This is a genomic window from Clostridioides sp. ES-S-0108-01, from assembly GCF_020662285.1.
Classification (GTDB): Bacteria; Bacillota; Clostridia; order Peptostreptococcales; family Peptostreptococcaceae; genus Clostridioides.
Genome location: NZ_JADGMN010000007.1, coordinates 115,344 through 173,014 on the forward strand (window position 1 = coordinate 115,344; position 57,671 = coordinate 173,014).

Consider the following 57,671-nt stretch of genomic DNA (forward strand, 5'->3'; position numbering starts at 1 on the left):
CACTCTTCTACTTTGTCTTGACTCACTCTCATCTATAATACCTAAATTTCCAAGTTGGACGATTGCTCTACTTGAAGCATTAAATTCTACAGGCAATGTTATTATTTGGAATAACACTGAAGCCGAAAACAATAGTATCCCAATTTTTAAAAATGGACCAGCCATAATAAATCCTATAAGTATTAAAAACCAAGATATACTTGAAGCAAAATTTACTACTGGTACTAAGCTACTTCTTATTTGAAGAGGTGCATAACCTTTAGCATGTTGTATTGCATGACCACATTCATGTGCAGCTACTGCAACAGAAGTTATAGATGTTCCATAATACACATCTTCTGACAATCTTACAGCCTTTCTTCTTGGGTCATAATGGTCACTTAGATGCCCTCTAACCATTTCTATACTTACATCATACAAACCATTTGAATCAAGTACTCTTCTTGCTGTTTGCTCTCCAGTATATCCTCTACGTGTATTTACTCTTAAATACTTATTTGTTGTTGAACTTACTTTAAATTGTGCATATAAAGCAAATAATATAGCTGGAATTAATACAACCATCGTTGGGTCAAATCCCCAAAAACCGCCATATACAGGGTACATAAATAACACTCTCCTAAAATATATTTTTATTATACATCCTCTTAATATTCACATAACTTAAAAACAGTTTAATTACAAGCTAATATACTTTTTCCTGTTAAAAAGTCTATAGTTTTTTCAATATCTACCATATCTACATTAGTATTTACACAAGGCCCATTAGGTCTTTTGTTAAATACACCTAAAACAGGAATTTTTTTAATATCTTGTATTCCAGATGTCAAATCTCTTTCACATGCAACAGCTACAACAGCTTTAGGTTTATTGTCTATTATAATTTTTCTAGCTAAAGTTCCTCCTGTAGCTACAAATATTTTTACATTAGTTCTTTCCTTTAGCTTAATTAGTTCTCCTATGTTGCATCTTCCACATTCTTTACAATTATCTATATCATTAGTAACTTTTAATTTACAACTATTCTCTTGAATACAATGAGGTATTAAAATTATTATATCCTCTGGATTAAAATTATATTTATTACTGTATATATATTCATTATTTAACTTTATATATATTCTTCTAATCTCACTTTTTGACATACCAAATGATGATGCAATGAAAGATATAATAGGAAATAATCCACTGACAATCTTAAAATTTATCTTCATTATATTTGAGTTAACATTCTTTCCTTTAATTACTCTATAAGTAACTGCTGTTGAACATAGTATTATAAGTATTAGAGACATTATTATAATATTTATTATTAAAGAAAATATTTGAGTCAAACTTATTATAAAAAAATTTACAACTCCTACCAAAATCCCTAATATTAGAATTAAAATCCCAACACTTGTTAAATACTTCTTTATATCTGTCATACTTTTCACCTAACCCAATACTAAACCAGTTTCTATAGTATTCCCTTTTATATATTCACCAACCAACATTCTCTTTTTATTTGGCATCTGAATTTCTTCAATTAAAAGCACCTTATCTATAGTGCTTACTTTTATACCCTCTTTGCTTACATCAATTATTGTACCTGCACCTTTGGTGCTTTTTTCATCTAACACTTTAGTTTTCCAAACTTTCATTATAACACCATTATAGGTAGTATAAGCACTTGGCCATGGATTTACACCTCTAACTAAATTATGTATTTCCCTAGCACTTTTTGAAAAGTCTATATTACCTAATGATTTATTCATTATTGGAGCATAAGAAAATTCCTCATGATTTTGTACTTCTCTTGGAGCAGTTCCTTCTTCAATTAACTTTAATGTTTCTTTTAATGTTTCTGCTCCTATATTCATCATTTTATCATGAAGTTCTCCTGCTGTTATATTATCATCAAGATTTACTTCTGTCTTTAGTATCATATCTCCAGTATCTAAACCTTCATCCATATACATAGTTGTAACACCAGTCTTTTCTTCACCATTTATTATTACCCAATTTATAGGTGCCGCACCTCTATATTTTGGAAGTAAAGAAACATGAACATTTATACATCCAAGTCTAGGAATCTCTAATATTCCTTTTGGAAGTATCTGCCCAAAAGCTACAACCACTATTACATCTGGATTTAAAGATTTCATTGTATCTATAAATTCTTTATCTCTAGCCTTGATTGGTTGATATACAGGTATATTATTTTCAATTGCCAGTTCTTTTACTGGACTCATACCCAGTTTTTTACCTCTTCCTTTTGGTTTATCTGGTTGAGTTACAACACCTAATATTTCATACTTCTCATCTATTATTTTTTGTAAACAAGGAACTGCTATATCAGGAGTTCCCATAAATACTATTTTCATTAAATCAACTCCTACTACTTTTCTATTCTATCAACAAATAGAATTCCATCTAAGTGGTCTATTTCATGACAAAATGCTCTAGCCAAAAGTTCTTCTCCTTCTAACTCTATTGTTTCACCATTTCTATTTAAAGCTCTAACTTTTACATAATTTGGTCTTCTAACATCTCCAGCTTCTCCAACAACACTTAAGCACCCTTCCTCATCTATTTGCTCCCCAGATGTTTCTATTATTTCAGGATTTATAAGTTCTATAAGCTCTTCTCCAATATCTATTACTACTACTCTTTTTAAGATTCCAACTTGAGGTGCAGCTAATCCAACACCATCTGCATTATACATAGTTTCTGCCATATCATCTAATAATTGTATTATCTTTTCATCAATTTTTTCAACCTTTTTTGATTTCTTTCTTAATACTGGTTCTCCTATTTGAACTATTTGTCTTAAAGCCATTATATTTCCTCCTAAATTTATAATACACTGTTTGGATTAATATCTATAGATACATTGATATTCTTATCAAATATCAAATCTCGTTTTGTTATACATATATATTTTATTATACCCTTTAACAGATTAATTTCAATATTTTCATCTTTAAAGAGTATCTGCCACCTATAATTTTGATTTATTTTTGATATTGAACATGGATTTGGACCTAATATAAATCCTAAATCATTTATACCCCTTTTTTCTAATAAATAAATCAATGATGCATGCATATTTTTTATATTTTTTACTACTAATTGCTCATTTTCCCCACTAACAACTACACTCAACATGTTATTAAAGGGAGAATATCCAAATGCTTTTCTTATTTTTATCTCATCTTCATAAAAACCCTCATAATCATACTCAATAGCATGTTTAATAGCATAGTGTTCAGTATCATAAGTTTGAAGCACTACTTTTCCTTCTTTATCAGCTCTCCCTGCTCTTCCAGAAACTTGAGTTATCAATTGAAATGTAGTTTCAAAGCTTTTAAAATCTGGAAAATTTAGTATCATATCAGCAGATAAAATACCTACCAAAGTTACATTTTCAAAATCCAGCCCTTTACTTAACATCTGCGTTCCAATCAGTACATCCGCTTCTTTATCTTTAAATTTATTTAGTATCTCATCTAAAGTACCTTTTTTTGAAGTTGTATCCTTATCCATTCTCAAAGTTTTTATATCTGGAAAAATATATTTTAATTCCTCCTCAATTTTTTGAGTTCCAACTCCAAATGGCTTAACATAGTTACTTTTACATTCAGGACACTCTTTTGGGATTTCTTTCTCATATCCACAATAGTGGCATCTTCCAATATTCCTTTTCTTATGATAAGTTAAAGATATATCACAATTTTCACATTGGAACACATATCCACATTTTCTACAAGATACAAAATTTGCATAACCTCTTCTATTTAAAAACAGTATCACTTGACTATTTTCTTCAATCGCACAACTTATTTCTTTTTGTAATTTCAAACTAAATATGCTTCTATTTCCTTTATCTAGCTCATCTTTCATGTCTACCACTTCAATATTTGGAAGAGGTTTATCATTTGCTCTACTCTTTATATTTATAAGTTTGTATTCTCCAGATTTTGCCCTATAATACTCTTCAATTGAAGGTGTAGCTGAACCTAAAATAAGAGTTAGATTATTTTTTAACGCCATAAATCTAGCCACTTCTATAGCATTAAACTTTGGATTCTTCTCAGACTTATATGATGACTCATGACATTCATCAATTATTATCAAGCCTAAAGAATTAAAAGGTGCAAATAAAGCCGACCTAGCTCCAATTAAAACTCTTACTTTACCTGCTTTGACAGCCTTATAAACATCATGTTTTTCTCCTTCAGATAGTTTACTGTGAAATACTCCAACTAAATCTCCAAACCTACTCTTTAGCCTATCTATTGTTTGAGGAGTTAATGCTATCTCAGGTACTAAGAATATACTGTCTAAACCTTGACTTAGAGCAAATTCTATTATTTCTATATAAACTTCAGTTTTTCCACTTCCAGTTACTCCATGAATTAAGTATGGTTTTTTATCATCCACAAGCATATTCGACTTTATCTCATCAACTGCTTCTTGTTGCTCATTGTTTAATTTTATATTTTTTAATATGGATTTGTAAATACTTTTTGGTTCTCTATAATAATCCTTAAATTCTAGGGTTATTAACTTTTTCTTACTTAAAGAGTTTATACTTTGTTTTGAAGCATTTAATAAATTCAATAAATCATTTATCTCTACATTTTTATTATTTTTAAGAAAACTTAATATCTCTTTTTGTTTACTTCCTACATTTATTTTATTTCGCTCTATATAATCGTCAATTTTATCACTTTCCAAACTCAAAGATATATAACATACTTTCTTCTCGTTTTTGTGATTTTTGTATTCCCAACATAATTTTATAATTCCATTTTTATTCATTGTGTACAAAGAACTATTTAGATTCGGTATATATTTTAGCTTATCAACCTTAATTTTACCTTTACTATCAATTACTTTTTCTACTATTTCTTTATTTTTATCACTTAAAGTTGATATTTTTTCCTTCAATTCAATATCGTTTAATCCACTTAAATTTTCACCTAATAAGACTACTTTATAATTATTTAGTTTGTATCCTTTTGGATATATCAAATTTATACATTCTATATAAGTACACAAATATCTATTTTTCATCCAATAAACCAATTCTAAGTCTTCTTTTCTAAATATTGGATTTTCATCCAATATATCAATAATTTCTTTTATTTTTATTTTTTCATCTAAGCTATCTGTAAATTGAAATACAAAGGCTTCTGTTGGTTTATTACCTTTTCCAAATGGTACTAATATTCTATGACCAATTTTTATAACATCATATAAAAATATAGGAATTTGATATGTAAATAAATTATCTGTGTATATAGTATTACTTCTAACTATTACCTTTGCATATTTTTTCATTGTAAAACCTCTACTTAAATTTAATCTACTGTTCATATTTTAATATATTTTACAAAATATCAAAATCTCAGTATTTATAAAAAATTTCAAGTTAATAATATTAACTCTATATTAATAATTAACTATTAATCATATTTTATACTTTATGACAAAAGAAATGCTGAAAACTACAATTTAACTGACATTTGCGAGTTTTTACTCGCTAAAATTAAATTGCAACTTTCAGCCACTTTAGCTGTGATAAAATACACAAATATCATATTTAAAAAGGTCTTATTTCTCAAGCAATGCTTTAACTTCATCTAAAATAACATTGGCTACTTCTTCTTTTTTCATTTTAGGATACTCAGTAATATTTCCTTCTACATCTATTATTTTTACAATATTAGTATCAGCTCTAAAACCAGCACCCTCTTTGGTTAAATCATTTGCCACAATAAAATCTAGATTTTTCTTTTTTATTTTTCCTTTGGCGTGTTCTATAAGGTCATTAGTTTCAGCTGCAAAGCCTACTAATATCTTATCTTCTTTTATTTTTCCTATTTCATAAGCAATATCATAATTCCTACTTAGTTCTATTGATAAATCATCATTCTTCTTTTTAATTTTTTTGTCAGAATAAGTTTTTGGTTTATAATCTGCAACTGCTGCACTTTGAATTACGATTTTATTTTCACTTAAATTTGATACTACTGCTTCGTACAAGTCTTGTGCTGACTCTATTTGAACAAACTTTTTAAGATTTTGTGGAATAGAAAGATTTGTAGGGCCTGATATTAATGTTACATCAGCACCTCTAGATATAGCTTCTCTCGCTATAGAATATCCCATCTTCCCAGAAGACCTATTAGTTAGATATCTTACTGGGTCTATACTTTCTACAGTTGGACCAGCTGTAACTATTATGCTCTGACCCTTTAAATCTTGCTCTTTAGTAAGGTTTACCAAAACTTCATCCACTATTGCATCTGGATTAGCTAATTTACCTGCTCCAATATCTCCACATGCAAGTCTTCCACTCTCTGGTTCAATAAATTTATATCCAAAATTCTTTAAAGTTTGTATATTTTTTTGAACAATTGGATTTTCATACATATTAGTATTCATAGCTGGTGCTATCAGAACCTGTGCTTTGGTTGCCATAACAGTAGTTGTTAACATATCGTCGGCTATCCCATTTGCAATCTTTCCTATAACATTTGCACTTGCTGGTACTATTAAGAATAAATCTGCTTTTTTTGCCAATGATATATGCTCAACTTCCCAAGTTTTTGGTTCTTCAAACATATCTTCTACTACATAATTTTGACTTAGTGATTGAAATGTAAGTGGTTTAACAAATTCTGTTGCTGATTTTGTCATTATAACATGGATATTTGCATTTAGTTTTTTTAACTTACTTACAACATTACAAGCCTTATATGCAGCTATTCCTCCGCTTATGCCAATTACAACAGTTTTATCTTTTAGCATGACTTTACTCCTCTTCTGAAATTTGTTGGTGTTGCTCAGCATGATGTCTAGCTTCTTCTATCTCTATTTCTTCTTCTGTTAGTAATCTATATGTTATTTTTCCACTTGCAACTTCTTTAGTTGCTACACATACAGGCTTCTCCTTAGCTTTATTTGAAACATATGGCTCTTCTCCATCAATTAATTTTCTTGCTCTCTTTGAAACAGTCCCTACTAAATAGTATCTGTTGTCTATTTTTTCTAGTACCTCATTGATAGATGGTTTTAACATAATTATAATTCCTCCTTGAATTTCTCTATTATAATATTTTTATATCTGCTAACTTTATTCTTTTCAGATGATATTATACCTTCTATTTCTTTAGCAGATGTTTTTACATCTTCATTAAGTATAAAATAATCATAATCCTTAATCATTTTAATTTCTTCATATGCACAGCTAAATCTCTTCTCTATTTCAGCTTCTGTTTCTGTACCTCTTCCAACAATTCTATTTTTTAGTTCTTTAAGTGATGGTGGTAGTACAAATATAAATACTCCCTCTGGGCAAACTTCTTTTATTTGTTTTGCTCCTTGCATTTCAATCTCCAATAATACATCCTGTCCATTTTCTAAACATTCCATTATTGCTGCTTTTGGAGTTCCATAAAAATTATCATAAATTTGAGCATACTCCAAAAACTCACCTTTTTTTATCATATCTTCAAACTTTTCCTTGCTTATGAAGAAATAATTTACTCCATCAACTTCTCCAGTTCTGGGTTTTCTTGTAGTAGCTGATACAGAAAGTTTTATTGTATCATTTTCTTTAAGTAGTTCTTTGCAAATAGTACCTTTTCCTGCACCTGATGGTCCTGATACAACTAGCAATAATCCTTTTTTCGCAAACATTTAAGCATTCCCCTTCTAATATTGTATTCTTACTCTATATTTTGTATTTGTTCTCTTATTTTTTCTAATTCGCTTTTTACTTCCACTACTAAATTAGTTATATTTATATCAGATGACTTCGAACCTATAGTGTTAGTTTCTCTATTCATCTCTTGTATTAAGAAATCTATTTTTCTACCTATAGAGTCCTCTTTAAATATAGTATTTTTAAGTTGTCCTATATGACTTTTAAATCTAACTATTTCTTCTGTTATACTGCTTTTATCTGCATATATTGCAACTTCTTGTGCTAATCTATTCTCGTCTATTATACTTGGGTCGTCCAATAATTCACTTATTCTCAAATTTAATTTTTCTCTATAATCTTCTACAACACTGCTTGAATATTTTTCAATTTCTTCTATATGATTTTTTAATAAATCACATCTCATGCTAATATCTTCAGCTAATTTTTTACCTTCTTCACTTCTCATTTCTCTTAATTTGATTAATGCATCTTCAACTGCTCGATTCAACATTGACCATAATAAATCTTCATCTTCTTCTTTTTCTTCTATTTTCACAATATCAGGAAACTTTGCAACATTCATAACACTAATATCATCTATAATATCAAATTTATTTTTTATTTCTCTTAGTATATCTATATATTGAGATGCTAATACCTCATCAAAGTTTAAGTTTACATCTTCTTTGCCTAACAAGTCAAATTTTATGTATAAATCTACTCTTCCTCTTTTTACATAATTTTTTACTAAATTTCGAACCTTATCCTCTAAAAATGAAATTTTTCTTGGAAGACGTATGTTTATATCTGAATACTTATGATTTATCGTTTTACACTCTACTAAAAAGTAATAATTATCATCCTTGTATTCTCCTCTTCCAAAACCAGTCATACTTATAGCCATTAATTAAACCTCCAAAACACCTTCACATATTTTTACTGCTGAACCTGTCATATAAGAGAAATCTCCTACATCTATTTTAACTGTTCCACCTTGAGAAGTTACATTTACACTACTTTCTACCATATTAAGTAGATTGCACACTATTGCTGATGCAGTCATACCAGTACCACAACCTAGAGTATATCCACAACCTCTTTCCCAAGTATAAACATGTATATTATACTTATCTTCTACCTTTACAAAATTTACATTCGTTTTTTCAGGAAAAATTTTATTATTTTCAATCTCTTTTCCATATTTACAAACATCATCTACATCTAGCTCATCTACTATAACTACTGTATGAGGAACCCCCATCAACATAGAAGTAACTTTAAATTCTCTATCTAAAACTCTTATACTTTCTTGCACAAAACGTTCCTTCCCTGCAAGTACAGGAACATCCTTAGCTCTAAAGCTTCCTTCTCCCATGTTGACTCTTATAGAGTTTATTTCTCCATTAATAAGATTTATTTTTATATCTTTTATGCCATCTAATGTATCTACTGTAAAATTTTCTTTTCTGACTATACAATTATCATAAACAAATTTACAAAAACACCTAAGACCATTTCCACACATAGCTGCTCTTGAACCATCAGAATTATAATATACCATTTCTACATCTGCAACTTTTGAATTTTTCACAACTAACAATCCATCTGCTCCTACAGAAAATCTTCTATGGCATACTTTTTTTGCTAAAACAGTATAATCAGATGGTTCTATTTGGTCGAATCTTCCATCTATTGCTATAAAATCATTCCCTATTCCATGTAGTTTCCAAAATTTCATAAGTATCGCTCCTTCGTAAATTAACACTTAAACTATTATAACATAAAAAAATTCCCATAAACTTATAATTTATGGGAAAAGTTTTGTAATGACAACTATAATTTGAGGATGTGAGGGAGAGTTGCCATTACAATTAGGGTAATTATATTATGTTTTTAAGCTAGTTCTTTCTATGTTTATATAATAATATTTCTATATGAATTTTATGTATGTTTTATTTAAACTATCTATGAATTTTTTAATTAAATATCTAATAACTAGCTATAATTCTTTAGTAGATACCTACTAACATACACCGATTAATTCTTTAAGTGTTTTTAAAACATAGTCTAAATCTTCTTTAGTAATATCTACATGAGTTACAAATCTATACTCACCATTTTCCATCTTATTAATTTTTATGTTTCTTTCAAAAAATTCTTTTATTAGAACCTCTTCTTTTATAACGTCTTCACCCATCTTAAAGAACACCATACTTATGTCTGGATTAACATTGTTTACTTCAATGCCATCAATTTTATTTAATTCACAAGCTAAGTATTTTGCATTTTCATGGTCTTCATTTAATCTTAAAGTCATTTTTTCAATGGCAATTATACCAGCAGCTGCAACTATACCTACTTGTCTCATTCCCCCACCCATAACTTTTTGCTTTCTTCTAGCTTTTGCTATAAATTCTTTACTTCCAGCAAGTATAGAACCCATTGGTGCAGCTAAACCTTTTGACACACAGAACATAACACTATCACAGCACTTTGCTATTTCTTTAGCTTCTACACCCAAAGCTAATGCTGCGTTAAATATTCTTGCTCCATCTAGATGTACTGGTAAGTTATGTTTCTCAGCTATTTTTTTAATTTCTCTTAAATTATCAAGACTCACAACAGTTCCACCTGAATATGCATTTTCTACACATATAAGCCCGGTCTGTGGTTCATGTATATCATCTCTTCTAATTGCCTTTTCAACAAGTTCAGGATTAAGAGCTCCATTTTCATCTTCATCTATAGTTCTAAGCTGAACTCCAGCTATCACAGCAGGTGCTCCAACCTCATGAGTTACAATGTGATATCCTTTACCAATAATTATTTCTTGCCCTCTTAGACAATGAGTGAATAAGGCTAATTGATTCCCAAAAGTTCCACTTGGAAGGAAAATAGCATCTTCTTTTCCAACTTTAGCTGCTGCTAATTCTTCAAGTTTATTTACAGTAGGGTCATCTCTAAAGATTGAATCTCCAACAGGAGCCTTTGCCATAGCTTCTCTCATTTCATCAGTAGGCATAGTAACAGTATCACTTCTTAAATCGATAAATTTCATTTTTTCAACCTTCTTTCATATTAGATACTATAAAACTTTAAAATTGATTTATTTTTGTAAAGTTCATATACTTTCATAACTTATACTTTACACAATAATTATACTATATTTATTTTACATTTAAGCCACTTTAAATTATTAATTTTAAAAATAATGTTTCGTTCCTATAAGTATAAATAGTTATACAATTTAAATATTAATCTTTATTGTTTAAATTTCCCCTAGTCACAAGGCGTATATTATGTGTATAATTAATTTACTGGCTCATTTTGGTCAAAGAAAGGGGTGCTATATATGGCATTAGATGGATTAGTTATACATTCAATAGTCGATGAATTATCATCAAAACTTACAGGTGGAAAAATAGATAAAATACATCAGCCTGAAGATGATGAGGTAATTTTTAATATAAGAAATAATAAAGAAAATTTTAGATTGGTTTTGAGTGCAAGTGCTTCAAATCCTAGAGTTTATCTTACAAGCAATTATCAAAAAGAAAACCCACTAAAAGCACCTATGTTTTGTATGTTACTTAGAAAATACATACAGGGTGGAAATATAGTAGAAATTTCTCAAATAGGCTTTGAAAGAATAATAAAAATAAGTGTTGAATCTTTAGATGAATTAAAGGAAAAGACAATTAAAAATATTATGATTGAAATTATGGGAAGACATAGCAACATAATAATAACCCATGGTGAAGAAAATAAAATTATAGATTCTATAAAAAGAGTACCTTTTAGTATAAGTAGAGTTCGTCAAGTTTTACCGGGTCATGATTATTCATTACCACCAGAACAAAATAAACTTAATCCTCTTGATAATATACCTAAGGATTTGTTTATCAATAGCCTAAGTGAATCTGAAGGACCTATCTTTAAGTCCATATATTCTAAGTTTCTAGGTATAAGCCCTACTATATCCAAAGAAATTTGCTACCGAGCAGATGTAAATCAAAACACTATCATAAGGGATATATCTAATGAACAATTTGATTCTTTATACAAAGAATTTTGTAATTTATTCAATGATATAAATGCTAATAAATACTCACCTTGCATTGTCATAGATAAAAAAGTAGATAAGGTAGTTGATTTCAGCTGTGTAAATCTTACATTATTTAGTGATTTATCCTATATAAATAAGGAAAGTATGTCCCGTATACTAGAAGATTTCTATAGAACTAAAGATATTAAGGATAGAATCAATCAACGTTCATCTGACTTAAAGAAGAGTATATCTGTTAAACTTGATAGACTTTATAATAAACTAAAAAAACAGGAAGAAGAATTGTCAGAGTCTGAAAATGCAGATATTTATAAGATAAAAGGAGAATTGATTACTTCATATATCTACATGGTAGAAAAAGGTATGGAAAGTATTGAAGTTGCTAATTTTTATGATGAAAATTGTAAGAATGTAACAATAGAATTAAATAAAAACTTGACACCCTCTGAAAATGCTCAAAAATATTTTAAAAAGTATAACAAAATGAAACATGCTAAAGTTGAAATATCTCATCAAATTTCATTGAATAAAGAAGAAATAGATTACTTAGAAAATATAATTTTAAGTATTGAAAACTGTGAAAATTTAGCTGAATTACAAGATATAAAAGAAGAACTTGCTAAGGTTGGATATATCAAGACTCAAAAGAAAAACAGTAAAAAGGATACTATCCCTTCTACAAAACCACATGAATTTGTGTCTTCTGATGGATTTAAAATATTAGTTGGTAAAAACAATAGGCAAAACGACTATCTTACACTAAGACTTGCTGATAATGACGACTTGTGGATGCATACAAAGAATATTCCTGGTTCTCATGTAATAATAAAGTGCGCTGGTAAGGAAGTCCCTGATAATACTATATTTGAAGGAGCTATACTGGCGGCATTCTTTAGTAAGTCAAAGCTTTCTTCTCAAGTGCCTGTAGACTATACTAAGAGAAAAAATGTAAAAAAACCTAGTGGTTCTAAACCAGGTATGGTTATTTATGAGACTAACAGTACTATTTATGTTACTCCTGAAGAAGAAACAGTAGCTAAACTTAAGGTTAAATCTGAATAAACTCTGTACTAAGTACAAAATGAGCATTAGATAATAATACATTATTATTGTCAATGAAAATAGTGGCATTCTTATAAAATCCAATATGAATGCCACTTTCTATTTAACTCACTTTTAATTTTCTAACAAAGTATTTTTATGTTTTAATAGCTATACTTATATTCCCAATAAGCATTTTTAGTCTTCTTATATAGATATAATTAAAAAGTTAATATTAAAAGCTATTTTTTAATTTGATGATTTGTTTTAGTAACTCATTGTATTCTGATTCGTACAGTTCTTTTTTTAGACTATCCTTTTCTATAGATAACATAGATATAATAGTCGTAAGTCTATTTTCTAATACTAGAAGATTTTCTTTTTTAACTTTATCTTCTCTACTAGGAGTTTTTTTATTTCTGCTAATTATATATTCATCATAGTTACAATCAAATTCCCTTATTTTAGTATCTCTTATCTCTATAATATAGTTACAAATATGTGATATAAACACTCTATCATGAGATACTATAAGCATAGTTTTATCAGTGTTTATCAATGCTTTTTCTAGTGCCTCCATAGATTTTATATCTAAGTAATTTGTCGGTTCATCAAATACTAAAAAATTATTATCTTCCAATATTATTTTACATAATGCTATTTTTACCTTTTCTCCACCACTAAGTACTTTTACTTTTTTGTAGACATCATCTCCCTTAAATCCAAAGAGGTTTAAGTTTATCCTTATAAAAGATTCATCAAATGAACTACTGACTTTAGTATTGTATAGAACACTATTTTCCTCATCTAATAAACTTTGATGCTGGTCAAAATAACCTACTTTCACCTTGTTATTTATTTTTATATTGTCATTTTTATTAGTCAATATTTCTTTTATCATAGTACTTTTTCCACACCCATTATCACCTAATAACGCTATCTTTTTACCTCTTTTTATTTTAAAAGAAACATTATCTAATAGAAGTTTATTTCCTGCCTTTAGAGTCATATCCTTTATCTCTACTAGATTTTTACTAATTATCTCCATTCCATCTTGAATCTTAATCTTCATTTCTGCAGAAGTTTTAGGTTTATTCTTTACCTCAAGTTTGTCAATTCTACTTTTTATGGCCTTCACATTTGAGTCTAACTTTTTCTTATTAGTTTGACCACCCATTTTGTGTAATCTAGCTTCTGAATTACCCATTCTTTTTGGTGTTTTTCTTATACCATCGCTTAAAGCTTTTTTATATAAAAGAGCTTTTTCAAGTCTTTTTTTCTCTTTAATATATTCCTGATACTCAAAATCAGCTCTTTTTACTTCTTCATCTTTTTGCATTAAATAATCAGTGTAATTGCCTTTGTAAGCTTTTAATTTTCCATCTTCTATTTCTAATATAGTTGTACATAACTCGTCTAAAAAACGTCTATCATGAGATATTAATAATAATGCTCCCTCATGCCTTTTAAACATATCTTCCAAAGTCCCAATACTTTTTTTATCTAAGTTTGAAGTTGGCTCATCAGCTATTATGATATTTTTCTTATCACTCAGTGCATCTGCTATTTTTAGTTTAACTTTTTCCCCTCCTGATAAGTACTCTTCAAACCTATCTGGAGCATTTAAAAGACTCTTCTCTTTACTATTACTACATGTTTCAATATTATTTTCACTCTGACTTATATAAGAATAGCTGTCTGTGAGGTAAACATATCCTTCGTCAATTTCTATTTCACCCAATATTGCCTTTAATAATGTTGTTTTTCCTTGACCATTTGAACCGACTAGACCTATTTTATCATTTTCTGATACTTCAAGCTTATCTATATCCAAAATTAATTTGTCAGCATAATATTTCTTTAAATTCTCTACCTTTACTAACAACATAAAAAAATCCCTCCTTAACACACTTAAATATAAGGAGAGATTATATAAATAGGCATAACAAATAAACGTATAGACTATAATCTACTCTCCTTAATTTAAGCATCGCAAATAAAGCCACCAAAATAGGCTTTTCAAAAATTACAATACTTTAAATTATAAAAAATAGATTATATTCTCATTGTCCCAGTTACCTTGCCCTTTCTTTCATTTATTTTTAATCATTATATCAACAATAATTACAAATGTCCATAGAAAATTAATTATTTAAAATTATACAAGATACAATTTATTATTCTTCAACTTTAAAATCTTGATTATTTAAAATTCTATTTAATACAATTCCAACAATTGCAGCTAAACTAAGACCTGTTATCTTTACTGTACTTGTTATAGGTATTCCAATAGAAATGCCTTTATTAGATAAATATGTTGTTCCAAGACCTATTAGTAATATAACTGCTATTATTAACATATTTATCTTACTTTCTACACAAGAACTATCTCTTATAGTTTTTAATCCTACATAAGTTATCATTGAAAATAGCATTATACTAATTCCACCCATAACTGAACCTGGTATACTTTGAAGGAATCCTCCAAACTTGCCTACACACGCAAGTAATATAGCAAATACCGCCGTACGTCTAAGTATTGAAGGGTCATAGTTTTTTGTTATAGCAAGTACTGCTGTATTTTCTCCATAAGTTGTATTAGCTGGTCCACCTAAACAACCTGCAACTATAGTCGCAAATCCATCTCCAAGTAGGGTTCTATTTAACCCTGGATTTTCTATAAAGTTTTTACCTACTACAGCACCATTAGTAGTCATATCTCCTATATGTTCCATAAATACAGCTAACACAACTGGAGATATAATAACAATTGCTCCTAAACTGAATTTAGGAACTGTAAAGTTAGGTATTGCAAATAAACTTGCTTCTGTAATTGTAGTCACATCTACTAACCTTAATATCAAACAGATTATATACCCAGAAAAAACAGCTATTAATATTCCTAATTGTTTTGTAAATCCTCTACCAAACTTATTAGTTAAAATTGCTATTGCTAAAGTTATGAATGCTATTACAAAATTGGCTGAAGCCATACTAAAAGCTGTTGGTAATAAATTTAAGCCTATAACTACTATCATAGCTCCTGTAACTTGTGCTGGAAAATATAATTTAATTTTATTTACTCCAACTATTTTTACTATAATCGACATTATAATATAAATTAATCCTGCCACTATTATACCACCTTGAGCATATGCTAAATCTCCTCCATACACATCTTTAGCTGCTAGTATAACTGGTATAAATGCAAAACTTGAACCTAGAAAAGCAGGTACTTTTCCTTCTGTACAAAAATGAAATATCAATGTACCAACACCAGCACAGAAAATTGCAACTGACGGATTAAATCCTGTCAAAATAGGAACTAATACGGTTGCTCCAAACATGGCTAATAGATGTTGTAAAGACATTATTGTTTTTTTCATAAAAACCTCCAAAATTATTATATATAAATAAATCCTCTGTCTAATTAATATCTTTTAATTAATTATCATTCCCTAGATTCTATTTTTTAACCTCTATATGCTTATTATATAACTTATCATTATTTTACATTTTACGACAAAAAAACTCAAACAAAGGAGAATAAAGACTACATTAAGACACACATCCATAAAATTATAATATTTATTTTGTGCAATCTATGTAAGCTTTATCCTCCTCCCTGACTATTCAATGCTAAGCTTTTATATAATATTTAAAAATAATTATTCTTTGATTATAACCGAATCTTCTCCATCAATTTCTAATAAACTAACAGCTATAATTTCATGTCTAGAAGTAGGTACATTTTTTCCTACATAATCTGCTCTTATAGGCAACTCTCTATGACCTCTATCTACTAACACTGCTAATTGTATTGCTTTAGGTCTTCCTATATCGATAATAGCATCCAGTGACGCTCTTACACTTCTTCCTGTATATAAAACATCATCAACTAGAACTACTGTCTTATCATTTACATTGAAGTCTAAGTATGTTCCCTTAACTACAGGGTCAACATCAATTTTTTCCAAATCATCTCTATACAAAGTTATATCAATATCTCCTGTATCTACTTTTGTTCCTTCTATTTGTTCTATTTTTTTAGAAATTCTATTTGCAATTGGTACACCTCTAGTCTTTATTCCAACTAAAACTAGATTTTCTACACCTTTATTTCTTTCAATTATTTCATGACTTATTCTAGTAATTGCTCTTGCTATTGCCTTTTCATCCATTAATTGAGCTTTTTCTACCATATCCTAATTATCGCCAAAGATATAATATATCTCTTTGACAAATATACCCCTTTCTTTTAATTTTTTATAACTTTATCTTTACTTAAAATTTCAATTTAAACAGCAAAAAACTCCTCATCACAAGACAAGAAGCTCTTATATAAAAATATACAGTCTAATTTAGCAATTGTCTTACGATATCTCCGTATCGTTTAAAGATAATTTTTTAATCCATTAACTCAAATTATATATTTATATTTCAAATTTTTCAAGCTTTTTTAAATAAAATACTTTAATGTGAAATATTTTATTTAAATTTCACTAAATTTATCACTTATATAAAAACAAACACATGATTTATAAGTATTATACAAATACCTATTTTATTTTTCTAATAACTTCCTTAAAATACTCAGGTAATTCTGAATTAAATTCGATATATTCCTTAGTAGTAGGATGTATAAACCCCAACTTCTTAGCATGTAAAGTTTGCCCTTTTAGTTTAAATTTATTTTCTTTTGGACCATATACACTATCACCTAAAAGTGGGTGATTTATAGACAAAGCATGAACTCTTATTTGATGAGTTCTACCAGTTTCAAGCCTAGCTCTCATATGAGTAAATTTATCAAATCTTTCTACCACTTCAAAATGAGTGATTGCATTTTTTCCACCTTTTACTACAGCCATTTTTAACCTATCCTTAGGATTTCTTCCTATAGGTTTGTCAACAGTTATTTTATCTTCTTTAACCACACCATAGCATATAAATTCATACTCCCTAGTTATAGTATGTTTCTTCAATTGTTCCGCTAGAAAATTATGTGCATAATTATTCTTGGCTATCATAAGAAGACCAGAAGTATCTTTATCTATTCTATGAACTATACCAGGTCTAATAACGCCATTTATTGATGATAATTTATCTTTGCAATGATACAAAATTCCATTTACCAACGTATTTTCATAATTCCCAGGAGCAGGATGAACAACCATATCCTGAGGTTTATTTATTATTAATACATCATCATCTTCATATACAATGTCTATTGGAATATCTTGAGATACAACTTCTAATACTTTAGGTTTTGGTATCTCTATAACAATCTTATCCTCCTCTTTAACTAGATATTTAGCCTTTTCTACTTTATTATTAACCTTTACTTTGCCATCTTTTATAATTTTTTGTATATAACTTCGTGACATATCACCTAATTGTTCTGCTAGGTAAATATCAAGTCTAACTTCTTCTTCCTCTTCAAGTACTAAAAACTCTTTTACTTCATCCATTAAATCACCTACTTTTACTTTCAAAAAATAAAACATATATACATAAAAATACAGTTCCTATAACTACAAATACATCAGCTACATTGAATACATATTCCCATATAATCCTAAAGTCAAAATAGTCTACTACAAAGCCCAACCTCACTCTATCAATCAAATTTCCTAAAGCACCAGATATGACTAATACAACCCCTAACTTGCCAAGTATATGTACCTTTCTTGTATTAAGATAATATAATCCAAATACGGTTGCAAGTAATGCAACTATTATAAATATCCATTGATTGTTTTGTAATAATCCAAATGCTGCACCTCTATTTTCGACATATGTCAAATGAAATACATTATTTATTATTGGTATGGTTGATACACCTACCAAATTATTCAATACCCATATTTTAGACAGTTGGTCTAATCCTATAAGTAGAATTATTATTAATACATAGAACAATGATTTTTCCCCCTATAAATTATTTAAAAATCAACTTTATCTGAAATACACTATTACTATTATACAAAAAAAATACTCTAAAGAGCAACTTTATTAAAATTGTATTTTTTAATAAAACTAGCATAAAATTTAAAATAATACTATTTTTTATATTATAAATTATTACACATTTAAAATCTTATTATTATGTATAAAAAATTTAAGAGTGCTATACTACTCAATACTTTTTATGTATTTTATAGCTTAAAGATTAATGATATTTATATTTACAAGTACCATTAACCTTCAAACTAATATTTTTATTTTTGTACTTGCTTATTTTTATCTAAGTGTTGTATAAGTTCAGATACTGTTACGAATTTATATCCTCTCTCTTTTAATTTAGGAATTACTACTTCTAAAGCTTGTATAGTTTGTGACTTATCGTTTCTTTTAGTATTATAATCATGCAAAAGTATTATATTACCATTTTGGACTTTCGTAAGGATAGTATTTATAATTGTATCTACTCCGGGATTTGACCAATCTCTAGGGTCCAAGTTTGACCAAAGAATTATATTCATATCTTTAGAAACTATAATATCACACACATTTTTACTCATGGCTCTATATGGAGGTCTAAATATTTTTGGTTCTACTCCTATTACATTTTTTACAACATTTTGTGTATCTGTTATTTCTTTTTCTACATTACCATAACTATTTTTTGCAACATTTATATGTGTAAATGTATGATTTCCTATTTCATGTCCCTCGTCGTGCTGTCTTTTTAATAAATCTTTGTTGCACTTTACTTTTTCTCCAATTACAAAAAAAGTTGCTTTTACATCATTTTTCTTTAATATATCCAGTACTTGTGGTGTAAAATCCTCATCTGGACCATCATCGAAAGTCAACGCTAGAATTTTTTCATCCTCATTTCCTTTCTTGATTATTACATCTTCATAATCGTCTTTTATATTGTCATTTAAACTATAGGTTTCTTTTAAACTATTTTGATTATGTGTATTATGATTATATGTATATACACCTACCATAGATAATAAACATATACATATAGCCAATATTGCTTTCTTCATGTGATTACCTCTTTTCTAATTCATTCTAGCAATATATGATGTCAGTTTTTTAATCTCTCAATGTTCCATTCTTATTTAAATCAGTTAAATTTGTTAGGTCTTCTGAATAAAAGTTAGAATCTTCTACATCAGGATTTTGCATTGCATCACCTAATAAAGTATTTTCTTTTTTTGCACAATTGTTGCACAGACTTGTATCAGGTAATATATCTAATCTTTCTAAATCGATTTGATTATGACATAAATCACAAATTCCATACGTTCCATTTTCTATTTTAGATAATGCTAAATCGATTTGATATAGCCTTCCTTCTTCATGATTTATTAAACTGTTTTGCATATTTTGCATATATAAATCCGTTCCCATATCTCCTATATGATTATCATAACTAGATAATTCTCCTGATGAATATTTTTCGCTTGTATGTTTAGTTGTATCTCCAAATAAAGTATTATCTTTCATATCCTCTACTAAATTAGTTAAATTTTCTCTTTCTTTTAATAATTTATCTTTATATTTTTTAGTATCCATTTTTAACACCTCTAATTTTAATATTTATATCATAAAAATAGTATGTGGAAAAGTAAATTAAACATACAATAAAAAATAAGATTTGATTCAAAAAAAGAGAGTGTCTCAAAATGAACTTTTTAGTTCATGAAACACTCTTTTTTCTACTAAATTAAATATATTTTTACTGTAAATTAGATACATAAAAATAAATTCATTTAATTATATAAATTTAAAAAATATTTTTTTGATATATTATTGACAATTTTCATTATAAGAGTTAAAATTAATTCATAAATTACATATTGGGCATAAAATGTGATGTATACATGTTCGAAGTTAGTTCAGAAGGCTATGGTTTTCTGATTTTTTTATGCTCAGTAGTGATATGCAAAAAAGACAAAGTTAACATCAGTTAACTTTTACCTTTATTCTACTTTCCCCAAAGTAAGAATAATCTAACCCCTTTGAGATGAGCAAAAGCTCATCTTTTTTTATCACAAAAAGAGAGAGAATATTGTATTAATAACATTCTCTCTCTTTCCTAACATATACTTTTTATTAAAATTTATTTACAACATAAAGATAAATAATACAATTAATATCTTCTCTCTATAAATCCAACTTTTTTATAGACTTTTCTAAGAGTTTTTCTAGCTTGTTTTTCAGCTTTTTCTGCTCCCATACTATATATTTTTTCTAAATAATCTTTATTATTAAGAAGGTCAACGTATCTTTCTCTTATAGGTCTTAAAGCTTCTGATACTACTTCAGCTACATCTTCTTTAAATACGCCATAACCCTTTCCTTCATACATGTTTACAATCTCTTCTACGCTTTTTTTACTTAAATTAGAATATATATCAATTAGATTTTTAATACCAGGTTGTTCATCAGAGTATTTTACAACACCTAAAGAATCAGTAACACTTCTTTTTATCTTTCTCTTTATAGAATCTGAATCATCTGCCAATAATATAAATGCATTTTCATTTGAATCAGACTTACTCATTTTCTTAGTTGGCTCTTGTAAACTCATCACTCTTGCTCCACCTTTTGGGTAGTATCCTTCTGGAACTACAAAAGTAGGTGAAAATCTATTATTAAATCTATTTGCTAAATCACGAGCTAATTCTAAATGTTGTTTTTGGTCATCCCCAACTGGAACTAAATCAGTTTGATACAACAATATATCAGCAGCCATAAGAACTGGATATGTGAATAAGCCTGCATTTAGATTTGCTTCACTCTTTTGTGATTTATCCTTAAACTGAGTCATTCTACTTAATTCACCCATATAAGTCATAGTATTTAATACCCACATAAGTTCAACATGCTCTTTGACATGTGACTGTATAAATATAGTATTTTTTTCTGGGTCTAATCCACAAGCTATATATTGAGCAAGCAATTCTATAGCATTAGCTCTTAAAACTTTAGGGTCCTGAGGTACTGTTATTGCATGTAAATCAACTATACTATAATAGCAATCATAATTATCTTGAAGTTCAGTCCAGTTTTTTATAGCTCCTAAATAATTTCCTAAAGTCATTTTGCCTGATGGCTGTGCGCCACTAAATATAACTTTTTTTTCACTCATTTTATTTGTACCTCCTTATATATTATATTGATTTTAACATATTTAAAACTATATCTTTAGAATTATTAGCAGCATCATGTACAAATACATCATACGTAACATCAGCACTGCCATCTGCCTTATCAGACATTGCTCTTATTATTACGAATGGAGTATTATTTAAGTAGCATACATGAGCTATAGCTCCACCTTCCATTTCTCCACAATATCCACCAAAATCATTTACTAGTTCTTCTTTTAATTCTTTAGAATTTATAAATTTATCTCCTGTAACTACCCTTCCTTTCAATACTTTGTGAGTCTTTACTCTCTCTCTAGAAGATTTATAAGCAGCATCTATAAGTCTTTCATCTGCTTTAAATACAGAAGTCTTCATTCTTGGTATAACTCCCTTAGGGTCTCCAAATGCTGTAGTATCTACATCATATTGCATAGCATCAGTTGATATTACTATATCATTAACATCAAGGTTTTCGTTTAAAGCTCCTGCGACACCTGTATTAACAATAGCCTGAACTTTAAATTCGCTTATTAGTATCTGTGCACAAAGAGCAGAATTAACCTTACCTATGCCACACTTTACTAATACTACATTCTTACCTTCTAAAGTTCCCTTATAAAATTCTAAACTAGCTTTTTTTATAGTCTCTTTAATATCCATTAAATCAACTAAAATACTAACTTCTTCATCCATTGCACCTATAATTCCTATTACGTTCATTTTTCCTCCTAAATTTTCTATATTAAAAAATCCGTCCTAAATCAATAGGACGGATATATTTTCCGTGGTACCACCTAAATTTATATACATTCAAAATTGAATATATATATCTTAATATATGCTGTAACGTGCATACACGATATCAAATACTCTGTAATCTTTCTTAAATTACATTTCATTTTACTCCTCAAAGACCCATTCAATAAATACTTTTTATTAAGTTCTCAGCCACCTTAATTCTCTGTACAAAAATATATTTATTTACTATTTCTTATCTCAGGATTTAATTTATTAATTTCTTTATTTTATAATATTCCTTACACTATAAATTGTCAACTATATATTATAATATCCAAAAGAAATTTTTAAAATACATTTTATTTAGCTGTTTTCTTTTCATATCTATTCCATAACCATAAACCAGATAATATAACTAGAAGACCTCCACCAATCATCTCTATCTCATATATAATATTTTCAGCAAACGTAGGCATAACTGGTGCTGCAGATAATAATATACCAACTACAGTTACAGCTAAAACCATTTTGGCTAAACCTATACAAGTACTTGTTGATTTTGCCATAGTATAAGGTCTAATTTCATCTGGTCTCTCTTTTCTTAGTTTAATATAAGAAGCATATAATAATACATATGGGAATAATGCAGTTAATGCTGTCATAGTAACAAGAACATTGTATATAGCATCAACAGAAGGCATTAATGTAGTCACCAATAGTATTATAGTAACTATTATTGCTTGAAGTATAACTGCTTTAGAAGGTATCTTATGTTCATTTACTTCTACCAAACTATCAGGAAATACTCCCTTTTTAACGCTACCAAATAACATTTTTATTGGTGATGCTATATAAAGAACTATTGCTCCTAATATTGAAAAAGCTATACCAAAAGCTATCAGTTGAACCAACCAAGAACCTATTCCTAAAGATTCACAAACAGCTGCAAGTGCATCTAGCACACCTTTAGAAGCAGTAATTTGGTCTGGTGGTATTATCATTGTTATTGCAATTGAACCTAATACATATAATGAAGCTACTATTCCAGCTGATATTAATATAGCCTTAGGGAAGTTCTTTTCAGGCTTATCTATTTCTGTTATGAAGTTAGCTGAAGTTTCTGCTCCTGCTAAACCAAACATTATAGCTGATATAGCAACAAATGCATCCATATTAAGTTTTGGAGTCATTGAAGCTACTGTATATGTTGAAGCTATATCATGTTTTTTAAGTACTAATACTGCTACAAATGAAAATATTATAAGTATAGCACTTGGTATTGTTGAACCTAATGCACCTGTATTAGTGAATATCTTTGTAAAACTTATTCCTTTAGTTGCTATAAGAGATAATGCCCAGAATATTATTAAAGATAATATAAGTACAAACATCTTATTGTCTGCAAGTGCTGGATTTCCTATTGTATAAGAAACATTTACTGCTAAAAATGTCAAGAATGAAGAATACCAAAATATTTTAGCTGTCCAGTTTAGCCAAGAAACTAAAAATCCATATTTTTCTCCAAAGGCTTCCTTAACCCAATCATACAGACCTCCATCACCTTTTTGATATGTAGAAGCTAATTCAGCACAAATTAAAGCTCCTGGTACAAAGTATATAAATGAAAATAATAACCACATAGGTATTGCACCTAATCCTAAACCAAAGCTTGATGCTGTAGACTTAGCTATCCATCTTATACCGTATAAAGCTGATACATTCATAAATACCAAACTCCATAGGCCTATTTTTTTCTTTTCCATCCTAATTTAAATTCCCCTCTCTATTAATTAGTTAAAAATTGATTTCAAAATTGATAAAATAGATTCATTGTCATCAAATCAATAATCTTCATAATATTCACATTATTAAAGGCATTACTGATAAAGTCTAAATGCTTTGAAATCAAATTTTATTAAAAGTGATACATCTCAAAAACTCTACCACTTTAATTTTAATCATACTAAATTTTTAAGATTGTTTCAATATTATTTTAATATAAAATTTTATTTATTATTTTTCATGATTATGTAAAAAGCCTAAATACGTGGTTTTATAAATTTTATTTACTATTTTTATAATATTTTCACAATAAAAGGTCATTTTATTTCTATTTTAATGTAAAAACAATGATTAAATTTAATATAAAAAATATATACCAAAATTTTTTTATATTTCTAGAAGAAAAGTATACTATTTTTTGTTTAATAGTGCTAAAATTGATTTGTATTGAATTTTGATTAGGAGGAAATTATTATGAAAACTCAAAGATTAAATGCTGTACTTGAACAAATGAAAAAAGATGATATTTCTCAAATGTTAGTAAGTGACCCTACTTCGATATTTTATCTGACAGGGGTACTAATACATCCAGGTGAAAGATTACTATCATTATACTTAAATTTAAATGGAAATAATAAATTATTTATAAATGAATTATTCCCAGTTGCAGAAGATTTAGGTGTTGAAATGGTTTGGTTTAATGATACTCAAAATCCAGTAGAAATAATAGCTGAGCATATAGACAAAAATGCTACTATGGGTGTTGATAAAAACTGGCCAGCTAGATTCTTATTAAACTTAATAGAATTAGGTGGAGGAAGTAAATTTGTAAACTCATCTTATATAATAGATACTCTAAGAATGTGCAAAGATGAAGAAGAAAAAGAACTAATGAGAATAGCTTCAAGATTAAATGACAAGGCTATGGAACAACTTAAGGCTACTATTTCTGGTGAACTTACAGAAAAACAACTTGTTGGTAAGTTATCTAAAATATATGAAGACCTAGGTACTGATGGATTTTCATTTGACCCTATTATAGGCTTTGGACCTAATGGAGCTAATCCACATGGTGAACCTGGAAATGCACTTGTAAAACCAGGAGATGCAATAATATTAGATATAGGTTGTATAAAAGATAATTATTGTGCTGATATGACAAGAACTGTATTCTATAAAGAAATACCTGAAAAAGGTAGAGAAATATTTGAAATAGTTCTTGAAGCTAATAAGAGAGCTGAAGCTATTGTAAAACCAGGAGTTAGATTCTGTGATATAGATGCTGCTGCTCGTGATTACATAACTGAAAAAGGATATGGACAATACTTTACTCATAGAACTGGTCACTCTATAGGACTTGAAGTTCATGATAAAGGAGATGTATCTTCTATAAATACAGATACTGTACAACCAGGAATGATATTCTCTATAGAACCAGGCATATATTTACCAGGTGAGTTTGGAGTTAGAATAGAAGATTTAGTGCTTGTTACTGAAGATGGTTGCGAGATATTAAACAAACTTGATAAAGAAATATGTGTAGTTGGTTAATTCTAAGATTAACTCAAATAATATTAAAATAATTGTTTCAACGTCTAATGAAAGTACAACGTGTTTATAACACATGTATCTATTATAATCAAAATTTGGATTTTGGTTTTTAAAAAAACAATTATTACATAAATTCGGGGTTCTTATGAACCCCTTTAATTTTTCAACCCATTATTTATATTGCAGTTATTAAAATTGCACCTTTTGAAGTATATGTACCCATCACTGAACCAACTTCACAGATTACAACATCTTTGTATTTTACATCCTTTTCCATAGCTTCCCTTACCTTTTGAGCCTTTTCAGGACAGTTAGCATGCCCTATAAATAAAACCTTTTCTTCTTTATCTTTAATTTTTGACTCTACTAAAGTAATCAGCTTTTTCAAGCTATTACCTTCGCCTCTTGCCTTATCTATAGGAGTTACAATGCCATCTGCAACTTGTATTATCGCTTTAAAATTCAAGGTATTTATAATTTTTCCTGCTATTGGGTTTATTCTACCGCCCTTAATAGCATTTTCTAAAGTTTCAAGAGTTCCAAAGAATGGGGGATTATCTTTATATTTATTTATTATTGAAACAATCTCTTCAATTTCTTTTCCTTCTTTTATTAATATTGCTGCTTTTAACACTAATTGTCCTATTCCAATTGACCCACTAAGTGAATCTATAACCTCAATTTTTTTGTTATTTCCTTCCTTTTCAAACATATCCTTTGCCAAAAGTGCACTATTATAAGTTCCAGATAATCCTGAACTTATATTAATTACCAATACACTTTCTTCATGACAATGATATGCTTCTAAAAATTTATCAGGTGAAGGACATGATGTTTTTGGTAGCACTTTACTCTCACTCATTTTTCTATAGAAAGTTTCATTATCTATTTCCTTTCCAGATATATAACTTTCTTCTCCAAAAGATACATTTAAACCAACAACTTCTATGTTGTATTTTTCTATTATATCATCAGGTAAGTCACATGCACTGTCCACTATCAATTTTATTTTATCCATATTAACCTCACTATAAGATATTATTTTATTTATTCAGTCGGTCGTACGACCGATTTAATTATTATTTTATATTTTGAATGAAAAAAAGTCAATAGATATAGATTCTCACTTTGTTGACAATAAATATTCATAAGCTTATAATGTTATTAATTTGTTATAAATATACATGGAAAGGTAGGTTTTATGAAAGCAAATAATATGAAACAGGCTATTTTATCATCTGCAACCAATTTAATAGCCAAAAATGGAGTTCAAAATACTAGCCTTGCTGATATTGCAAAAGATGTAAATATAAGTAAAGGTACTTTGTATTATCACTACGCATCTAAAAATGATATTATATATGATATTGCGGATACTCATTTAGAAGTTATAACTAGTGCTATACTAAACTGCGTAAAAAATGTCAAATCAAAAAAATCTCAAATAGAAATGGTTAACTTAATCTTAGAGAAAATCCCTACTATAGAAAGTCGTGGTAGGGTACATATGTATCTTATTTGTGAGGCGATTACTTCAAATGATGATTTAAAAGAAAGAATGAGATTAAAATATATTGAATGGAGAACTACTCTTAAATCTGAAATTGTCGAATCACTAGAAAAATATAATAGTAGAGAAAATGAACAGGATGCTGAATCATTTTCTTTTTTACTTATGTCTATAGTTGATGGTTTGGTTGTCCAAAGTTTATTAAAAACAGAAAAAATACCTTATGAAAATATAGCTTCTTTTTTAGTTAATCATTGGATTTAAATTTAATACTTATATAATTAATAAAAGTGAACTATTAAAGTTATTTGCCTTAACAGTTCACTTTCTTATTTACTATCAATAATTTTTACTTAAAATATTCAATTTTTATTTAAACCTTCATGGAATTACAAAATAAAAATCTTTTATGAATTTTAAACATTTCTATTTATGTTCATGCGTATGTCCATCTAAATGTTCATGACTTCTTACTACAAATCTCTCTCTTAACATATTCTTATACCTCCTAGTATATTATTGAGTACTTCATGTACTCCATTAATTACAGTATACATCTAACTAGGCATAATCTCAATACATATGGCATTTTTTAGCATCTATAATCTTAAAGAAACTTATCTTTAAAACCTCCTCCTTTTACTTCTTCCACATTATTTACAGAAATAAAAGCTTCACTATCCATGTCGTAAATTAAATCCTTAAATTTGCCTATTTCATTTGCAGATATTATGCAATAAATCATCTTTTTCTTATTTTGTGTATATGCACCTTCTGCCTCCAAAAAAGTAACTCCTCTTCCCATCTTGTTCATTATTACTTTTGATATTTCATCATATTTATTTGATATTAAAAGTATGGATTTTTTTCTATCAAAGCAATCTTTTCCTATGTCCATCGTAAAAGAAATTATATACATAGCAATTAAAGTATACATTACCAACTTAGCTCCAAATAAGAAAGCTCCTGCACATACTACAAAGAAATTAATAAATAAAAATGTATTTTTCATAGGTATATCGTACTTTCTTTTCATTATAGCTGCTACTATGTCAAGTCCTCCAGCAGTAGCTCTTGCTTTAAAAGTCAACCCCATACCTATACCTGTTAATGCACCACCATAAATACACTGTAACATAGTATCATCTATTGGGAAATATTTAGCAATGTCTTGCGTTAACCCAAGTGATACAGAAAATAGTAACATATTGACAAAACTTATTAACAAAAATTTATTATCAAAATACTTTCTAGCTATAATAAATATTGGTATATTCATCAAAAAACTTGATATTCCTTGATTTATACCAAATAATTTATATAATATGACACAAATTCCAGCTACTCCTCCACTTAATAACTTAGCTGGTGCTAGATATAAATTTATTCCTAAGGTTGATAGAATCATACCCAATATAATAAGACCATATTGTAAAAATATGTTATTATCAACACTTAGCTTTTTGCTTTCACCATACATCTAAACGCACCCCTTTGCATAATAAATAAACCACCCTGCACAACACACGATAAATTTATAAATAAATTTATCAGAAGTAGTTTACTCTAAAATATTATTCACCCTCACTTAAACGTTTATTCACTAATATTCTATCACATGCTATAAATAATTTATATGATTTATACATATTTATTTATTGTAAGTTTTGGAATATTTCAACATTTTATTGAATAGAAAATTATACTGTATTAAAAAATCCCTATAGAAATTTATGAACTAATTCCTATAGGGATTTTAATTAACTAACTATTATTTTTATTTTCTTGTAACTTTTATACCTGTCATATGGTCATTTAAATTTTGTTCTTCTAAAGATTTATCATCTACTCTTTTTATTTCTAAAGCTAAAGTTTCAGACTTGATATATTCATCAAAATGTTCAACAGCCTTAGCAATTTCATCATCACCACAGTATTCTATTGCTATATTATCTAATACTTCAAAGTTATTAGATTTTCTCAATTGCTGTACTTTAGATATAAATTCTCTAGCATAACCTTCGTCAACTAATTCTTCAGTTAACTTAGTATCTAGTATAACAAAAAGATTATTTTCAACAGATACATTAAATCCTTCCTTAGCAGTTATACCTATTAACACTAAATCCTTATTGAACTCAAAAGCTTCACCATCTAAGTTAACTGTTAAAGTCTCACCTTTTTCAAGCTTATTCACAGCTTCATGAGCATTTAATTTATTTAATGCTCCAACGAATAAATTCATCTTAGAACCTAACAATGGTCCTGCTTCCTTAAAGTTTGGTTTTAGACTAAAGTTCATATACTCATCTAAGTCCTTAGCAAATACTACCTCTTTAACATTAAGCTCTTCTTTTATTAAGTCAACTACGTCGCTTATTGTATCTTCAAACTTACCATCTACTAACACTTTTTGTAATGGTTGACGAACTTTTATTCTTTCAACTTCTCTTGAAGCTCTACCTAAAGTAACTAGGTTTTTAGCTAAATCCATTTTTTCTTCTAATTTAGTGTCTACTAATTCTTCATTAAATTTAGGATATTCAGCTAAATGAACAGATACTTCTCCTGTTAGGTTTCTATACATTTCTTCTGACATATATGGTGCAAATGGAGCTATAGCTCTACAAAGACCATGTAATAATTCATAAGTTGTATTGTACACTGCTTTTTTATCTTCTGTTAATTCAGTTGCCCAAAATCTTCTTCTTGAACGTCTTATATACCAGTTAGATAAATCATCATTTATAAAATCTTGTATCATTCTTAAAGTTTTATTTAACTCAAATATAGCTAAATTTTCTTCTACATCTTTCATTAAATTGTTGAACTTAGATAATATCCATCTGTCAAGTTCTGGTCTATCTTTATATTCTATAAAGAATTCAGTTGGATTTATATCATCTGTGTTTGCATATAAAGTAAAGAAATTATATACATTCTTCATAGTACCTATAAATTTACTTTGGATTTCTTTTAAGCCATCCATATCAAATTTAGTTGGAGTCCATGGTGGAGAAACATATAATAGATACCATCTTAATGCATCTGCTCCATATTGGTCAAATAATTCCATTGGATTTACTGTATTTCCTCTTGATTTACTCATTTTCTTACCATCTTTATCAAGTACAAGGTCTGGAACTAAAACACTCTTGTATGGTGCTTTTCCTAATACAAATGTTGACACTGCAAGTAATGAGTAGAACCAACCTCTAGTCTGGTCTATACCTTCTGATATATAATCAGCTGGGAACAGTTGCTCGAAGTTTTCCTTGTTTTCAAATGGATAGTGGTGTTGAGCAAATGGCATAGACCCACTATCAAACCAACAGTCTATAACTTCTGTTACTCTTGTCATTGGTTTTCCACATTTTTCACACTTTAAGTGTATATCATCTACATATGGTCTATGAAGTTCAACTGTTTCTGGATTTACATCTTCTATAGCTTTTTCAGCTAATTCAGCTCTTGAACCAACTGAATCTGTATGACCACATTCGCATCTCCATATAGGAAGTGGAGTTCCCCAATATCTAGTTCTTGATATTGCCCAGTCATTTAAATTTTCTAGCCAGTTTCCAAATCTCTTTTCACCTACAAAACTCGGGAACCACTTTACACCATTATTATTTTCTATTAATTTATCTTTAAGTTTAGTCATTTCTATATACCAGCTTGGCTTTGCATAGTATACTAGTGGAGTTTGACATCTCCAACAGTGAGGATAATTGTGAACTACTTTTTCTTTACTATATAATTTATTTTCAGAAGCTAGCCATTTTATTATTTCAACATCTAGCCCATCTTCCATTACAAATCTACCCTCCCAAGGAGTAGTTGTAAATTTACCAGTTTCATCTACTGGCTGAACAACTGGTAAATCATATCTTTTACCTGTGTTATAGTCGTCTTCACCAAATGCTGGTGCTGTATGAACTATTCCAGTACCATCTTCAGTAGTTACATAGTCTCCTACTGTAATAAAAAATGCTTTTTTATCAACTTCTACAAAAGGCATTAACTGTTCGTATTCTAACCCTTCTAAGTCTTTACCTTTCATTTCTTCTAAAACTTCATAGTCTTCACCTAGTACTTTATCAGCTAAAGGCTTAGATACATAATATACCTCATCACCTTTTTTAACTTTTAAATAATCTACATCAGCATTTACTGTTAATGAAACATTTGATGGTAAAGTCCATGGAGTTGTTGTCCATGCTAAGAAATACTCATCAGCATCTTTTTTCTTAAATTTAGCTATAACTGTATTAGTTTTTACTTCTTTATATCCTTGTGCAACCTCATGACTAGCAAGACCAGTTCCACATCTTGGGCAATAAGGAAGTATTTTGTGCCCTTCATAGATATATCCTTCTTTATTGAATTTATTCAGTATCCACCATACAGACTCTATATAGTTATTATCTAAAGTTATATATGGATTATCTAAATCAACTTCATAAGCCATTCTCTCAGTCATTATTCTCCATTGTTTTTCAAATGAGAAAACTGATTCTCTACATTTTTGGTTAAATTCAGCTATTCCATACTCTTCTATTTGCTGTTTACTAGTAAGACCTAATTCTTTCTCTACTTGTATTTCAACTGGTAATCCATGTGTATCCCAACCAGCTTTTCTTTTTACTTGATAACCAGACATTGTTTTATATCTACAAACTGAATCTTTAAGTGTTCTAGATAAAACATGGTGTACACCAGGATTTCCATTAGCTGTTGGAGGTCCTTCATAGAAAACGAAACTTGGGTCATCTTTCCCTTTTTCTAAAGTTTTTTCAAGTATATTTATGTCTTTCCAATAATCAAAAACTTGTGCTTCTGCTTGTTTTACAGAACTGTCTACCAGTGGCTTAAATTTCGCCATGTAAATCACCCTTTCCTATAAATATTATAATTCCAAAATTTTTTATTTTTTCACATAAATTTAAATACTAAAAAACTCGCCCCCTTTAAACCAAAGGGACGAGTTATAAATCGCGTTACCACCCTAATTCTATATGTGAACTAAATACTAGCCACATATAACACTCTAATAGTATAACGGTACTGACCGGCACAGCTTAGTAGAATTTAATCGTTCAGCCTGCAGCTCAAGAGTGATTTTTATCTTTATAAATTCATTGGTTCTCAGCATACCCAATTCTCTGTAAAATTATCTAAAGATAAATGTCTCTATCAACGCTTTTAAAAATTTATCTGTGTTTATATGAAATTTTATAACAAATAATTTGAATAGTCAATATATTTTTGAAAAATATAATAATTTCTATTTTTCTTACATTTTTATCCTATTTTTAATCTTTGTTATAGATTTCTCAAACTCACACAGTTATTCTACATAAAAAATAAACAAATTACAAGCTTATTCTAAAGTTGTAGCAGCTTCATCATTACTATAATTATACACTGTTGTTCCTTCAAATGCATTTACACATTTTTCATCTACATCATAAAAAATCTCATCAACACTTCTTATTTCATCTTCTAACAGTGATTTAAATTTATTTCTAAATATCTTAAATTCTTTGACTAAAGCATCATACTCTTTTCTTATCTCTATGACACGGTTATTAGCTTGTTCTATAATTTGTCTAGCTTTTAAATCGGCTTCTTCAACAATTATCTTAGCCTTTTTATTAGCCGCGCTACAAGTGTCTTCTGCTGCACTTTGAGCAGTTATTAAAGTAGCTTTTAGTGTTTCTTCAATATTTTCATACTTGTTTACTTGGTCTTGATATAACCCTAATTTTTCTTTAAGAGCTGTATTTTCCCTACATAGAGATTCATAGTCTTCCTTGATGATATCTAAAAATTCATCAACCTCTTCATCTCTATACCCTCTTAAACCTTTTTTAAACTCTTTATTTTCTATCTCAATTGGAGTTAGCATTACATTTCCTCCCAGCTATAATTTAAATTAGTCCTTATACAATTAATTTTGCTTGAACTTTTATTTTCCCTTTTTTAGTAATATCTCCTATTTGTGTTACCTTAGCTCTTCCTTTGCCTCTAATAGAAATCAAATCATCATTTTTTACTATTTTAGAAGTTGAAGTTATCTTTTCATAATTGACATGGACTTTTTCTCCATTTATGTATTTTGCACTATCTTGTCTAGATATATTGTAAAGACCACTTATCACACAATCTAACCTATCTGAAGATACTGTAAATGATACTTCCTTATATTTTAAAGAACTATTAACAATATTTTCTCTGGAAATTTCCTTTACAATTACATTATTTCTTGAAACTTTTTCTAAATTTACAATTATAAAATCGCAAATATCACTACTTACAACCACTTGACAAAAGCTATCATGTATAATTATATCTCCAATTTTTTCTCTTTTTATACCTAGACTCATAATTGACCCTAAGTAATCTTTATGAGATATATTTTTAAATTTAAAATTTCCTTCTATTTGTAAAAATCTAAGAGTATCTTCTATATCTTCATATTCCATGTAAAATGGATAAATAAATACAGTGCTTCTTTCAGCTTGTTCATAACCTCCATCCACACTGTATTTTATTTCATTTGTAGAATTTAATATTGCTACAGCATTTTTTACTTCATATGGATTAAGAAACTCAGTAGACTTAACATCATAGTTTTTTATACAACTATTAGCCTTGTCTATTACTTTAAGCATTTTATTTTTCAAGTCTATATCCTTTATGTGATTTGTTAATTTTAATTTATCCATCCTATCACCTTAGAATATAACCAATACTAATTGTCTCAGGAACATCAATAATACTATTGCAATTAAAGGAGAAAAATCTATAGGTCCATTTGTATATTTGTACATTATAGACCTTATCGGTCCTTCTATTGGCTCTGTAAGATTTTCTAAAATCTCAAAAATTTTACTTTGTCTTCCATTTGGAAACCAAGTCATCAAGCTTTTTATAACTATCATCCATGCTATTATATCTAAAAGATAATAAAGTGCAATTCTTATTGTTCCCATATATTAACCGCCTTTTTACTATTTATTTTGCCAAGGGAAGAATGCTTTACTTTCTAATTCTTTTTTCATATTTGCATCTATATCCACATTATTAGGAGCTAGTATAAATATTGATTTAGAAACCTTTTGTATACTTCCATCTAAGACATAAACTGCTCCATTCATAAAGTTAAATATAGATTTACGAACTTCAGAATTAGTCAATCCTTCCAAATTCACTATAACTGCCCTTCTTTGTTTTAAATGGTCTGCTATAGTTGCAGCTTCATCATAAACCTTAGGTTCAACTATTACGACTTTCATTTGGCTAGTTGTATGTAAATTTACAATTTTATTTGCTTTTGCAGTACTAAATCCACTGCTCATTTCTTCTTCTTGAACTATATCGTCCATGCCACCTTCATATTCATCTTCAATATAATCTTCTTCTTCGTCAACTATCCAATTCTTAAATTTAGATATTATTCCATTTGACATTATTAACTTCCTCCTTAGAATTTATTCAAATTTGAGTAATTATTTTTTATTGTAATTTCTTTCTCCAAAGATTGATGTTCCAACTCTGACAATGGTAGCCCCTTCCTCTATAGCAATTTCATAATCGTGACTCATTCCCATTGATAAAACATCCATTCCTACATTAGGTATGTTTAGTTCTTTTATTTGTTTTGATAAATCTTTAAGACCTTTAAATACACCTCTTATTTTATTTTCATCTTCTACAAAAGGTGCCATTGTCATTAGACCTTTTATTTTTATATTTTTATATTTTTCTGACACTTCTTTGACAAAGTCTACAACTTCTTCTTTATCAAGTCCATGCTTAGATTCTTCTTTAGATATATTCACTTGTACTAAGCAATCTATTTCTCTATTTATTTGTTCTGCACGTTTTTGAATTTCTTCACATAATGCAATTCTATCTAAAGAATGTATCATACAAACTTTATCGATTATGTACTTAACTTTATTTGTTTGCAAAGTTCCTATCAAGTGCCAGTTTAATTTGTCACCTATAATATCATATTTTCTAGCTAATTCCTGAGGTTTATTTTCACCAACAGAAGTGATTCCTTCCTGCATTGCCTCATTGACTAAGTCAACATCAACAGTTTTTGTGACTGCCAAGAGGGTAATTTCTTTGCTATCTCTATTTACTTTTTTTGCAGCTTTATCAATTTTACTTCTTATCTCAGATAAATTATCTTTAATAGAACCCATTATTATCACCTACTTTATCCTTATATTTGTGTTTATACTGTTAGGTCTTAAAATTATTTTGTCATATAGATTAACACTTGTGACTCCATTTATGTCATTTTTATAATAATCCACAAATACAGAAGATTCATTCTCATAAGTTATCCCTTCTAATATGACAAATTTTACACTTTGTGATTGTTCATCAATTACATATACACCACGTTTATTGTCTTTTGTTTTTATAGAAGTTTTAGGTATTTTTAAACATTCCATCTGATTATATATTATATCAAATTCTTCGACACTTGTATCCTGATTTGTAACAATTTGGTTACTTATTTTTAATTTTACCATTATTTTATTATTATTTTCATATATTTTGTAAACTTTTGCATCTATTTTTTGCTCACGATACTCAATTACTACATTTTGATTTTTTTTAAAGTTATTAGAATCTTCTTTACTTATGTATGTCGATAGATAACTACTTTGGTCATTGGCATCTTTTTCTATAGTCCCTTTTACATTAATCTTTGCATCAACTTTTTCACTTTTTAGTACCAATGTATCTACATTTTTGCTAATTATCATTACTAATACATTAAATACTAAATATATAAGAATACCAAGTATCACTAATCTAGTATATTTAACCTTTTTCAAAGACTCTCCCCCTATAAAATTTCTTTCATTAATAAGTACTTCTTCTAAAAAATGTTTATTCCTTTTTTATAAGCTAATATTTTATGCTCTAATAATTGTTTTTTTTATATTAAATTTATTTTTTATCAATCTTCCTATACAAGACTGAATTATTTATATATAATTGTATCATAAAGTATAAGTTTAATTTACATTTTACATATTGAACTTACTTTATATACTTTTATAGTTATTTTTATTTTTAGATACAATATAAAACCAATTAAAATTTAAAATTACTTTTGTTCTGTTGTCATTAATTAGTTAATTATCTACACATTAGGATAACGTTATCACAACAAAGGTTTATATCCTAAAAAAAATACAAGGAGGATTTTCTTATGTCAGAAATTTTATTAGGAACAGGTTTACTTTTATTGGTTCTATGTTGTTTCACAATTTTTAGTTACAAAGCTCCATATGGTATGAAGGCTATGGGAGCTCTAGCAAACGCTGCATGTGCTACTTTCTTAGTAGAGGCATTCAATCTTTCTTTACTTGGTGATGTTCTAGGTATGGAATTTTTTAGAAGTGTAGGAGCTGCTAATGGTAGTCTTGGTGGAGTTGCTGCTGCTATACTTGTGCCTTTAGCTCTAGGTGTCTCCCCAGTTTATGCAGTTTTAATAGGATTATCTTGTTTAAAGTTTTCTATATTATCTGGATTCGTTGCTGGATACTTTGTTTCTTTCTTAATTAAGTTTATAGAGAAAAAAGTACCACCTGGAGTAGATTTAGTAGTTGTAATCCTTCTATGTGCGCCGCTATCTCGTCTTATAGCATCAAATGTAGACCCATTAGTTAATAATACACTACTACAAATTGGACAAGTTTTAATAGAAGCTACAAATATTAGTCCTATAATAATGGGAATTATACTAGGAGGTCTAATAACAGTAGTTGGAACATCTCCACTTAGTTCAATGGCTCTTACATCTATAATTGGTCTTACTGGTCTTCCTATGGCAATAGGAGCATTAGGTGCTTTTGGTTCAGCTTTTATGAACTCAACGCTATTTGCAAAATTAAAATTAGGTTCTAAGAAAGATATTATATCTGTTGCTATTGAACCATTGACTCAATCGGATATAATTTCAGCTAATCCAATACCGATATATTCTACTAATTTCTTTGGAGGAGCTTTTTCTGGTATCATTGTAGCTTTGATGGGTCTTGTAAACATGACACCAGGTACAGCTACACCTGTAGCTGGATTTGCTATAATGTTTGCCTATAATCCAGTTCAGCAAGTTCTTATAACAGCTGGTTTATGTGCTTTATTTAATGTAATTGCAGGATTTTTAGGTTCAAAAATATTCAGTACCTTTAAGGTTCTTACTGCCAGTGAAATACGTGGTACTGATACAAAAGAAGAAATTGCTTAAAAACAATAAGATTTATAAATTTATATTTTAAATAGTAGAGTTTTATATTGTAGGCAATTTTATTAATTGCAAGCGTTTTATTTTTTATTTATATTTATGATTATTATGTGTGTTGAATATTTAGATAAATTTTTATTTTTTAATTGTTATTTTGATTAGCTTTTTATTTGATTGATATATTAGAAATAAAAATTAATATAACTTATTACTATTAGAGAGCATAACTTTTTAGATACATAAAAATTTTATATTAATTAGATATTCTTAAAATAAAGCGATACATGACTTTAAATATTCATATATCGCTTTATTGTTATCACAATCTTAACAACTAATTTTTTAAATTTATTATCTTTATTATAATATTTAGATATATAAACTTCTTTAATTTAGCCATCTAAATCTTTGTTTAAATATTATTATATGTAACGCACTTAGTTTTTAAATGAATGTATAGGAGCTGGAATTCTTCCTCCTCTTTTAGTAAATAGTTCAGATGAATTTGTATTTATAGGCATCACTGGTGCTCGTCCTAAAAGTCCTCCAAACTCTACCATATCACCTACATCACATCCTGGTGCTGGTATAATCCTAACTGCTGTAGTCTTATTATTAATCATACCTATTGCTGCCTCATCAGCTATCATAGCTCCAAGAGTACCTGCTGTAGTATCACCTGGACAGCTATTATGTCAAGACCTACAGAACAAATGGCAGTCATTGCTTCAAGCTTATCTATACTTAAAGCACCTTTAATAACAGCATCAATCATCCCTGCATCTTCAGATACTGGTATAAACGCTCCGCTAAGCCCTCCAACATGTGAACATGCCATTACTCCCTGCTACAGATTATGCATTGAATTAAATATTTCTTCTCGTTGAATTTTTACATCTACTGATAATTTCTTTCCTCTTTCAATTAAGTCTTCAACCGTTTGCTCAAAAGAATTTAATGATTCCTCTAAATCAACTATCATAATCATGGTAAAATAATCCTGCAATATCTTTTGTGATATATCTACTATATTGATGTTTTGCTTGTATAATTCATCACTAATTCCTGCTACTATACCTGGTTTATCCTTTCCAATTACTGTTAAAATTGCTTTCATAATAATATCCTCCCTTATTTTTTTATAAATCTTATATTTTTACAAATTGAAATATGTATTAACACATATTTCATTTATTTGTTAGTAAATCGCTTTTTATGTATATATTTAATATATTTTAATACCTACATATTCATTTGTCAATTTTTTTTCAATATTCTATTATTTTTATACTATTTAGAAAATTCATGTATTATGCATGCTTTCTCAATAATAAACATATTTTTCATAATAAATAATGAAAGTTATTACTCAGTAATCTCACAATTCCCTAAATAACCCCCTCTAAAAATTATTTTTTTACTTCTATGAATTCAACTATATTTTTTCTTGTATCATGATTTACAACCAATATAGAAGCAATCATAAGACTTTTTCATTCTATACCTAATAGAGTTTTTTTAGTTTTAAAACAGTATTAGCGAAAAATATACTTTATCCATTATAATTTTTCTATAATTATTAATTATTGTAAATTTATATAAATACTTTTAGTAACTTTTATAAGTAAAAAGCTACTTACTAAAGCAAACAAACGTTTCGCTTTAATAAGTAGCTATACTTTTATAACAAAATAGTTATAATATTAGAACTTCCTTCATTTACAATTTTTTGTAAAGTCTTTTGCATTTTAACTCTTATCTCTTCTGGCATAGTATATAATTTACTTTGTAATTGCTCTTTTACTAGGTCATGAAGTGACTTACCAAACATATTTGATTCCCATAAATCTGCTGGTTGCTCCTCAAATACTTCCATAAGATATTTTATCATTTCTTCACCTTGATTTTGATTTCCAACTATTGGAGAAACCTCTGTAGATATATCTGCTTTTATAATATGAAGTGATGGTGCATTGGCTTTTAACTTGATACCATATTGTTTTCCTTGTTTCATTATTTCTGGTTCTTCTAAACTAAGTTCTTCTAAGGAAGGTGCAACTACTCCGTATCCTTTTATCTTGGCATCTATTAAGGCACTTTCTATTTTATCATACTCATTTTTAACTTTAGATAGTCTAGTTATCAGACTAAGCAGTTGATAATCTCCTTCAATTTTAAATCCACTCTTTTCTTCAAGGACATTATAGAATAAGTCTTGCTTTGTCTGCAAATCAATATTTATAACACCTTCTCCTAACTCTACATTATCAACACCTGTATCTTCCAAAAACTCTAACTCAGAAAATCCTTGCATAATACCTTCTATATCTCTTATTTTACCTATATCTATAATGCTTTGTTTTAATGTTGTTATTATGCTACTTTTTATCCAGTGATTTCTCTCGAGACCTTCAACCCATTTTGGTAAATTAATTCTTATTTCTGTAAGTGGGAAATCATATAATACAGCTTCCATAACTTCCTCTATATCATCTTCTTCCATTTCAACCACATTCATCGGAAGAACTGGAACTTCATACTTTTCTTCCAATTCATTTCTAAGCATACTCGTTTCCTCACTTTTTGGACTTAACGTATTTAAAACCACTGCAAATGGTTTTTTAAGACTTTTCAATTCCTGTATAACTCTCTCTTCTGGATCTACATAGCTTTTTCTGTCAATGCCAGTAACTGAACCATCTGTCAGAACAACTATCCCTATTGTAGAATGGTCTTTTATAACTTTTTTAGTTCCTATCTCTGCTGCCTTTTCAAATGTCATAGCTTCTTGAGACCAAGGAGTGGATACCAATCTTTGTTTTCCACCCTCTTCATGCCCTAAAGCACCTTCAACTATGTATCCAACACAATCTACCATTCTTACTTTTAAAGATACTGTGTCTTTTATTTTTATTTCTACACCATCTGCTGGTACAAATTTTGGCTCTACTGTCATTATTGTTTTACCTGAACCACTTTGAGGTATCTCATCTCTTGTTCTATCCTTTTTAAATTCATTGTCTATATTAGGTATAACCAACTTTTCCATAAATTTTCTTATAAAAGTTGATTTTCCTGTTCTTACAGGTCCAACTACTCCAATATATATATCCCCCTGAGTCCTTTTGGATATATCTTCGTATATGTTATTATTCATATTATTCCTCCTATACATCTAATCTTATTAAATTATATTTAGATTTCGAGGTTAATATTCTTAAAATAGAAAAATAAAGACCAGCAATATTAATTTAGTTCACAGATAGAAATTCGTAAATTTCAATGTAAATTAAATTATATCGCTGGTCCAAATAGTAGTGTGCTATATTAACTGACTTTAGTAGTATTCTTATTTGACTTACTATTCATTTCAATAAGCTCTTTACGTCTTTCTTTAGTCATGTTCATCCATATAAATGTAAACACCAATCCAATTATGGCTACTATAGTAAGAACTATAAAGTAATACTTATATCCAGTCACACCTGGAAATGCATCTAATATCTTTCCTGCTGCTAGTGGACAAAGTACTTCTGGAAGATATCCTAATGTAGCAACTATACCTATAGCAGTTCCTGATATTGATAATGAATAATTACCTTCTTCAAGTAATGAATAGTGTAAACCTTGAATTGCATACATAGATACATATATTGCAACACATCCAATCAATAATATATAAATCATAGATGATTTTGTCGGTGTAAATATTACACCTAAAAGACCTGCAATCATAAGTATAAATCCATAAGATATAATCTTTGATGAACCAACTTTATCTCCAAGTAATCCAGAAGCAGCTGATGCTACTGGTCTACAATACTGAGCTAATATTGATATTGCAGATGCAAATACCACAGTTGTTCCAAATGCTTCAGTTGAATAAGGTGTAAAATAGTAAAATGACATATTAGCTGAATATGAACAAAACATTATTATTGTTATTATCCATGTATGAGGCATTTTTATTACTGCAAAGAAAGCTTCTTTATCAAATTTTGCTGATACCTCTTTTTCATTATCCTTTAACTTGAAAAATACTAATACTCCAACTATTACATTTATGGCTGAATACAGCACTATAATTGTTGTAAGACCAGATTTATCACTTACTTTTGATGAAATATACCCAAATAGTATTAAGACTAGAGATAGATGAATTGCATTAGTAATTCCACGACCGCTTTCCATAAATCCAAAAGCCTTTCCTTGTTCATTTTCAGATGCTAACATCCTAACAGCTTTTACAAGAGCTGGCCAAAAAGTAAGTATTGTTGTTATCCCCCATAAAGCATGGATTAAAAACACAACGATATATGGAGGATAAAGTATTAATACAAGACCAGATACCCCTGTAATAATTAAAGAACCTGAAAGTAATTTTCTGGCTGAAATACGGTCTGCTAAAAAACCACCAAAAAGATATGATACCATTGCGAGTAGACCATAAATACTTCCTAAACTTCCCATTTGTGTATTTGTAAGATTAAATGCTTGTGCAAAAGTATCATAATAATAATTCTTTAAATATGGTAAAGCATATATAAATGCTCCTGATACAAAGAGTATTATCAAGACTTTGAAATTTTTCCAAATGCTTGGTTTATTTACTTCAACTGACATACTTCCTCCTTATGTAAATCCCCGTAAATTTTTATAATAACTAATTATTGTTTATTTGATTGTTTATTCAATATCTCAATATATTTATTAATATATTAGATTAATTTATTTATAACTTTTGGTGAGCTAAAAATAAACTCTTTTAGCTCACCAAAATAATTACATTTTTATTTGTAGGAACGTCCAGAATTATTAGATATCTTTTTTTCATAGTTATTCCAAAGCATTAAACCTGTTACTATAACAAAAAGACCTCCACCTATCATTTCAATCTCATAGACTATGTTATCCTTTAAAGTCTCCATAACTGGAGCTGTTGAGAAAAGTATCCCAACTACAGTTACTACAAGTACCATTCTGGCGATATTGACACAAGTTGAATCACTTTTTGCAATTGAATATGGTCTTTCTTCGTTTGGTCTTGTCTTTCTAAGTCTGATATAAGATGTAAAAAGCAATACATATGGGAATAATGCCGTTAATGCTGTCATAGTAACAAGAACATTATATATATTATCTACAGATGGTAATAAATTTGTTCCTATAAGAAGTAGACTCACTATTATAGCCTGAATTATTACTGCATTTGATGGTATGTTATGTTTATTTGTAACAGTTAATTGCTTAGGAAATACACCTTCTTTTACATTTCCAAAAAGCATCTTTACTGGACCTGCTATATAAAGTACTAATGCTCCAAGTACTGATAAAGTTATTCCAAATGCTACTACTCTTATAAACCAACTTCCTATACCTAAATCTTGTGCAACTTTAGCTAGTGCATCTAGTATTCCTGTAGATGCTGCAATTTCATCTGGAGGAAGTATCATTGTTATTGCTACTGAACCTAGGATATAGATTCCTCCTATTAAAACAGCCACTGTTAATATAGCTTTAGGAAAGTTTTTCTTAGCATTATCCATTTCGGTTATGAAATTAGCAGTCGTTTCAGCTCCTGATAATGCAAATATTATAGCAGATATAGAAACTAGTGAATTGGCATCTATTTTTGGTATTATATTTTGGATTGTATATACAGATGCTGATGGAGCTTTTTTGAGAATAACTACAGACATAAATGCCATCACTATAAGCAATATAGCAGGAATTGTAGAACCTAATGCTCCCGTATTCGTAAAGAATTTTCCAAATGCCATCCCACGAGTACTTACTAGGGACAACATCCAAAATATTATTAGTGAAAGCGATAAAATAAACATCTTATTGTTTGATAAATCTGGATTTCCAAGCATATATGCAATATTTATAGCTAGGAATGTCAAGAAAGAAGAATACCAAAATATCTTTGATGTCCAATTTAACCATGACACCATAAATCCCCACTTCTCTCCATAAGCCTGTTTAACCCATTCTCCAAGTCCGCCATCTTTTGGATATGTTGCAGCCAGTTCTGCACATATAAGTGATGCTGGAACAAAGAATATAAAAGCAAACAATAACCAAACTGGTATAGAACCAAGACCCAATCCAAAACTAGAGGCAGTAGATTTAGCTATCCATCTAATCCCAAATAGTGCTGATATATTCATAAATACTAAATCCCAAAATCCAATTTTCTTTTTCACTGTAATTCCTCCAATTTCAAATTTATTTAAACCTATACATAATGTACTAATTTAAATATCAAGTATAAGTTCTTCAACACTTCTTGGATAATTAGTTATAATTGTAGAACCATTTTTACCTACTATTGCTGTATCTGAGTGTCTAAATCCTCCAACTCCAGGTATATATATTCCTGGCTCCATAGAAAATACCATTCCTTCTTCTAATATTAATTCATTGTCAAATCTTAAATATGGCTCTTCATGTTCTGATAAGCCTAAACCATGACCAATCCTATGATTTGAATATAACTCTAGACCATACTTTGCAACAACAGCTCTTGCTGCTTCATCCACCATTCTTGCTGGTATACCAGCTTTTATTGTATCTAATCCAGCTTGTTGAGCCTCTACTGCAATCTTAAATACTTCTTTTTGTCTTTCTGTTGGTTTACCTATGATAAAAGTTCTTTCATTTTCTGCTCTATAGTTTTCATACCAAACCTGTCTACTATGTATTACTATGTCTCCTCTTTGAAGTATCCTAGTATTAGAATCTAAATGTGGTTGTGCTGTTCTATCAATACCTGAACAAGTCCAGTTGGCAAATCCTATATATGTATCAGGATAATTTTCAGATACGTATTTTAATAAAGCATTGTCCCCTGCAACATCAAATTCCAACTCACTCATACCAACTCTAACATTTTCCAAAGACCCTTTTATACCTATATCAGATAAATAACCAGCTATCTTCAAAAATTCTATCTCTCCTGCGTCTTTTACATATCTCATTTCAAATATTTTACTTCCAATATCTTTAATATCAAATGATTTATCAGTTATATATTCTGAGAAGCTTGCAGACACTATATCTTTTTCTATTCCAACAATTGTTCCTTTAGGATACTTACTTAAAATTACATCTAAATAATGCTTATGTGATATTCCATGTTTTTTCATTTCTGGTATTTCATAATATACATATACATTATCAACTTTTGCAACTTCTTTAGCATGTAATTCTTCTAATCCAGGTACTATTAGTTCTATTTTTTCTTTAGTTACTACTGTTACAATTGGTCTAGAATAAGTTATTGCTTTAAATCCACTAATATAAAATTGATTATCTGGTTCAAATATTAAACCAATTTCAATATTTTTTTCATTCATATACTTTCTCAATCTTTCTAGTCTCATGTTATTTGACATAGTACACCTCTTTCTTAATATTTAGATAATTTATTCAATACACCAGTGATAAATATCTCATTTTTAAAGTTTTTAATATTTTAATCCTTGTTGTATTTGTATGTAACTCAAATTTATTTGTGATTATTTTATCATAATCACGATTATTTTGTCAATCATGATTAGATTTTTAAATATTTTTTATCTTAGTTTTATTTTAAATTATCTAAAAAATAACAATCTATATTAAGTTTTAGAACATTATTCTTGATTTATGGTAAATTTAATGATAAAATCACGATTATATAAACTATATTGATTATTTGTGGGTGAATAAAATGACAAATAAAGAATTACAAAAAAAAAGGATATTAATGTATTTCATAGAAGCTGCCCAAAACATTATGGAGAATGAAGGTATAGAAAATATTACACTTCGTAAGGTTGCAGATATGGCTGGCTATAATAGTTCAACTCTATACAACTACTTTAAAAATTTAGACCATTTAATATCATTTGCATCTATAAAATATTTCAAAGATTATAACTTGAACATTTCAAGGTGCATAGAGAATGTCAATGATGAATACAAGAAATATATAATTATGTGGAAATTATTTTGTAAACATTCTTTTGATAATGCTCAAGCTTTTTATCAGGTATTTTTTAACTTGTCTAGTGATGAACTTGGTTATATAACAAAACAATATTACGATATGTTTCCAGAAGATTTAGGTATTCATGACAGTGATATATCTTTAATGATTACAGGAAAAAGTATAAAAGAAAGAAATAAAATACTCTTGAACAATCTTGTAGATACTGGATATATACCATCTAAAGATTTAGACATAATCAATGATATAATTATTTCTTTTTATCAAAATCTATTATTCTTAAAAAAGAACACAGGAAAAAATTCTGATGATGATGAATTGACTATGAAAATGATTTCTTCTATTGAATACATAATAAAACATGCTAAGTAAAATTAAAATAGGGGCTGTCTCAAAAAAAGAGTGCCTCACAAACTAAAAAGTTCACTTTGAGACACCCCTAAAACAAATTTATTATTTATTGTGCAAGTTTATATATCATCACCTAAAACTACTTCTTCCATTTCGTGTTTTTTGCTTCTCATCATTAGTTCTATTCCAACTTCTTTAGAATTTGAACCATTCTTTATTACAGAGTATATAGCATTAGTTATTGGCATATCTATATTCAACTTTTCAGCAATATCATGTGCTACTTCAGTAGCGGTTATCCCTTCTACAACCATCTTTACTTCTTTCAAAGTATCTTCTAAGCTCATACCTTGACCTATAAGTATACCCGCTCTTCGATTTCTGCTATGCATACTTGTACAAGTAACTATTAAATCTCCAATACCTGAAAGCCCTGCAAAGGTAGACATATTAGCTCCCATAGCAATTCCAAGTCTACTCATTTCACTAATACCTCTTGTCATAAGGGCAGCTTTTGCATTATCACCGTACCCTAATCCATCACATATCCCAGCTCCAAAGGCTATAATATTTTTTAATGCTCCTCCAAGTTCTACTCCAACTATATCTGGATTCGTATAAACTCTAAGCTTAGGGCTCATAAATAAATCTTGTATCATCTGTGCTATTTTTAAATCTTTAGAAGCAACTACTACTGTAGTAGGAATATCCCTTGCTACTTCTTCAGCATGAGATGGACCGGATAGTATTACATATGGATTTTGTGGCAATTCTTCTTCACATACTTGAGATAATCTAAGACCAGTACCTTTTTCGAGACCTTTTGCTACATTAACAATAATTTGTCCCTCTTTTATAAATGGTTTTATTTTTTTGCAAGTACTCCTTACGGCTTGTGATGGAACTGCTAAAACTATCACCTTACAATCTTTTATAGTTTCTTCTATATCAGTACTTATAGTTATATTATTGGGAAATAATACTCCTGGTAAATAGTCTGTATTTTCTTTAGTTCTGTTTATTTTTTTAGCTTGTTCTTCTTTTCGAGTCCACATGCCCACATCATTACCTTTTTTTGCAAGACCTAAAGCTAATGCACTTCCCCAGCTTCCAGTACCTAATACACATACTTTCTCCATGTTTAACACCACCTGAGTATAATAATATTTACTATTCTTTCTTTTAACCAATTTTTCTCTCTGTCCCATTTAATAATCGCTTTATATTTGCTCTGTGATTATATATTACTGATGCAGTTAAGAACAAAGCTACAATTAAACCAGCTTTATTTTTTACTATAAGCATAAATATTGGCGAACATCCTATTCCTACAACAGAGCCTAATGAAACATACTTTGTTATAGCTACCACCAATATAAATACTGCTAGACACATTAGCGTTATTACCGGATTTACAGCGAGCATTGCCCCTAACGAAGTTGCAACTCCTTTCCCACCTCTAAATCCTAAAACTGCTGGCCAATTATGACCTGCCACAACACATATAACTGCCAGATATCCAGCTAAAAGAGTATCTATACCAACCAATCTTGCTGCAAACTCTGATATTAAAACAGCAATTACACCTTTAAGAACATCACCTAAAAATGTCATTGCTCCTGCTCTTTTTCCAAGTGTCCTAAGTACATTTGTCGAACCTGCATTACCTGAACCTTGAGTCCTTATATCAACCCCTGCAATTCGCTTTACAACTATGTATGAAGTCGATATATTACCTAAAAGATATGCAACTACAGCAATAATTATATAACTAAATATCTCCACTGAATTTACCCCCTTTAGTTATATTTTATATATTTATTTTTTATTCTTCTGTCTATACTCAAACTTTATGGAGGTTCCTTCAAAACCAAAATTTTCTCTTATCTTATTCTCAAGGTATCTTTGATATGAGAAGTGAGTTAAGTCCTTATCATTTATAAACAATGTAATTTTAGGAGGTCTAATGTCGGTTTGAGTTCCATAGTAAATTTTTAATCTTCTACCTTTGTCAGATGGTGGTTGGTTTAACATTACGGCTTCTCCAATTACTTCATTTAGTGCTGAAGTTGATATTCTCTTAGAATGTTCATTTGACACATACTCAACTGTATCCAATATCTTGTTCATTCTTTGATTAGTCTTTGCAGAAACAAATACTATTGGAGCATACATCATAAATGGAAATTTTTCTTTTATATCTTTTGTATAATTACTCATAGTCTTATTATCTTTCTCTATTAAATCCCATTTATTGATTACAAATATGCACCCTTTACCTTCATCATGTGCTATACCTGCAACTTTTGTATCTTGTTCTGTTACACCTTCTAGAGCATCTATTACTATCAACACCACATCTGCTCTATCTACAGCACTCATAGCTCTTATTACACTGTATTTTTCTATTGTCTCATATATTTTACTTTTTCTTCTAAGACCTGCTGTATCTATTAGAAGAAATTTCTGTCCATTCTTTTCAAAATAAGTGTCAATTGCGTCCCTAGTAGTTCCTGCAATTGGACTTACAATTACTCTTTCTTCTCCAAGTATCTTATTAAGTATAGAACTTTTTCCTGCATTTGGTTTACCTGTTATAGCTACTCTTATTATATCTTCTTCATACTCTGTATCTAATCCTGCTGGAAAATTTTCAACTATCTCATCTAATAAATCTCCAAATCCCATACTATTGGCTCCTGAAACTGCAAAAGGCGTTCCAAATCCCAATTCATAAAAATCGTATATATTGTCAAATTGACTCTGACTATCAATCTTATTGACCACTAAGATTACTGGTTTTTTTGTCTTTCTAAGCAATTGTGCAATTTCTTTATCAGCAGCTGTTATTCCAGCCTTACCATCAACTATAAAAAGTATTACATGTGACATGTCCATTGCAAGCATCGCTTGATTTCTCATTTGAGATAATATTATATCTTCGCTATCAGGTTCAATTCCTCCTGTATCTACTAATGTAAAATATTTATCTAACCATTCTACTTCAGCAAATATTCTATCTCTTGTAACTCCAGGTGTATTTTCAACTATCGATATCCTTTTTCCTGCAAATTTATTAAATATTGTAGACTTACCAACGTTTGGTCTCCCAACTACAGCTACAACTGGCCTGCTTATACTCATTTTATTTCTCCTTCCATCTTTTGTTTTCTATTTTAAGATTTTATCCACAAAGTCTTTTCCTTCATTCAAACATGGGATAATTTTTATTTTCATAAGTTCTTCTAACTGATTTAGTTCAATATTATCTAAGAAAATTTCTTCATCTGCTTTTAGCATACTTCTTGTTATATAAAGAGCTTCTCCTAATTCTTTATTTTCAAGTTGTTCTTTTAAATCTTTAGCTGTTAAAAGACCTGATACAGTTATTGTCTCTCCAAAAAATTTGTTTTTGATTTCATATACATTTACTTGAAGATTTTTAAACTTGTCCATCATAGCATCTGCCATACTTTGTATAAATTCATATGCAGAATGACCAGTAGCTATTGATACTTTCTTTTCTCTTTTAAGAATATCCTCAGACAATGTATTTAGATACTCTTCAATCTCTGTTTTTAACTTACGTATCATACCTACACCATCTTCAAACTGTAAAAAACCTTCATATTCTTCATATTCAGGCAATTCACTATTAGATAATATATAAAATTCATCTGATAAAAATACAAATCGCGTACCTATTTTCTCAAGATATTTCTGTTGCATTTCATGTATTTGTCCTATAGTTTTACTTGCACCCTTATCATCAAATATATTTAATTCTACTAGATTTTCTCTATACTTTGTAATCCCAACTGGAACTATAGCAACACTATTTACATACGGATAAAGTTGAGCTAATTCTTTTATCGTTCTATCCAATTCCTTTCCATCATTTATACCTGGACATAAAACAATTTGACAGTTCATTTCTATATGAGCATCTGCCAATCTCTTCATTATACCATATAATTTTCCTGCAAATTTATTGCTTATCATTTTTTGTCTTAATTCTGGATTAGTAGTATGCACAGATATATTTATAGGACTTATTCTATATTTAATGATATTATTTATATCTTCTTCACTCATATTTGTAAGTGTGACAAAATTTCCTTGTAAAAAAGATAATCTCGAATCATCATCTTTAAAATAAAGAGTTTCTCTCATACCTTCTGGCAATTGGTCTATAAAACAAAACATACACTTATTTCTACAACTTTTAGCTTGGTCAATTATTGGATTTGTAAATTCAACACCCAAATCTTCGTCATAGTCTTTTTCTATCTCGTATATGTAGACTTCGCCATCTTTTTTTTGTATTTCCACCTCTAAATATTCATCACTTAGTAAGAATCTATACTCTATTATATCATGTATTGGCTGTTCATTCACTGATATAAGTAAATCTCCTACTTCTATACCTATTTCTTCTGCGATACTATCTTTGTAGACCTTACTTATAATATTATTCACTTTTTTTACATTTACTTCCAATATTTTCACCACTCTTTTATATTCATCTAGGTTTATTATAATATACTTTCATATACCATTTGTTAATTTATTATATTTTATAATAGTATTTTTAAGCATTTCATGTCATAATAACATATTTTAATTCTAATAGTCAATATAAGTAAATAGCTATAAAATAGGTTAAAACAAATAATATTCAAATTTAAATATCTTAAAAATTTGAATATTATTTGCTATTAAAAAAATTTTATAATTTTAATGTTTTACTATGATTAACGTCCCATTTGTCATATCATGAACCATTCCACCTACACACTTTGACATGAGCATCGCCTTATTTTGTAAGTCTTTCTCATCATTTGCATAAAATATTGGACAACCTCCACCATTTTTCATATTCTTATCCAGTGTAACTATAGCTAGGGTATATTCATTTAAACCTATATCCATTCCCATCTTATACACTTCCTTTCTTTTCTATTTTATAATTTTTTAGTGATAAGTTTTTTCCTTTAGAGCTTGAAAGTATTGGACATGACTTTACAGCTTCCATTACTTTTTCTACATTCTTATCCACTGGTAAATAAGCAATCATTATACTTTCATCCTCTTTATTCCTTCTAGGTAATGGTACAAATGAAGGTTCTCCATAATCTCCATATAAACCTAACCTTGAATATATATTGTATACTATTGCCTGTCTTTGACCTGAATCAAATAATATTCCTGCATTAGCATAATCTTTATTTTTAGGAATTATTTGTATTCCTACACCTCTATTAATATATACTTCTCTATCACTTTTTAGACCTATATTTGTTATACCTTTTAACTCTCCTACCTTCAATATAGACTCGTCCACAAAACTAATCTCAGCAGGAATTACATCAGCTATGTCTCCGATACTTTTTCTGGTAAGGAGTTTTTTTAGTATAAAAGCTAATAATAGCCCACAAATTGAGCTTATTACCAAACTCATACCTTCACTTATTTTTGTTTCTGCAAGTATTACATAATATAATCCTATTGTTAAAAAAGATGTAACTATACACATATAATTTCTTACTTCATAAGTTCTAGCTATCTCTTCTATGAATGCAGCTCCTCTCTTTACAAGTTGAACTTCCTCTAAGTTTTGTAGTGTATTCCTTCTATTTGCTCTCACTTGTCTAAATTGTTCTGCTGCTAAGGATAAAAATGTTATAGATGTATAAGAACGATTTATAAGAGCTGGAACCAACAATGCTCCTAATGAAGAAGCGACGAATGCTAATATAAGTTGAGATAGTAAAACATTTGGTTGCGTTGGATACTGTTTTTGGTCTAAATTCAACATTATAACTCTAGATGTTATACCAATAATAACAGCAACAAAAAATACTCTATCCATTAAATCACTCCTAAAATATATAATTTGAAATTTGGCATGTAAATCTACAAAGTTTTTCTAGAAAAATCACTCTGCTTTCCTTTTGATGTTTCTATGATAGGTGTACTTTTTACCACATCTATCATGACATCTATATCTTTGAGTATTGGCATATATGGTATAACCACAGTACTTTTTTCTAAATTAGTCTTAGATACAGCGACAATATCAACTTCATCTACATCTCTATCTATACCCATATGAATAAATAGATTATGTATTATAGCTTGTCTTTGCCCTATATCATTTACTATTCCAAATGCACCTAAATCTCTTGGTATAACTTCTATAGCTAGACATTCATTTTTGTATTTTTCTCTTGTACTTTCTAGACCTATATTAGTTATTATTACACCATTTACCATTAAAATAGGTCCTTCAAAACTTATTTTCGCAGGAACTATATCCGCTATATCTGCTATACTGTTTCTTCTTAAAAATCTTCTAAAAATTAAACCTACAAGAGCTCCTGACACAATAGCTAGTACTGTACAATAAAAAAAGCTAAGGTCATACTTTCTTGCAAAAACAATATAAACTATAGAAGATACTAGTGCAGAAAAGAGACTTATATAACTTCTAGATTCATACGTAGATGCTATTTCTTCCACATAAGCATCTCCTTTTGGTACTAATTCTTCATTATCGATATTCTTTAATGTTATTCTTTCTTGTTCTGAAAGACCTTGAAATTGTTGTATTGCCACTGCAAAAAATGTCAATGCTGCAAACTCCTTATCTATAAGTGCAGGCAATGCTATCGCACCTAATGAAGCTGAAAGCCCAGATATAATTATCTGTTCCAAATAATCTTGTGGTCTTGATGGGTATTGTTTGTCTGTAACTCTTAAAACTAATCCTCTACATAAAATTCCTACAACTAATGCAACTATAAAAGAGTGTCTAAATAAACTTGCATTCAATAAACTTTCTTCCATTTTCTCAGCTCCTTCTCTTATATAGTTTGTGCAAAAAACAAAAAAAATTCCCTTCTATTTAAGGAAATTTTTTTGTAATATTGTAACTATGAATTCGCTACCAATACCAAGTTCACTTTTTACTTTTATACATCCATTTAGCGATTTAACTATATGCTTTGTTATAGCCAATCCTAAACCCGTTCCTCCTACATCCCTACTTCTTGCTTTATCTACTCTATAGAATCGTTCAAATATGCGTTCTACATCTTCTTTTGGTATCCCTACACCATTATCTATAACTTTAATTACTATTTTTTCTTCATCTTTTAACACTACAACTTGTACAATCCCATTATCCTGAGTATACTTTATAGCATTATCAACTAGGTTTAAAAACACTTGCTTTATATAATCTTTATTAGATAATATACTTATTGACTTATCATCACATTTATATAAAACTTCTATATTTTTTTCACTAGCTGAATGTTGAGTTATTTCATACACCTCTTTAAATACATCATATACTACAACATTTTCCATAAGAAGAGTATCTTTATTTTCTACAAATGATAATAATAATATATCATCAATCAATCTTTTTAATCTATCTGATTCACTTTCTATTATTTCTAAGAATCTATTTCTAGTATTCACATCTATATTTTCATTTGACTTTAGTGTTTCAACAAATCCACTTATAGATGTAAGAGGTGTTTTAAGTTCATGACTTACATTTGCAACAAAATCACTTCTCATATTTTCAAGCTTAACTTTTTTAGTAATATCTTCTATATTTACTATTGAACCTATTATTACATTATTAGTATTTTGAAGATAAACTGGGTCTACTTTTATTTTATATACTATATCATCTTTAGTAGTAATATTGGCAGTTTCATTATCTTTAGAACCAATAAATCGAAGTATCTGTTTTAAGATTTCTTCATCTTTTATTACAACATTGATGTTATGACCTTCAACCAGCTGATTTGGTTCACTTTTTATCATTTCTTTTGCTTCATCATTTATCAGAAGTATATTTCCATTCACATCTATAGCCAGAATTCCATGAGATATACTCTTTAATATAGACCTTAACTGTAAATGCTTATATTGTACTTCTTCTAATGTCTTATCCATATTCTTTATCATATGATTAAAATTTCTAGCTAATTCTCCAAGTTCTCCTTTGGCTGATATATTAAGCCTAGCATGATATTCATTATTACTTACTTTTTTTGAGACGTATATAAATTCCTTTAAATATTTTCTTAACGTTATTGTATATCTTACAGCTAATATCACAATAGCTATAGACAACATAACAATAAAAAAATATATACTATTTAATTCTTCCACAAGATAACACTCCTAAAATATAACCTTTTTAATCTATTTTGTATCCTACACCTCTTATAGTCTCTATATATTTTTCTGATTTATCTTCATCTTCTATTTTTTTTCTTAAATATCTTATATGAACATCTACTGTTCTAGTTTCTCCATAGTATTCATACCCCCATATTTTATCCAATAGATAATTTCTTGAAAGTACTTTTCCTTTATTTTGAATTAATAATTTTAACAATTCAAATTCCTTAAGCGTTAACTCTATCTTTTCAGAGCCTTTAGTAACTTCATGCTTTGATAAATCTAGTTTTAAATTACCTGTAGTAAGTATATTATTTTCTTCACCTAAGCTAGTCAAGTTATATCTTCTTAAAACAGAACTAGTCCTAGCTAACAACTCTTTTATACTAAATGGCTTAGTTATATAGTCATCAGCACCTATTTCAAGCCCTTCAACCTTGTCATTTTCCATGTTCTTAGCAGTAAGCATTATAACAGGAATATTTTTTAAATCTTTATCACTTCTTATTTTTCTCAAAACTTCTATTCCACTTATATTTGGTAACATCCAATCTAAAAGTATTAAATCTGGTTTAATTTCCTTAGCTTTTATAAACCCATCAAACCCATCATATGAATAACTAACTTCGTAATTTGACACCTCCAAATTGAATTTTAATAGCTCAACTATATGCATTTCATCGTCTATAACAAGCACTTTAGTATTCATTAAAAAGCTCCTCTCTATTTTATCTGTAGTACCGTTCCTATTCGTTCTGATGCCTTATTATGTTTTCTATAAGAGTGGAATTCATCTGCCCTACAACTAGTGCATAAATTTAAATTTATTATATTTTCTTTTTTAACTCCACTACATCTCAGCATATACTCATTAATTTTCCATAAATCTAAATAGTAACTTCCCTCTTTTATTATATAGAACTTTTCATCATTATTTGTAAGAATTGTGTTAAATTTTTCTACTAACTCCTCAGATACTTCATAACAACAAGGTCCAATTGATGGTCCAATTATACATACTAAATCTTCAGGAACTGTTTTATAACATTCAGACATTAATTTTATTGTTTTATGACCTATATTACTAAAAGTACCTCTCCAGCCTGCATGAACCAGTCCTATGGCTTTATTTTTAGCATCTATGATTGATATAGGTACACAATCTGCTGTAAACAATAAAAGTGGTACTTTTTCTAAGTTTGTTATAAGTGCATCTCCATCTATTCTTTTCCCTATAGTATTTTTATTAACTATGTTAACTATGTCTGAATGTATTTGAGAATTACTAGTTAAGTTTTCAAATGTTAAATCACATTCTTTGCATACTTTTAACATATCTTCTCTATTTTTTGCATCTATATTCTTACATGTTATAACCAGATTTATAGAATTTAATTTTTCATCAAGTTCTCTACAATTACCATTTAAATTAACATACTCTTTAATATCTTGTACATTTTTTATATTTATATAATCTTTCATCATTTGTCTCCTTTTTCTATCAATATACTTTTAAGTTCATTTACAAAAGTATTTATGTCTTTAAACTGTCTATACACAGAAGCAAATCTCACATATGCAACTTCATCTAAATCTTTCAATTTATCCATTACCATCTCACCAATTTTTTTGGTTTCAATTTCTTCTATAAAACATTTATTTATTTCATTTTCAATATGTACAACAATACTTTCAATCTCTTCAATAGACACAGGTCTTTTTTCACATGCTTTTAATAACCCATATTTTATTTTTTCTCTATCAAAATACTCCCTGCTATTATCCTTTTTAATGACCATTAGAGGAGTTGTTTCTATTTTCTCATACGTAGTAAATCTCTTTTTGCATGATTCACATTCACGTCTTCTTCTGATAGATTTTAAATCTGTATGTCTAGAATCTATTACCTTTGATTCTTTATAATTACAATAAGGACATTGCATCTATATTCCTCCTTTGTTTAACTATATCTCAAACTCATCTAAGCTTAATTCTGAACCTATATTTACTATTATTGTATCACAACCTATTTTAAGTATATCATTCCAAAATATAACTTCTTCATCCCCTCCTCTTGAAAAAAAACTTCTATTTCCATCTCCAAAAATGGTAAATGAGACTACTTTACCTTCATGAATATCCATATCTATGTCTATTATAAATCCCATCCTTTTTCCATTTTTTACATTTATAATTTCTTTTTCCATTATATCAGAAACTCTAATCATATTATACTCACCCTTTCTTTAAAAATAAATATGTATTAAAGTAAAAAAAAATGACCTATATAGGTCATTTAAATTAAAATAATGTTTACAGTCCATGGATTACTTATACATATTTTCTCATATTTTTTAAAGCATTCTTTTCAATTCTTGATACTTGTGCTTGAGATATACCGATTTCATCAGCAACTTCTATCTGAGTTCTTCCTTTGTAAAACCTTAAATCTAACACCAACTTCTCTCTACTATTTAATTTCTTAATAGCTTCTTTAAGTGATATTTCTTGCAACCAATTTTCATCAGTATCTTTTTTATCTTGAACCTGATCCATGACGAATATTGCATCTCCATTGTCTTGATATACTGGATCAAATAAAGATATCGGGTCTTGTATGGCATCAAGTGCCATTACAACTGACTCTACTTCTAATTCTAATTCTTTTGCTATTTCTGATACTGTAGGTTCTTTAGAATTTGTTCTAATTAATCTTTCTCTAACTTGTAGTGCCTTATATGCTATATCTTTTAATGACCTGCTTACCCTAATTGGGTTATTATCTCTTAGATATCTTCTGATTTCTCCTATAATCATAGGAACAGCATAAGTTGAAAACCTTACGTTTTGACTTAAATCAAAATTATCTATAGCTTTTATAAGACCAATGCAACCTATTTGAAATAAATCGTCTATATTTTCTCCTCTGTTGTTAAACTTTTTTATTACACTCAAGACTAATCTTAAATTCCCTCTTACAAACTGTTGTCTGGCTTCTTCATCACCATTTTTTATTTGTAATAAAAGTTCCTTCATTTGCTTATTTTTAAGAACTGGAAGTTCAGATGTATTAACACCACATATTTCAACCTTATTAACTTGCATATATTTTCAGTCCTCTCTCAAAAGTATTCATCTATTGAAATTATTTACATTTCCAATTTTTTTATACTTTTTAAGAAGAATTAATTTAACATTATACAAATTTTTTCATTTCTTTTTGCAATCTTGAAATTATTTTCTTTTCAAGTCTAGATATGTAGGACTGAGATATTCCAAGCATTCCGGCAACTTCTTTTTGTGTTTTTTCTATACCTTTATCTATAAGACCAAATCT

54 protein-coding genes, 1 pseudogene and 2 other annotated features (2 of these 57 cut by a window edge) are annotated in these 57,671 nt (G+C 28.6%); of the genes and pseudogenes, 5 read left to right on the top strand and 50 right to left on the bottom strand.

Annotated features, from left to right (window positions below; genetic code table 11):
- The 11 genes from IR152_RS08850 to ltaE form a co-directional block, all read right to left on the bottom strand.
- Positions 1 to 606 carry the 5' portion of a zinc metallopeptidase gene (locus IR152_RS08850; protein WP_227451444.1) on the bottom strand. It extends 96 nt beyond the left edge of the window, so only the first 606 of its 702 coding nucleotides appear in the window; the start codon lies at positions 604 to 606; its stop codon lies beyond the left edge, outside the window.
- Between the two features lie 68 nt (positions 607 to 674).
- Positions 675 to 1,427 (bottom strand): DUF116 domain-containing protein, encoded by a 753-nt coding sequence (locus IR152_RS08855; protein ID WP_227451541.1) that lies wholly within the window; start codon positions 1,425 to 1,427, stop codon positions 675 to 677.
- 9 nt (positions 1,428 to 1,436) lie between these two features.
- A complete protein-coding gene (gene fmt, locus IR152_RS08860; RefSeq protein WP_227451445.1) occupies positions 1,437 to 2,366 on the bottom strand; it encodes a methionyl-tRNA formyltransferase in 930 nt (309 codons plus the stop codon).
- A gap of 14 nt (positions 2,367 to 2,380) precedes the next feature.
- Complete coding sequence (gene def, locus IR152_RS08865) at positions 2,381 to 2,821, bottom strand: peptide deformylase (RefSeq protein ID WP_227451446.1); 441 nt, start codon at positions 2,819 to 2,821, stop codon at positions 2,381 to 2,383.
- A gap of 17 nt (positions 2,822 to 2,838) precedes the next feature.
- On the bottom strand, positions 2,839 to 5,364 hold the full coding sequence (priA, locus tag IR152_RS08870; RefSeq protein WP_227451447.1) for a primosomal protein N': 2,526 nt from the start codon (positions 5,362 to 5,364) through the stop codon (positions 2,839 to 2,841).
- 237 nt (positions 5,365 to 5,601) lie between these two features.
- On the bottom strand, positions 5,602 to 6,801 hold the full coding sequence (gene coaBC, locus IR152_RS08875) for a bifunctional phosphopantothenoylcysteine decarboxylase/phosphopantothenate--cysteine ligase CoaBC (RefSeq protein ID WP_227451448.1): 1,200 nt from the start codon (positions 6,799 to 6,801) through the stop codon (positions 5,602 to 5,604).
- 4 nt (positions 6,802 to 6,805) lie between these two features.
- On the bottom strand, positions 6,806 to 7,072 hold the full coding sequence (gene rpoZ, locus IR152_RS08880) for a DNA-directed RNA polymerase subunit omega (protein ID WP_003416246.1): 267 nt from the start codon (positions 7,070 to 7,072) through the stop codon (positions 6,806 to 6,808).
- 2 nt (positions 7,073 to 7,074) lie between these two features.
- Positions 7,075 to 7,692 carry a guanylate kinase gene (gene gmk, locus IR152_RS08885; protein ID WP_227451450.1) on the bottom strand — a complete coding sequence of 206 codons (618 nt, stop codon included), beginning with the start codon at positions 7,690 to 7,692 and terminating at the stop codon, positions 7,075 to 7,077.
- Positions 7,693 to 7,721: 29 nt separating this feature from the next.
- Positions 7,722 to 8,603 (bottom strand): YicC/YloC family endoribonuclease, encoded by an 882-nt coding sequence (locus IR152_RS08890; RefSeq protein WP_227451452.1) that lies wholly within the window; start codon positions 8,601 to 8,603, stop codon positions 7,722 to 7,724.
- A gap of 3 nt (positions 8,604 to 8,606) precedes the next feature.
- Positions 8,607 to 9,437: a diaminopimelate epimerase gene (dapF, locus tag IR152_RS08895; protein WP_227451453.1), complete on the bottom strand. Its 831-nt coding sequence runs from the start codon at positions 9,435 to 9,437 to the stop codon at positions 8,607 to 8,609.
- Positions 9,438 to 9,722: 285 nt separating this feature from the next.
- On the bottom strand, positions 9,723 to 10,757 hold the full coding sequence (gene ltaE, locus IR152_RS08900; RefSeq protein ID WP_227451455.1) for a low-specificity L-threonine aldolase: 1,035 nt from the start codon (positions 10,755 to 10,757) through the stop codon (positions 9,723 to 9,725).
- Between the two features lie 294 nt (positions 10,758 to 11,051).
- On the opposite strand from ltaE, the gene IR152_RS08905 reads away from it, so the two are divergent.
- Positions 11,052 to 12,827: an NFACT family protein gene (locus tag IR152_RS08905; protein ID WP_227451457.1), complete on the top strand. Its 1,776-nt coding sequence runs from the start codon at positions 11,052 to 11,054 to the stop codon at positions 12,825 to 12,827.
- 214 nt (positions 12,828 to 13,041) lie between these two features.
- Here the strand turns inward: IR152_RS08905 and cplR are convergent, their stop codons facing one another.
- From cplR to IR152_RS08955, 10 genes are all read right to left on the bottom strand, one after another.
- Positions 13,042 to 14,694, bottom strand: a complete 1,653-nt coding sequence (cplR, locus tag IR152_RS08910) for an ABC-F type ribosomal protection protein CplR (protein ID WP_227451459.1) — start codon at positions 14,692 to 14,694, stop codon at positions 13,042 to 13,044.
- Between the two features lie 289 nt (positions 14,695 to 14,983).
- Positions 14,984 to 16,192: a uracil-xanthine permease family protein gene (locus tag IR152_RS08915; protein WP_227451461.1), complete on the bottom strand. Its 1,209-nt coding sequence runs from the start codon at positions 16,190 to 16,192 to the stop codon at positions 14,984 to 14,986.
- A gap of 282 nt (positions 16,193 to 16,474) precedes the next feature.
- Positions 16,475 to 17,008, bottom strand: a complete 534-nt coding sequence (pyrR, locus tag IR152_RS08920; RefSeq protein WP_227451462.1) for a bifunctional pyr operon transcriptional regulator/uracil phosphoribosyltransferase PyrR — start codon at positions 17,006 to 17,008, stop codon at positions 16,475 to 16,477.
- Between the two features lie 357 nt (positions 17,009 to 17,365).
- Positions 17,366 to 18,313, bottom strand: a complete 948-nt coding sequence (locus IR152_RS08925) for an RluA family pseudouridine synthase (RefSeq protein WP_227451464.1) — start codon at positions 18,311 to 18,313, stop codon at positions 17,366 to 17,368.
- On the bottom strand, positions 18,282 to 18,728 hold the full coding sequence (gene lspA, locus IR152_RS08930) for a signal peptidase II (RefSeq protein ID WP_227451466.1): 447 nt from the start codon (positions 18,726 to 18,728) through the stop codon (positions 18,282 to 18,284). The genes IR152_RS08925 and lspA overlap by 32 nt, the downstream gene beginning before the upstream one ends.
- A gap of 299 nt (positions 18,729 to 19,027) precedes the next feature.
- Complete coding sequence (locus tag IR152_RS08935; RefSeq protein ID WP_227451468.1) at positions 19,028 to 19,807, bottom strand: polysaccharide deacetylase family protein; 780 nt, start codon at positions 19,805 to 19,807, stop codon at positions 19,028 to 19,030.
- 49 nt (positions 19,808 to 19,856) lie between these two features.
- The gene (locus tag IR152_RS08940) at positions 19,857 to 20,339 is read right to left on the bottom strand and encodes a TraR/DksA C4-type zinc finger protein (RefSeq protein ID WP_227451470.1); all 483 of its coding nucleotides are present in this window, start codon (positions 20,337 to 20,339) and stop codon (positions 19,857 to 19,859) included.
- Positions 20,340 to 20,916: 577 nt separating this feature from the next.
- Positions 20,917 to 21,918 carry a tryptophan--tRNA ligase gene (trpS, locus tag IR152_RS08945; RefSeq protein WP_227451472.1) on the bottom strand — a complete coding sequence of 334 codons (1,002 nt, stop codon included), beginning with the start codon at positions 21,916 to 21,918 and terminating at the stop codon, positions 20,917 to 20,919.
- 22 nt (positions 21,919 to 21,940) lie between these two features.
- A complete protein-coding gene (locus tag IR152_RS08950; protein ID WP_227451474.1) occupies positions 21,941 to 22,639 on the bottom strand; it encodes a 5'-methylthioadenosine/adenosylhomocysteine nucleosidase in 699 nt (232 codons plus the stop codon).
- A 42-nt stretch (positions 22,640 to 22,681) separates the two neighbouring features.
- Positions 22,682 to 22,926 (bottom strand) — a binding site (T-box leader).
- A gap of 90 nt (positions 22,927 to 23,016) precedes the next feature.
- A complete protein-coding gene (locus IR152_RS08955; protein WP_227451475.1) occupies positions 23,017 to 24,420 on the bottom strand; it encodes an APC family permease in 1,404 nt (467 codons plus the stop codon).
- 493 nt (positions 24,421 to 24,913) lie between these two features.
- Between IR152_RS08955 and IR152_RS08960 the strand changes: the two genes are divergently transcribed.
- Positions 24,914 to 25,990, top strand: coding sequence for a M24 family metallopeptidase (locus IR152_RS08960; RefSeq protein WP_227451476.1), 1,077 nt, complete (start codon positions 24,914 to 24,916; stop codon positions 25,988 to 25,990).
- A gap of 175 nt (positions 25,991 to 26,165) precedes the next feature.
- Here the strand turns inward: IR152_RS08960 and IR152_RS08965 are convergent, their stop codons facing one another.
- Entirely contained in the window at positions 26,166 to 27,008 is an 843-nt protein-coding gene (locus IR152_RS08965; protein WP_227451477.1) for a DegV family protein, read from the bottom strand.
- A gap of 183 nt (positions 27,009 to 27,191) precedes the next feature.
- On the opposite strand from IR152_RS08965, the gene IR152_RS08970 reads away from it, so the two are divergent.
- Positions 27,192 to 27,764, top strand: coding sequence for a TetR/AcrR family transcriptional regulator (locus tag IR152_RS08970; protein WP_227451478.1), 573 nt, complete (start codon positions 27,192 to 27,194; stop codon positions 27,762 to 27,764).
- A gap of 343 nt (positions 27,765 to 28,107) precedes the next feature.
- Here IR152_RS08970 and IR152_RS08975 read toward each other — a convergent pair whose 3' ends face one another.
- From IR152_RS08975 to IR152_RS09010, 8 genes are all read right to left on the bottom strand, one after another.
- A complete protein-coding gene (locus IR152_RS08975) occupies positions 28,108 to 28,980 on the bottom strand; it encodes a YitT family protein (RefSeq protein ID WP_227451480.1) in 873 nt (290 codons plus the stop codon).
- A 297-nt stretch (positions 28,981 to 29,277) separates the two neighbouring features.
- Positions 29,278 to 32,385: an isoleucine--tRNA ligase gene (gene ileS / locus IR152_RS08980; RefSeq protein WP_227451481.1), complete on the bottom strand. Its 3,108-nt coding sequence runs from the start codon at positions 32,383 to 32,385 to the stop codon at positions 29,278 to 29,280.
- 91 nt (positions 32,386 to 32,476) lie between these two features.
- Positions 32,477 to 32,709 (bottom strand) — a binding site (T-box leader).
- A 174-nt stretch (positions 32,710 to 32,883) separates the two neighbouring features.
- Entirely contained in the window at positions 32,884 to 33,411 is a 528-nt protein-coding gene (locus IR152_RS08985; protein ID WP_003426928.1) for a DivIVA domain-containing protein, read from the bottom strand.
- A 34-nt stretch (positions 33,412 to 33,445) separates the two neighbouring features.
- On the bottom strand, positions 33,446 to 34,231 hold the full coding sequence (locus IR152_RS08990) for an RNA-binding protein (protein WP_227451482.1): 786 nt from the start codon (positions 34,229 to 34,231) through the stop codon (positions 33,446 to 33,448).
- Positions 34,232 to 34,240: 9 nt separating this feature from the next.
- The gene (locus IR152_RS08995; protein ID WP_054274603.1) at positions 34,241 to 34,498 is read right to left on the bottom strand and encodes a YggT family protein; all 258 of its coding nucleotides are present in this window, start codon (positions 34,496 to 34,498) and stop codon (positions 34,241 to 34,243) included.
- An 18-nt stretch (positions 34,499 to 34,516) separates the two neighbouring features.
- Positions 34,517 to 34,975 carry a cell division protein SepF gene (locus IR152_RS09000; protein WP_227451483.1) on the bottom strand — a complete coding sequence of 153 codons (459 nt, stop codon included), beginning with the start codon at positions 34,973 to 34,975 and terminating at the stop codon, positions 34,517 to 34,519.
- A 39-nt stretch (positions 34,976 to 35,014) separates the two neighbouring features.
- Entirely contained in the window at positions 35,015 to 35,719 is a 705-nt protein-coding gene (locus IR152_RS09005; RefSeq protein ID WP_227451484.1) for a YggS family pyridoxal phosphate-dependent enzyme, read from the bottom strand.
- A gap of 9 nt (positions 35,720 to 35,728) precedes the next feature.
- The gene (locus tag IR152_RS09010) at positions 35,729 to 36,364 is read right to left on the bottom strand and encodes an HlyD family efflux transporter periplasmic adaptor subunit (RefSeq protein WP_227451485.1); all 636 of its coding nucleotides are present in this window, start codon (positions 36,362 to 36,364) and stop codon (positions 35,729 to 35,731) included.
- Positions 36,365 to 36,744: 380 nt separating this feature from the next.
- On the opposite strand from IR152_RS09010, the gene IR152_RS09015 reads away from it, so the two are divergent.
- Complete coding sequence (locus tag IR152_RS09015; RefSeq protein WP_227451487.1) at positions 36,745 to 37,785, top strand: PTS sugar transporter subunit IIC; 1,041 nt, start codon at positions 36,745 to 36,747, stop codon at positions 37,783 to 37,785.
- A gap of 434 nt (positions 37,786 to 38,219) precedes the next feature.
- Here the strand turns inward: IR152_RS09015 and IR152_RS09020 are convergent.
- From IR152_RS09020 to IR152_RS09045, 6 genes and pseudogenes are all read right to left on the bottom strand, one after another.
- Positions 38,220 to 38,626: pseudogene (locus tag IR152_RS09020) on the bottom strand (DUF711 family protein); the annotation flags it as partial.
- A gap of 3 nt (positions 38,627 to 38,629) precedes the next feature.
- Positions 38,630 to 38,899: an ACT domain-containing protein gene (locus IR152_RS09025; protein WP_227451488.1), complete on the bottom strand. Its 270-nt coding sequence runs from the start codon at positions 38,897 to 38,899 to the stop codon at positions 38,630 to 38,632.
- 564 nt (positions 38,900 to 39,463) lie between these two features.
- Positions 39,464 to 40,939 carry a stage IV sporulation protein A gene (gene spoIVA, locus IR152_RS09030; protein WP_227451489.1) on the bottom strand — a complete coding sequence of 492 codons (1,476 nt, stop codon included), beginning with the start codon at positions 40,937 to 40,939 and terminating at the stop codon, positions 39,464 to 39,466.
- Between the two features lie 170 nt (positions 40,940 to 41,109).
- The gene (locus IR152_RS09035; RefSeq protein WP_227451490.1) at positions 41,110 to 42,405 is read right to left on the bottom strand and encodes an MFS transporter; all 1,296 of its coding nucleotides are present in this window, start codon (positions 42,403 to 42,405) and stop codon (positions 41,110 to 41,112) included.
- 167 nt (positions 42,406 to 42,572) lie between these two features.
- Complete coding sequence (locus tag IR152_RS09040) at positions 42,573 to 43,991, bottom strand: APC family permease (protein WP_227451491.1); 1,419 nt, start codon at positions 43,989 to 43,991, stop codon at positions 42,573 to 42,575.
- A gap of 51 nt (positions 43,992 to 44,042) precedes the next feature.
- A complete protein-coding gene (locus IR152_RS09045) occupies positions 44,043 to 45,182 on the bottom strand; it encodes a M24 family metallopeptidase (protein ID WP_227451492.1) in 1,140 nt (379 codons plus the stop codon).
- A gap of 317 nt (positions 45,183 to 45,499) precedes the next feature.
- Here IR152_RS09045 and IR152_RS09050 point away from each other — a divergent pair, with 317 nt between their 5' ends.
- On the top strand, positions 45,500 to 46,150 hold the full coding sequence (locus tag IR152_RS09050; RefSeq protein ID WP_227451493.1) for a TetR/AcrR family transcriptional regulator: 651 nt from the start codon (positions 45,500 to 45,502) through the stop codon (positions 46,148 to 46,150).
- Between the two features lie 98 nt (positions 46,151 to 46,248).
- On the opposite strand, the gene IR152_RS09055 is transcribed toward IR152_RS09050, so the two are convergent.
- The 14 genes from IR152_RS09055 to sigE all read right to left on the bottom strand — a co-directional run.
- Positions 46,249 to 47,268, bottom strand: a complete 1,020-nt coding sequence (locus IR152_RS09055) for an NAD(P)H-dependent glycerol-3-phosphate dehydrogenase (RefSeq protein ID WP_227451495.1) — start codon at positions 47,266 to 47,268, stop codon at positions 46,249 to 46,251.
- 43 nt (positions 47,269 to 47,311) lie between these two features.
- Positions 47,312 to 47,914 carry a glycerol-3-phosphate 1-O-acyltransferase PlsY gene (plsY, locus tag IR152_RS09060; protein ID WP_227451496.1) on the bottom strand — a complete coding sequence of 201 codons (603 nt, stop codon included), beginning with the start codon at positions 47,912 to 47,914 and terminating at the stop codon, positions 47,312 to 47,314.
- Positions 47,915 to 47,947: 33 nt separating this feature from the next.
- The gene (gene der, locus IR152_RS09065) at positions 47,948 to 49,273 is read right to left on the bottom strand and encodes a ribosome biogenesis GTPase Der (RefSeq protein ID WP_003426959.1); all 1,326 of its coding nucleotides are present in this window, start codon (positions 49,271 to 49,273) and stop codon (positions 47,948 to 47,950) included.
- Between the two features lie 27 nt (positions 49,274 to 49,300).
- The gene (locus IR152_RS09070) at positions 49,301 to 50,629 is read right to left on the bottom strand and encodes a DUF512 domain-containing protein (protein ID WP_227451498.1); all 1,329 of its coding nucleotides are present in this window, start codon (positions 50,627 to 50,629) and stop codon (positions 49,301 to 49,303) included.
- 237 nt (positions 50,630 to 50,866) lie between these two features.
- Positions 50,867 to 51,067 carry a capping complex subunit for YIEGIA gene (locus tag IR152_RS09075; RefSeq protein WP_021385530.1) on the bottom strand — a complete coding sequence of 67 codons (201 nt, stop codon included), beginning with the start codon at positions 51,065 to 51,067 and terminating at the stop codon, positions 50,867 to 50,869.
- Between the two features lies 1 nt (position 51,068).
- Entirely contained in the window at positions 51,069 to 52,001 is a 933-nt protein-coding gene (locus IR152_RS09080; RefSeq protein WP_227451500.1) for a YIEGIA family protein, read from the bottom strand.
- A gap of 44 nt (positions 52,002 to 52,045) precedes the next feature.
- Positions 52,046 to 52,978 carry a YIEGIA family protein gene (locus tag IR152_RS09085; RefSeq protein WP_227451502.1) on the bottom strand — a complete coding sequence of 311 codons (933 nt, stop codon included), beginning with the start codon at positions 52,976 to 52,978 and terminating at the stop codon, positions 52,046 to 52,048.
- A 54-nt stretch (positions 52,979 to 53,032) separates the two neighbouring features.
- Positions 53,033 to 54,322 (bottom strand): HAMP domain-containing sensor histidine kinase, encoded by a 1,290-nt coding sequence (locus IR152_RS09090; protein ID WP_227451504.1) that lies wholly within the window; start codon positions 54,320 to 54,322, stop codon positions 53,033 to 53,035.
- Positions 54,323 to 54,350: 28 nt separating this feature from the next.
- A complete protein-coding gene (locus IR152_RS09095) occupies positions 54,351 to 55,043 on the bottom strand; it encodes a winged helix-turn-helix domain-containing protein (RefSeq protein WP_227451506.1) in 693 nt (230 codons plus the stop codon).
- 14 nt (positions 55,044 to 55,057) lie between these two features.
- A complete protein-coding gene (gene pgeF, locus IR152_RS09100; RefSeq protein WP_311315436.1) occupies positions 55,058 to 55,819 on the bottom strand; it encodes a peptidoglycan editing factor PgeF in 762 nt (253 codons plus the stop codon).
- Positions 55,816 to 56,277 (bottom strand): transcriptional regulator NrdR, encoded by a 462-nt coding sequence (nrdR, locus tag IR152_RS09105; RefSeq protein ID WP_003416107.1) that lies wholly within the window; start codon positions 56,275 to 56,277, stop codon positions 55,816 to 55,818. The genes pgeF and nrdR overlap by 4 nt, the downstream gene beginning before the upstream one ends.
- 21 nt (positions 56,278 to 56,298) lie before the next feature.
- On the bottom strand, positions 56,299 to 56,562 hold the full coding sequence (locus tag IR152_RS09110) for a YlmC/YmxH family sporulation protein (protein ID WP_227451510.1): 264 nt from the start codon (positions 56,560 to 56,562) through the stop codon (positions 56,299 to 56,301).
- 103 nt (positions 56,563 to 56,665) lie between these two features.
- Positions 56,666 to 57,439, bottom strand: coding sequence for an RNA polymerase sporulation sigma factor SigG (gene sigG, locus IR152_RS09115; protein ID WP_003416101.1), 774 nt, complete (start codon positions 57,437 to 57,439; stop codon positions 56,666 to 56,668).
- Between the two features lie 91 nt (positions 57,440 to 57,530).
- Positions 57,531 to 57,671, bottom strand: the end of a protein-coding gene (gene sigE, locus IR152_RS09120; protein WP_003416098.1) for an RNA polymerase sporulation sigma factor SigE. Its footprint extends 582 nt past the window's final position; only the last 141 of its 723 coding nucleotides appear in the window; its start codon lies off the right edge, out of view — the gene reads right to left on this strand; its stop codon occupies positions 57,531 to 57,533.

Excerpts from the sequence above, each read along its gene's own strand:
- IR152_RS09075 (WP_021385530.1), bottom strand. The coding sequence starts at position 51,067 with ATGGGAATGGATATAGGTTTAAATGAATATACCCTAGCTATAGTTACA.
- IR152_RS09055 (WP_227451495.1), bottom strand. The coding sequence starts at position 47,268 with ATGGAGAAAGTATGTGTATTAGGTACTGGAAGCTGGGGAAGTGCATTA.
- IR152_RS08970 (WP_227451478.1), top strand. The coding sequence starts at position 27,192 with ATGAAAGCAAATAATATGAAACAGGCTATTTTATCATCTGCAACCAAT.
- IR152_RS09025 (WP_227451488.1), bottom strand. The coding sequence starts at position 38,899 with ATGAAAGCAATTTTAACAGTAATTGGAAAGGATAAACCAGGTATAGTA.
- pyrR (WP_227451462.1), bottom strand. The coding sequence starts at position 17,008 with ATGGTAGAAAAAGCTCAATTAATGGATGAAAAGGCAATAGCAAGAGCA.
- coaBC (WP_227451448.1), bottom strand. The coding sequence starts at position 6,801 with ATGCTAAAAGATAAAACTGTTGTAATTGGCATAAGCGGAGGAATAGCT.
- ltaE (WP_227451455.1), bottom strand. The coding sequence starts at position 10,757 with ATGAAATTTATCGATTTAAGAAGTGATACTGTTACTATGCCTACTGAT.
- IR152_RS09085 (WP_227451502.1), bottom strand. The coding sequence starts at position 52,978 with ATGGAAGAAAGTTTATTGAATGCAAGTTTATTTAGACACTCTTTTATA.
- IR152_RS09050 (WP_227451493.1), top strand. The coding sequence starts at position 45,500 with ATGACAAATAAAGAATTACAAAAAAAAAGGATATTAATGTATTTCATA.
- trpS (WP_227451472.1), bottom strand. The coding sequence starts at position 21,918 with ATGAGTGAAAAAAAAGTTATATTTAGTGGCGCACAGCCATCAGGCAAA.
- IR152_RS08990 (WP_227451482.1), bottom strand. The coding sequence starts at position 34,231 with ATGGATAAATTAAAATTAACAAATCACATAAAGGATATAGACTTGAAA.
- IR152_RS09110 (WP_227451510.1), bottom strand. The coding sequence starts at position 56,562 with ATGATTAGAGTTTCTGATATAATGGAAAAAGAAATTATAAATGTAAAA.
- IR152_RS08855 (WP_227451541.1), bottom strand. The coding sequence starts at position 1,427 with ATGACAGATATAAAGAAGTATTTAACAAGTGTTGGGATTTTAATTCTA.
- IR152_RS08975 (WP_227451480.1), bottom strand. The coding sequence starts at position 28,980 with ATGTATGGTGAAAGCAAAAAGCTAAGTGTTGATAATAACATATTTTTA.
- IR152_RS08995 (WP_054274603.1), bottom strand. The coding sequence starts at position 34,498 with ATGGGAACAATAAGAATTGCACTTTATTATCTTTTAGATATAATAGCA.
- IR152_RS08950 (WP_227451474.1), bottom strand. The coding sequence starts at position 22,639 with ATGAACGTAATAGGAATTATAGGTGCAATGGATGAAGAAGTTAGTATT.
- IR152_RS09000 (WP_227451483.1), bottom strand. The coding sequence starts at position 34,975 with ATGTCAAATGGAATAATATCTAAATTTAAGAATTGGATAGTTGACGAA.
- IR152_RS08905 (WP_227451457.1), top strand. The coding sequence starts at position 11,052 with ATGGCATTAGATGGATTAGTTATACATTCAATAGTCGATGAATTATCA.
- IR152_RS09095 (WP_227451506.1), bottom strand. The coding sequence starts at position 55,043 with ATGAATACTAAAGTGCTTGTTATAGACGATGAAATGCATATAGTTGAG.
- nrdR (WP_003416107.1), bottom strand. The coding sequence starts at position 56,277 with ATGCAATGTCCTTATTGTAATTATAAAGAATCAAAGGTAATAGATTCT.
- spoIVA (WP_227451489.1), bottom strand. The coding sequence starts at position 40,939 with ATGAATAATAACATATACGAAGATATATCCAAAAGGACTCAGGGGGAT.
- IR152_RS08935 (WP_227451468.1), bottom strand. The coding sequence starts at position 19,807 with ATGAAGAAAGCAATATTGGCTATATGTATATGTTTATTATCTATGGTA.
- rpoZ (WP_003416246.1), bottom strand. The coding sequence starts at position 7,072 with ATGTTAAAACCATCTATCAATGAGGTACTAGAAAAAATAGACAACAGA.
- dapF (WP_227451453.1), bottom strand. The coding sequence starts at position 9,437 with ATGAAATTTTGGAAACTACATGGAATAGGGAATGATTTTATAGCAATA.
- IR152_RS08985 (WP_003426928.1), bottom strand. The coding sequence starts at position 33,411 with ATGCTAACTCCAATTGAGATAGAAAATAAAGAGTTTAAAAAAGGTTTA.
- IR152_RS09015 (WP_227451487.1), top strand. The coding sequence starts at position 36,745 with ATGTCAGAAATTTTATTAGGAACAGGTTTACTTTTATTGGTTCTATGT.
- IR152_RS09005 (WP_227451484.1), bottom strand. The coding sequence starts at position 35,719 with ATGGGTTCTATTAAAGATAATTTATCTGAGATAAGAAGTAAAATTGAT.
- priA (WP_227451447.1), bottom strand. The coding sequence starts at position 5,364 with ATGAACAGTAGATTAAATTTAAGTAGAGGTTTTACAATGAAAAAATAT.
- IR152_RS08915 (WP_227451461.1), bottom strand. The coding sequence starts at position 16,192 with ATGAAAAAAACAATAATGTCTTTACAACATCTATTAGCCATGTTTGGA.
- IR152_RS08925 (WP_227451464.1), bottom strand. The coding sequence starts at position 18,313 with ATGTTTTATTTTTTGAAAGTAAAAGTAGGTGATTTAATGGATGAAGTA.
- pgeF (WP_311315436.1), bottom strand. The coding sequence starts at position 55,819 with ATGATGAAAGATTATATAAATATAAAAAATGTACAAGATATTAAAGAG.
- IR152_RS09080 (WP_227451500.1), bottom strand. The coding sequence starts at position 52,001 with ATGGATAGAGTATTTTTTGTTGCTGTTATTATTGGTATAACATCTAGA.
- gmk (WP_227451450.1), bottom strand. The coding sequence starts at position 7,692 with ATGTTTGCGAAAAAAGGATTATTGCTAGTTGTATCAGGACCATCAGGT.
- IR152_RS08960 (WP_227451476.1), top strand. The coding sequence starts at position 24,914 with ATGAAAACTCAAAGATTAAATGCTGTACTTGAACAAATGAAAAAAGAT.
- def (WP_227451446.1), bottom strand. The coding sequence starts at position 2,821 with ATGGCTTTAAGACAAATAGTTCAAATAGGAGAACCAGTATTAAGAAAG.
- IR152_RS09045 (WP_227451492.1), bottom strand. The coding sequence starts at position 45,182 with ATGTCAAATAACATGAGACTAGAAAGATTGAGAAAGTATATGAATGAA.
- ileS (WP_227451481.1), bottom strand. The coding sequence starts at position 32,385 with ATGGCGAAATTTAAGCCACTGGTAGACAGTTCTGTAAAACAAGCAGAA.
- IR152_RS08965 (WP_227451477.1), bottom strand. The coding sequence starts at position 27,008 with ATGGATAAAATAAAATTGATAGTGGACAGTGCATGTGACTTACCTGAT.
- fmt (WP_227451445.1), bottom strand. The coding sequence starts at position 2,366 with ATGAAAATAGTATTTATGGGAACTCCTGATATAGCAGTTCCTTGTTTA.
- IR152_RS08940 (WP_227451470.1), bottom strand. The coding sequence starts at position 20,339 with ATGGATACTAAAAAATATAAAGATAAATTATTAAAAGAAAGAGAAAAT.
- cplR (WP_227451459.1), bottom strand. The coding sequence starts at position 14,694 with ATGTTGTTAGTAAAGGTAGAGAATTTAAAGAAATATTATGCTGACAAA.
- IR152_RS08890 (WP_227451452.1), bottom strand. The coding sequence starts at position 8,603 with ATGGCTATAAGTATGACTGGTTTTGGAAGAGGAGAATACAAGGATGAT.
- der (WP_003426959.1), bottom strand. The coding sequence starts at position 49,273 with ATGAGTATAAGCAGGCCAGTTGTAGCTGTAGTTGGGAGACCAAACGTT.
- sigG (WP_003416101.1), bottom strand. The coding sequence starts at position 57,439 with ATGCAAGTTAATAAGGTTGAAATATGTGGTGTTAATACATCTGAACTT.
- IR152_RS08955 (WP_227451475.1), bottom strand. The coding sequence starts at position 24,420 with ATGGAAAAGAAAAAAATAGGCCTATGGAGTTTGGTATTTATGAATGTA.
- IR152_RS09035 (WP_227451490.1), bottom strand. The coding sequence starts at position 42,405 with ATGTCAGTTGAAGTAAATAAACCAAGCATTTGGAAAAATTTCAAAGTC.